The sequence below is a fragment of the Methylocystis sp. genome (assembly GCF_051061285.1).
GTDB lineage: Bacteria > Pseudomonadota > Alphaproteobacteria > Rhizobiales > Beijerinckiaceae > Methylocystis.
In genome coordinates this window covers 110,905-156,066 of sequence record NZ_JBPFEA010000010.1, presented here as the reverse complement: position 1 = coordinate 156,066, position 45,162 = coordinate 110,905, and the positions used below count along the sequence as shown (strand labels likewise).

At 61.1% G+C, this 45,162-nt stretch carries 52 protein-coding genes and 3 tRNA genes (1 of these 55 only partly in view); 37 read left to right on the top strand and 18 right to left on the bottom strand.

Annotated elements, in window-relative coordinates:
- The 13 genes from ACR65T_RS03450 to ACR65T_RS03390 all read left to right on the top strand — a co-directional run.
- Nucleotides 1-229, top strand: a 229-nt coding sequence (locus ACR65T_RS03450; protein ID WP_434495174.1) for an outer membrane protein, incomplete at its 5' end; no start/stop codon positions are given.
- A gap of 93 nt (nt 230-322) precedes the next feature.
- Nucleotides 323-529: a TOBE domain-containing protein gene (locus tag ACR65T_RS03445; RefSeq protein ID WP_434495173.1), complete on the top strand. Its 207-nt coding sequence runs from the start codon at nt 323-325 to the stop codon at nt 527-529.
- A gap of 157 nt (nt 530-686) precedes the next feature.
- Nucleotides 687-1,403 carry a molybdate ABC transporter permease subunit gene (modB, locus tag ACR65T_RS03440; protein WP_434495172.1) on the top strand — a complete coding sequence of 239 codons (717 nt, stop codon included), beginning with the start codon at nt 687-689 and terminating at the stop codon, nt 1,401-1,403.
- Complete coding sequence (gene modC, locus ACR65T_RS03435; protein ID WP_434495171.1) at nt 1,400-2,503, top strand: molybdenum ABC transporter ATP-binding protein; 1,104 nt, start codon at nt 1,400-1,402, stop codon at nt 2,501-2,503. The genes modB and modC overlap by 4 nt, the downstream gene beginning before the upstream one ends.
- A 218-nt stretch (nt 2,504-2,721) precedes the next feature.
- Nucleotides 2,722-3,927 carry an NAD-dependent formate dehydrogenase gene (locus tag ACR65T_RS03430; protein WP_434495170.1) on the top strand — a complete coding sequence of 402 codons (1,206 nt, stop codon included), beginning with the start codon at nt 2,722-2,724 and terminating at the stop codon, nt 3,925-3,927.
- Between the two features lie 95 nt (nt 3,928-4,022).
- Entirely contained in the window at nt 4,023-4,310 is a 288-nt protein-coding gene (locus ACR65T_RS03425) for a hypothetical protein (RefSeq protein WP_434495169.1), read from the top strand.
- A 16-nt stretch (nt 4,311-4,326) separates the two neighbouring features.
- Nucleotides 4,327-5,256, top strand: coding sequence for a LysR family transcriptional regulator (locus tag ACR65T_RS03420; protein WP_434495168.1), 930 nt, complete (start codon nt 4,327-4,329; stop codon nt 5,254-5,256).
- Between the two features lie 48 nt (nt 5,257-5,304).
- Nucleotides 5,305-5,502 (top strand): hypothetical protein, encoded by a 198-nt coding sequence (locus tag ACR65T_RS03415; RefSeq protein ID WP_434495167.1) that lies wholly within the window; start codon nt 5,305-5,307, stop codon nt 5,500-5,502.
- A gap of 461 nt (nt 5,503-5,963) precedes the next feature.
- A complete protein-coding gene (locus ACR65T_RS03410) occupies nt 5,964-6,194 on the top strand; it encodes a TrmO family methyltransferase domain-containing protein (RefSeq protein WP_434495180.1) in 231 nt (76 codons plus the stop codon).
- Between the two features lie 303 nt (nt 6,195-6,497).
- On the top strand, nt 6,498-7,367 hold the full coding sequence (locus tag ACR65T_RS03405; RefSeq protein WP_434495166.1) for a xanthine dehydrogenase: 870 nt from the start codon (nt 6,498-6,500) through the stop codon (nt 7,365-7,367).
- A gap of 16 nt (nt 7,368-7,383) precedes the next feature.
- Nucleotides 7,384-7,923 carry a DUF2478 domain-containing protein gene (locus ACR65T_RS03400; protein WP_434495165.1) on the top strand — a complete coding sequence of 180 codons (540 nt, stop codon included), beginning with the start codon at nt 7,384-7,386 and terminating at the stop codon, nt 7,921-7,923.
- A 200-nt stretch (nt 7,924-8,123) separates the two neighbouring features.
- Nucleotides 8,124-8,720 carry a YkgJ family cysteine cluster protein gene (locus tag ACR65T_RS03395; protein WP_434495164.1) on the top strand — a complete coding sequence of 199 codons (597 nt, stop codon included), beginning with the start codon at nt 8,124-8,126 and terminating at the stop codon, nt 8,718-8,720.
- A gap of 11 nt (nt 8,721-8,731) precedes the next feature.
- Nucleotides 8,732-9,553: a hypothetical protein gene (locus ACR65T_RS03390; protein ID WP_434495163.1), complete on the top strand. Its 822-nt coding sequence runs from the start codon at nt 8,732-8,734 to the stop codon at nt 9,551-9,553.
- Nucleotides 9,554-9,636: 83 nt separating this feature from the next.
- Here the strand turns inward: ACR65T_RS03390 and ACR65T_RS03385 are convergent, their stop codons facing one another.
- The 4 genes from ACR65T_RS03385 to ACR65T_RS03370 form a co-directional block, all read right to left on the bottom strand.
- A complete protein-coding gene (locus ACR65T_RS03385; protein WP_434495162.1) occupies nt 9,637-10,344 on the bottom strand; it encodes an ABC transporter ATP-binding protein in 708 nt (235 codons plus the stop codon).
- Between the two features lie 62 nt (nt 10,345-10,406).
- Nucleotides 10,407-11,408 carry a FecCD family ABC transporter permease gene (locus ACR65T_RS03380; protein ID WP_434495161.1) on the bottom strand — a complete coding sequence of 334 codons (1,002 nt, stop codon included), beginning with the start codon at nt 11,406-11,408 and terminating at the stop codon, nt 10,407-10,409.
- A gap of 3 nt (nt 11,409-11,411) precedes the next feature.
- Nucleotides 11,412-12,437, bottom strand: a complete 1,026-nt coding sequence (locus tag ACR65T_RS03375; protein ID WP_434495160.1) for an ABC transporter substrate-binding protein — start codon at nt 12,435-12,437, stop codon at nt 11,412-11,414.
- Nucleotides 12,434-13,432 (bottom strand): LLM class flavin-dependent oxidoreductase, encoded by a 999-nt coding sequence (locus tag ACR65T_RS03370; protein WP_434495159.1) that lies wholly within the window; start codon nt 13,430-13,432, stop codon nt 12,434-12,436. The genes ACR65T_RS03375 and ACR65T_RS03370 overlap by 4 nt, the downstream gene beginning before the upstream one ends.
- A 341-nt stretch (nt 13,433-13,773) precedes the next feature.
- On the opposite strand from ACR65T_RS03370, the gene ACR65T_RS03365 reads away from it, so the two are divergent.
- Nucleotides 13,774-16,134 carry a TonB-dependent receptor gene (locus ACR65T_RS03365; protein WP_434495158.1) on the top strand — a complete coding sequence of 787 codons (2,361 nt, stop codon included), beginning with the start codon at nt 13,774-13,776 and terminating at the stop codon, nt 16,132-16,134.
- 142 nt (nt 16,135-16,276) lie between these two features.
- On the opposite strand, the gene ACR65T_RS03360 is transcribed toward ACR65T_RS03365, so the two are convergent.
- The 3 genes from ACR65T_RS03360 to ACR65T_RS03350 form a co-directional block, all read right to left on the bottom strand.
- A complete protein-coding gene (locus ACR65T_RS03360; RefSeq protein ID WP_434495157.1) occupies nt 16,277-17,110 on the bottom strand; it encodes a molybdenum storage protein subunit alpha in 834 nt (277 codons plus the stop codon).
- Between the two features lie 11 nt (nt 17,111-17,121).
- Nucleotides 17,122-17,934, bottom strand: coding sequence for a uridine kinase (locus tag ACR65T_RS03355; RefSeq protein ID WP_434495156.1), 813 nt, complete (start codon nt 17,932-17,934; stop codon nt 17,122-17,124).
- Between the two features lie 109 nt (nt 17,935-18,043).
- Nucleotides 18,044-18,139, bottom strand: coding sequence for a hypothetical protein (locus ACR65T_RS03350; RefSeq protein WP_434495179.1), 96 nt, complete (start codon nt 18,137-18,139; stop codon nt 18,044-18,046).
- On the opposite strand from ACR65T_RS03350, the gene ACR65T_RS03345 reads away from it, so the two are divergent.
- Nucleotides 18,123-18,344 carry a hypothetical protein gene (locus ACR65T_RS03345; protein ID WP_434495181.1) on the top strand — a complete coding sequence of 74 codons (222 nt, stop codon included), beginning with the start codon at nt 18,123-18,125 and terminating at the stop codon, nt 18,342-18,344. The two genes, ACR65T_RS03350 and ACR65T_RS03345, sit on opposite strands and share 17 nt — an antisense overlap.
- A gap of 344 nt (nt 18,345-18,688) precedes the next feature.
- Here ACR65T_RS03345 and ACR65T_RS03340 read toward each other — a convergent pair whose 3' ends face one another.
- Nucleotides 18,689-19,165 carry a hypothetical protein gene (locus ACR65T_RS03340; protein WP_434495155.1) on the bottom strand — a complete coding sequence of 159 codons (477 nt, stop codon included), beginning with the start codon at nt 19,163-19,165 and terminating at the stop codon, nt 18,689-18,691.
- A gap of 189 nt (nt 19,166-19,354) precedes the next feature.
- Here ACR65T_RS03340 and ACR65T_RS03335 point away from each other — a divergent pair, with 189 nt between their 5' ends.
- Both ACR65T_RS03335 and ACR65T_RS03330 read left to right on the top strand, forming a co-directional pair.
- Complete coding sequence (locus tag ACR65T_RS03335) at nt 19,355-20,017, top strand: methyltransferase family protein (protein WP_434495154.1); 663 nt, start codon at nt 19,355-19,357, stop codon at nt 20,015-20,017.
- Nucleotides 20,018-20,087: 70 nt separating this feature from the next.
- Nucleotides 20,088-20,447: a protease inhibitor I42 family protein gene (locus ACR65T_RS03330; protein ID WP_434495153.1), complete on the top strand. Its 360-nt coding sequence runs from the start codon at nt 20,088-20,090 to the stop codon at nt 20,445-20,447.
- Nucleotides 20,448-20,559: 112 nt separating this feature from the next.
- Here ACR65T_RS03330 and ACR65T_RS03325 read toward each other — a convergent pair whose 3' ends face one another.
- Complete coding sequence (locus ACR65T_RS03325; protein WP_434495152.1) at nt 20,560-21,441, bottom strand: methyltransferase domain-containing protein; 882 nt, start codon at nt 21,439-21,441, stop codon at nt 20,560-20,562.
- A gap of 356 nt (nt 21,442-21,797) precedes the next feature.
- On the opposite strand from ACR65T_RS03325, the gene ACR65T_RS03320 reads away from it, so the two are divergent.
- From ACR65T_RS03320 to ACR65T_RS03305, 4 genes are all read left to right on the top strand, one after another.
- Nucleotides 21,798-22,292 carry a L,D-transpeptidase gene (locus ACR65T_RS03320; protein WP_123177579.1) on the top strand — a complete coding sequence of 165 codons (495 nt, stop codon included), beginning with the start codon at nt 21,798-21,800 and terminating at the stop codon, nt 22,290-22,292.
- Nucleotides 22,293-22,667: 375 nt separating this feature from the next.
- Nucleotides 22,668-23,171: a YbjN domain-containing protein gene (locus ACR65T_RS03315; RefSeq protein ID WP_018408237.1), complete on the top strand. Its 504-nt coding sequence runs from the start codon at nt 22,668-22,670 to the stop codon at nt 23,169-23,171.
- On the top strand, nt 23,168-23,986 hold the full coding sequence (proC, locus tag ACR65T_RS03310; protein ID WP_434495151.1) for a pyrroline-5-carboxylate reductase: 819 nt from the start codon (nt 23,168-23,170) through the stop codon (nt 23,984-23,986). The genes ACR65T_RS03315 and proC overlap by 4 nt, the downstream gene beginning before the upstream one ends.
- 76 nt (nt 23,987-24,062) lie before the next feature.
- Nucleotides 24,063-24,737, top strand: a complete 675-nt coding sequence (locus ACR65T_RS03305; protein WP_434495150.1) for a TetR/AcrR family transcriptional regulator — start codon at nt 24,063-24,065, stop codon at nt 24,735-24,737.
- Between the two features lie 12 nt (nt 24,738-24,749).
- Here the strand turns inward: ACR65T_RS03305 and ACR65T_RS03300 are convergent, their stop codons facing one another.
- The 3 genes from ACR65T_RS03300 to ACR65T_RS03290 are packed head-to-tail and all read right to left on the bottom strand — an operon-like array spanning nt 24,750 to nt 27,439.
- Nucleotides 24,750-26,120 carry an ATP-binding protein gene (locus ACR65T_RS03300; RefSeq protein ID WP_434495149.1) on the bottom strand — a complete coding sequence of 457 codons (1,371 nt, stop codon included), beginning with the start codon at nt 26,118-26,120 and terminating at the stop codon, nt 24,750-24,752.
- Between the two features lie 18 nt (nt 26,121-26,138).
- Nucleotides 26,139-26,906: a response regulator gene (locus tag ACR65T_RS03295; RefSeq protein WP_434495148.1), complete on the bottom strand. Its 768-nt coding sequence runs from the start codon at nt 26,904-26,906 to the stop codon at nt 26,139-26,141.
- Nucleotides 26,876-27,439, bottom strand: coding sequence for a MarR family winged helix-turn-helix transcriptional regulator (locus tag ACR65T_RS03290; protein WP_434495147.1), 564 nt, complete (start codon nt 27,437-27,439; stop codon nt 26,876-26,878). The genes ACR65T_RS03295 and ACR65T_RS03290 overlap by 31 nt, the downstream gene beginning before the upstream one ends.
- Before the next feature lie 135 nt (nt 27,440-27,574).
- On the opposite strand from ACR65T_RS03290, the gene ACR65T_RS03285 reads away from it, so the two are divergent.
- Nucleotides 27,575-28,465, top strand: coding sequence for a branched-chain amino acid aminotransferase (locus ACR65T_RS03285; RefSeq protein WP_434495146.1), 891 nt, complete (start codon nt 27,575-27,577; stop codon nt 28,463-28,465).
- A 47-nt stretch (nt 28,466-28,512) separates the two neighbouring features.
- On the opposite strand, the gene ACR65T_RS03280 is transcribed toward ACR65T_RS03285, so the two are convergent.
- Nucleotides 28,513-29,946 (bottom strand): aspartate aminotransferase family protein, encoded by a 1,434-nt coding sequence (locus tag ACR65T_RS03280; protein WP_434495145.1) that lies wholly within the window; start codon nt 29,944-29,946, stop codon nt 28,513-28,515.
- A 440-nt stretch (nt 29,947-30,386) separates the two neighbouring features.
- Between ACR65T_RS03280 and ACR65T_RS03275 the strand changes: the two genes are divergently transcribed.
- The 10 genes from ACR65T_RS03275 (at nt 30,387) to ACR65T_RS03230 (ending at nt 35,275) form a co-directional block, all read left to right on the top strand.
- Nucleotides 30,387-30,998, top strand: a complete 612-nt coding sequence (locus tag ACR65T_RS03275; protein WP_434495144.1) for a cold-shock protein — start codon at nt 30,387-30,389, stop codon at nt 30,996-30,998.
- 40 nt (nt 30,999-31,038) lie between these two features.
- Nucleotides 31,039-31,500: a DUF192 domain-containing protein gene (locus ACR65T_RS03270; protein ID WP_434495143.1), complete on the top strand. Its 462-nt coding sequence runs from the start codon at nt 31,039-31,041 to the stop codon at nt 31,498-31,500.
- An 83-nt stretch (nt 31,501-31,583) separates the two neighbouring features.
- Nucleotides 31,584-31,660: transfer RNA gene (locus ACR65T_RS03265), tRNA-Pro, on the top strand.
- Nucleotides 31,661-31,724: 64 nt separating this feature from the next.
- Nucleotides 31,725-32,033: an ETC complex I subunit gene (locus tag ACR65T_RS03260; RefSeq protein WP_434495142.1), complete on the top strand. Its 309-nt coding sequence runs from the start codon at nt 31,725-31,727 to the stop codon at nt 32,031-32,033.
- Nucleotides 32,034-32,042: 9 nt separating this feature from the next.
- A tRNA-Arg gene (locus ACR65T_RS03255) sits at nt 32,043-32,119 on the top strand.
- Between the two features lie 80 nt (nt 32,120-32,199).
- Nucleotides 32,200-32,276: transfer RNA gene (locus ACR65T_RS03250), tRNA-Arg, on the top strand.
- 28 nt (nt 32,277-32,304) lie between these two features.
- Nucleotides 32,305-33,048 (top strand): DUF2865 domain-containing protein, encoded by a 744-nt coding sequence (locus tag ACR65T_RS03245; RefSeq protein WP_434495141.1) that lies wholly within the window; start codon nt 32,305-32,307, stop codon nt 33,046-33,048.
- Nucleotides 33,049-33,155: 107 nt separating this feature from the next.
- Complete coding sequence (locus tag ACR65T_RS03240; RefSeq protein WP_434495140.1) at nt 33,156-33,800, top strand: DUF47 domain-containing protein; 645 nt, start codon at nt 33,156-33,158, stop codon at nt 33,798-33,800.
- A gap of 9 nt (nt 33,801-33,809) precedes the next feature.
- Nucleotides 33,810-34,808: an inorganic phosphate transporter gene (locus ACR65T_RS03235; RefSeq protein ID WP_434495139.1), complete on the top strand. Its 999-nt coding sequence runs from the start codon at nt 33,810-33,812 to the stop codon at nt 34,806-34,808.
- Complete coding sequence (locus tag ACR65T_RS03230) at nt 34,805-35,275, top strand: NUDIX hydrolase (protein ID WP_434495138.1); 471 nt, start codon at nt 34,805-34,807, stop codon at nt 35,273-35,275. The genes ACR65T_RS03235 and ACR65T_RS03230 overlap by 4 nt, the downstream gene beginning before the upstream one ends.
- 28 nt (nt 35,276-35,303) lie before the next feature.
- Here ACR65T_RS03230 and ACR65T_RS03225 read toward each other — a convergent pair whose 3' ends face one another.
- A complete protein-coding gene (locus tag ACR65T_RS03225) occupies nt 35,304-36,467 on the bottom strand; it encodes a Mu transposase C-terminal domain-containing protein (protein WP_434495137.1) in 1,164 nt (387 codons plus the stop codon).
- 21 nt (nt 36,468-36,488) lie between these two features.
- Nucleotides 36,489-36,935 carry a transposase gene (locus tag ACR65T_RS03220; protein WP_434495136.1) on the bottom strand — a complete coding sequence of 149 codons (447 nt, stop codon included), beginning with the start codon at nt 36,933-36,935 and terminating at the stop codon, nt 36,489-36,491.
- Between the two features lie 903 nt (nt 36,936-37,838).
- On the opposite strand from ACR65T_RS03220, the gene amoC reads away from it, so the two are divergent.
- From amoC to amoB, 3 genes are all read left to right on the top strand, one after another.
- Nucleotides 37,839-38,615, top strand: coding sequence for a bacterial ammonia monooxygenase, subunit AmoC (gene amoC, locus ACR65T_RS03215; protein ID WP_434495178.1), 777 nt, complete (start codon nt 37,839-37,841; stop codon nt 38,613-38,615).
- A 231-nt stretch (nt 38,616-38,846) separates the two neighbouring features.
- A complete protein-coding gene (gene amoA / locus ACR65T_RS03210) occupies nt 38,847-39,617 on the top strand; it encodes a bacterial ammonia monooxygenase, subunit AmoA (protein WP_434490715.1) in 771 nt (256 codons plus the stop codon).
- A 71-nt stretch (nt 39,618-39,688) separates the two neighbouring features.
- A complete protein-coding gene (gene amoB / locus ACR65T_RS03205; RefSeq protein ID WP_434495135.1) occupies nt 39,689-40,978 on the top strand; it encodes a bacterial ammonia monooxygenase, subunit AmoB in 1,290 nt (429 codons plus the stop codon).
- A gap of 252 nt (nt 40,979-41,230) precedes the next feature.
- Here the strand turns inward: amoB and ACR65T_RS03200 are convergent, their stop codons facing one another.
- Both ACR65T_RS03200 and metC read right to left on the bottom strand, forming a co-directional pair.
- Nucleotides 41,231-41,584, bottom strand: a complete 354-nt coding sequence (locus ACR65T_RS03200) for a hypothetical protein (RefSeq protein ID WP_434495134.1) — start codon at nt 41,582-41,584, stop codon at nt 41,231-41,233.
- Between the two features lie 74 nt (nt 41,585-41,658).
- Nucleotides 41,659-42,843: a cystathionine beta-lyase gene (gene metC, locus ACR65T_RS03195; protein WP_434495133.1), complete on the bottom strand. Its 1,185-nt coding sequence runs from the start codon at nt 42,841-42,843 to the stop codon at nt 41,659-41,661.
- Nucleotides 42,844-42,918: 75 nt separating this feature from the next.
- On the opposite strand from metC, the gene ACR65T_RS03190 reads away from it, so the two are divergent.
- Nucleotides 42,919-43,950 carry an amino acid ABC transporter substrate-binding protein gene (locus ACR65T_RS03190; RefSeq protein ID WP_434495132.1) on the top strand — a complete coding sequence of 344 codons (1,032 nt, stop codon included), beginning with the start codon at nt 42,919-42,921 and terminating at the stop codon, nt 43,948-43,950.
- Here ACR65T_RS03190 and ACR65T_RS03185 read toward each other — a convergent pair.
- Nucleotides 43,943-44,533, bottom strand: coding sequence for a DUF2478 domain-containing protein (locus ACR65T_RS03185; RefSeq protein WP_434495131.1), 591 nt, complete (start codon nt 44,531-44,533; stop codon nt 43,943-43,945). The two genes, ACR65T_RS03190 and ACR65T_RS03185, sit on opposite strands and share 8 nt — an antisense overlap.
- Before the next feature lie 118 nt (nt 44,534-44,651).
- Between ACR65T_RS03185 and ACR65T_RS03180 the strand changes: the two genes are divergently transcribed.
- A protein-coding gene (locus tag ACR65T_RS03180; protein WP_434495130.1) for a VWA domain-containing protein crosses the window boundary here: on the top strand, nt 44,652-45,162 show its 5' portion. Its footprint extends 197 nt past the window's final position; 511 of the gene's 708 nt are visible here — the first part of the coding sequence; it begins with the start codon at nt 44,652-44,654; its stop codon lies off the right edge, out of view.

Sequence of the window (45,162 nt, the reverse complement as noted above, 5' to 3'; positions counted from 1 at the left end):
CGGCTGGACGGCGGGCGGCGGCGCTGAATGGATGTTCACGCCCGACTGGAGCGTCAAGATCGACTATCTTCGCTACGATCTCGGGGCCGCTCAAGGGTTCAATTACGCGGCGCAATCGACCGGCGTTTACGCTTACGGCGCAACAAGTTCGACCCGCTTCAATGGCAATCTGATCCATGCCGGCGTCAACCGTCACTTCGATCTCATCAGCATCGCAGAAGCAAAGTAGGGAGTTCTGGTCATCTCTGCAGCGGACGACGTCTGCAGATCGGCGCAAGCAACGTCCGCAACAAGGCTCTCGTAGGTAATATTGGAGATAGAAATGAAGATATCAGCTCGAAATGTCATCGACGGCGCCGTTAAGGAAATCAAGAAGGGGGTCACCACCTCCCACGTTTTGATCGACACCAGCGGCGCCGCCATTACAGCGTCCATCACCAATGAGTCGGTGGATGAACTCGGTTTGAAAACGGGCGTGAAGGTGAAGGCCGTCATCAAGGCTTCCGACGTGATGGTCGCTGTGGTCTGACCTACGAAGAGCCGTTCAGGGGCAACTTGGCGGCGCTTCCTTTCTCGCGCATCTGCATCGCCGGCCACAAATAAGACAGCGGCGGATCAAGGTTTGATGAAGCGTGATCGCGTTCCATCAATCGTAATGTCGAGGTCGCAAAAAGGACGCCGCATTGATGGAATTTCCTTCTGTCGCCCTTTTCGAACTGTCGCCCGCTGAATGGACGGCGATACGGCTCTCCTTGCGGATCGCGACTGTGGCGACTCTCGCCAGCCTTCCCTTTGGGATTGTTACGGCTTACGCGCTTGCGCGGCGTCAGTTCCCTGGCAAGACCCTCGTTAACGGGCTGGTTCACCTGCCGCTGGTGCTGCCTCCCGTCGTCACGGGCTTCGTCCTGCTGATGTTGCTTGGACGCAAAGGCGTATTCGGCCCTTATCTCGCAGAGCTTGGCATCGTTTTCTCATTTCGCTGGACAGGCGCGGCGGTCGCCTGCGCCGTCATGGGCTTTCCGTTGATGGTTCGCGCGATGCGGTTATCCTTCGAGGCGATCGATCGACGCTTGGAGTTGGCGTCGGAGACCCTCGGCGCGAACTGGCTATGGACGTTCTTCTTAGTCAACCTCCCGCTCGCAGTTCCTGGGATCATCGTCGGAGCGATTCTCGCTTTTGCAAAGGCGCTGGGAGAATTCGGCGCGACCATTACGTTCGTCTCGAACATTCCGGGAGAAACACAGACGATTTCAGCGGCGATCTACAGTTACACGCAGGTTCCAGGTGGTGACGAGAGCGCGATGCGTCTGACGATCGTTTCGGTTTTCATCGCGCTCTTCGCCCTCATGGCGTCCGAGATCGTTCAGCGACGTGCGGAGAAGCGTCTCGGGAACGTCGAATGATCGAGGTCGACGTGAGGTTAAAAGTTGGGACGTTCTCCCTCGACGTTGCTTTCGCAAACGGCGCGGGCGTAACGGCGCTGTTCGGGCAATCCGGATCAGGGAAATCGCTGACGCTCAGTATCATCGCCGGACTGACGAGGCCGGACGCCGGTTACGTGAGGCTGGACGGCGAGTCGCTCGTAGACGTTGAGGCGCGCGTTTTCGTTCCTGTGTCGCGCCGACGTATCGGACTCGTCTTTCAGGATTCCAATCTCTTCCCTCACATGAGCGTAAGGCAAAATTTGCTATACGGCCGCTGGTTTGCGCCTCGCGGCGAGCGACGGATCGATTTCGACGCCGTTGTTGAAACCCTGGGAATTACAAATCTCGTCTCGCGTTCGACAACGCGCCTGTCGGGCGGCGAGCGACAACGCGTCGCCATTGGTCGCGCTTTGCTCTCTTGCCCCAAGCTGCTGCTCCTGGATGAACCGCTCGCGGCGCTCGATATGGATCGCAAGCTTGAGATCCTGCCATTGATCGAGCGCGTCAGGGACGAGTTCGATGTGCCGATCATCTATGTGACACATGCTGTCGAAGAGGTGGTTCGGCTGGCCTCCCGCGTCGTTATCCTTGACGCGGGGCAAGTGAAGTCAGCTGGCGCTCCGGAGCAGGCGCTCAATCGCCTCGCTTATGAGCCTGCGGCGAACCGCTTCGATCGCTCCTCTGTCCTGAGCGCTACGGTCGAGGAAAAATCTCTCGCACACGGGTTGACGAAGCTGAAACATCCAGCGGGGACGATCTGGATCACAGGTTCGGCGGGTCCGCTAGGAAGTGTGGCGCGCGTCATTGTCAAAGCGACGGACGTCGTACTGTCGCTTATTCCGCCTCAAGAGATCAGCGCTCGCAGCGTCGTGTGGGGTAAGATCGCGAATATACAATTTGAAGGGCCGATCGCGACGGTCGCCATTGAGCTAAAGGACGACGGGCAACTTCTCGCGACGATTACAAGGGGCGCCCTCGAAGATCTTGTCCTGAAGGTCGGATCTCAAGTTTATGCGTTGTTCAAGACAGCTGCTCTCGACGAGCGATCAATTGGCATGGCGAGCGCTCAGGGCGAGTGAGCCACTCTGGCCTCGCTCCCACGCGATTTAAGTCTGGCCGGCCATAAGCCGCGCTTATCGCATCATCCGCCGAAACACTTGGACTGGCGCGCCCGATCGAACCAAAAGGCGGGCGGCGACGCTGACATATATATCGTATATATAACGATACCAGAGTTACCGGCCGGCGTCGCTCTCTAGACTACGAAAATCAAATCTTTAACAGAGAGGATCCGGCCATGGCTAAAATCGTTTGTGTGCTCTATGACGACCCGATCGGCGGCTATCCGAAGGCCTACGCCCGGGACGACGTCCCGCAGCCGAAAATCTATCCAGACGGCCAGACATTGCCGACGCCCAAGGCGATCGACTTCAAGCCGGGCACATTGCTCGGCAGCGTCTCGGGTGAACTCGGCTTGCGTAAATATTTGGAGTCCAACGGCCATCAGCTCGTCGTCACCTCCAGCAAGGATGGCGCCGACAGCGTGCTTGATCGTGAACTGCCTGATGCTGAGATCGTCATCTCGCAGCCGTTCTGGCCGGCCTATATGACCGCCGAGCGCATCGCCAAAGCAAAGAAGCTCAAGATGATCGTAACGGCGGGCATCGGCTCGGATCACACCGACCTACAGGCTGCAATCACGAACAACGTCACCGTCGCCGAGGTCACCTATTGCAACAGCAATGCTGTGGCTGAGCACGTCCTGATGTCGATTCTTGCGCTGGTGCGCAATTTCGTCCCCTCGCACAATATCATCGTCAACGGCGGCTGGAACATCGCGGACGCCGTATCGCGCTCATACGATCTTGAGGCCATGCAGGTCGGCACAGTGGCTGCTGGCCGCATCGGTCTGCGCGTGCTGCGGCTGCTGAAGCCGTTTGACGTCGGGCTGCACTATATGGACCGACATCGTCTGCCGGAGGCTGTCGAGAAGGAGCTGAACCTAACCTATCACTCCACCCTGAAGGGTCTGGCAAAGGTCTGTGACGTCGTAACGCTGAACTGCCCGCTGCATCCCGAAACCGAGCACATGATCAATGAGCGGACGCTCGAGTTCTTCAAGCGCGGCGCTTATATCGTCAACACTGCGCGAGGCAAGCTCGTTGATCGCGACGCTTTGGTTCGCGCAGTGGAACGCGGACATATTGCCGGTTACGCGGGCGATGTCTGGTTCCCGCAGCCCGCGCCAAAAGGCCATCCTTGGCGCACCATGCCTTACCATGCCATGACGCCGCATATTTCTGGGACCAGCCTCTCGGCCCAGACGCGTTATGCGGCAGGGGTGCGCGAGATTCTCGAGTGCTATTTCGAAGGCCGGCCGATCCGCAACGAATATCTCGTCGTGCAAGGCGGCAAACTGGCGGGCGTCGGCGCGCATTCCTACAGCGAAGGCGACGCCACCGGCGGTTCAGAGGAAGCGGCGCGCTTCGAGAAAGTTGGCTGACGGCGACAAAAGAAGGGCGCGATCACGTCGCGCCTTTCGCCATCGCGCTGTTACTCCCGTTGAACCGGACTGAATATTCCATGACGAGGCTCGCCGTGACCGAGAAAATTGTCGCCGCTAAAGTTGCTTGTGGACTGAAATGGGCGGACGTCGCCGCCCAAATCCGATCGAGCAAGGAATGGGTTACGGCGGCCTGTCTTGGCCGAATGACGTTGACTGCAGCGCAGGCTGCGAAGCTCGCCGAGATCTTGAGAACAAGAGACAATCTCGCGATTGGTGATGGCGCCAGGCTCATCAACATCCCGTTTCATTTCCGATTTCGCGAAGTGTTGATTTTCCCGCGCGCTATTTACAATAGCGAGCAGGCGACACAGAATCCCTGATTGCCGGGCGGGCAGGATGTTCATTCGGCAACTCGAATATCTGGTTACGCTCGCCCGCGAACGGCATTTCGCGCGTGCGGCGGAAGCCTGCTGCGTTTCTCAACCCGCCTTGTCGTCGGCCATACGTCATCTGGAGGAAGAACTCGGCGTCTCAATCGTCGAACGCGGACAGAAATTCGTTGGGCTCACCGAGGATGGCGAACGCATTTTGGGTTGGGCGCGTCAGACCCTTTCGGCCTGGGAGGGTCTAAAGCAAGAGGCGGCGCTTTCGCGCGATATGCTGAAGGGGTCTCTGCGCATGGGCGCCATTCCGACGGCAATGCCGATCATGTCGCTTCTGACCGGGCCTTACTGGCGAGCGTTTCCAGACGTCGTTCAGCAAGTGCAATCGCTCAGCAACGAGGAAATTATCCGCCGGCTCGAAAATTTCGAGATTGATATCGGCCTGACCTACCTCGAAGAGCAAAACCTACAGAGGTTTCGCGTGCTGTCTCTCTATCGTGAGCGTTATGTGCTGCTGGCGCGCGACGCCGCCTCGCTGAACAATTGCTCATCGATGAGCTGGCGCGATGCTGCAGAGCTGCCTTTGTGTTTGCTGACTCGCAATATGCAGAACAGGCGCATAATTGACGCCGCGTTTAGCCGCGCCGGCGTTTCCCCTCGCGCTGTCGTCGAGACGGACTCTGTTTTTGCGCTCTATTCGAACGTCAGATGCGCCGAGATTTACAGCATCATGCCGCACAGCCTTCTCGCGCTTTTCGAACTGCGCGAGGAGCTGACGGCAATTCCGCTGAGGCCGGAATTGAACCGCGTGATTGGACTAATTGCGCTCAATGCCGCGCCCGCCGCGCCGCTCGTTTCTGCAGTCTGGGCAGTTTCTCAGCAGATCGATTTTGAATCCCAGTTCAGTTTTTTGGAGAATATGAGTTCAGGCGTGGGCGGCTAGTCGGAATCAGTCGCCGATGCAATCTCGCCAAAAGGCCGAGCCGATTCTTTGAAGTTTCCGCACGAACATACGACTCTCGGCGCGACGTTCCCGAAGATCGAAGTGAAGTTGCGCCAGCTCGACGTGGCGGCGCAGCTGATGGAATTCTCACAGTGGGGGATTACTGATGGACTTGAGCTCCAGCCGTGTAGTTCTGAAAAAACCCCTTCCTCCCGCGCGCGCATGATATTTGTCGCCGATGCCTGAGCAAAGCAATTTGAACCATTCATCTGCGCTCAAATGGGCAGGAAGGTCGGTAATATGTCCGATAGATCCGTCTGGCCGGAAACGGACGTGGACAAGAACAGGACTGGCGGCCCTGGCGTCATCGCCTTGTGGACTCGCTGGTAACATCTCGACGTCGTCGCGAAGAGCGCTGATTACTGCCATCTCGTGTGATTCTCCGATTGCAATCCCGAAAGCCTTTGTCATTATGTAGTAAGTGTACATAACGCGTTCGCTTAAACAAGATTATATTTTCAGCAAGATCACGTCGCTCAACATCCGTAGGGCACCAGCCGATGATGAGAATGACGTCTGATACCTCGACGGAATCGAAATCCTGCGTTTCGGCTGAGGTTCCGTACGCCTGACTCAGCCCGTAGCCCATCGGCGAGTGGCAAACCCGCGCGCAGGTGTCGACATTGTTGTTGCCGAAACCTGCGCGGATGATTTTTCGAGGATGGAATGAAGCCCGGAAGGGGATAGAACGTTATCCGCAGCTTGAGGTCCTCTATTGGTTTCACCAGGCGCGCCAGGATTTGGTCCTTCAAAGCGCCCACCGCCTCCCGACGCCGCGGGGAACTTTATCTCTGCGTTCGCCGATGCGGCCCAATCCCATCGGCTCCTCGGTCGTTCGCCTGGAAAGCCGGGAAGGGCGCCGGCTTATTGTTTGTTGACTGGATTGTATGAACGGGACTCCGCTGCTCGACATCAAACCTGAACGCAAGTTGTTCGGTTTCTCTCCCGTTCCGGTCGCCTGACTATGGCGCACTCGCCTGAGCTGCTTCCCATTCGTGGCGGTCGCGGCTGCCCAGAGTTCTCAGGGTCGCCGACAAAGATGTATGCTTTGTTACAATTGGAGTTAACTAGCCCAGCGGCAGGCGCTTAGCCCAAGGAAGTCGATCGTCGGATACGCTATATATACATACAACATAGCGATGGCCCAGGAATTGCTCGGCCGCTCCGGAAGGAGTTCGGCCATGGACGATCAGCCCGCGCGGGGTTTTCTGACGAGTAGACCCGATGGTTTCGTCATTATTCTTGGAACAAACGAGATCGCCTCGGCGATTGCGGCAAGGCTGTCTCGGGAGCGCTTTCGGGTCGTGATGAGCCACGATCCTTTCCCGCCTGTTATCCGACGCGGAATGGCTTTTCATGACGCTCTTTATGACGATCGCGCTGAGGTCGATGGAGTCGTTGCGCAGCGCGCCGAAACGACAATGGAGATCGTAGAAGCGCTCTCTGATCCGGGAAGAGTCGTCGTTACGCACCGACAGCTGACGGACATCACCCCGCTAAAGTCGCCCGCCGTCGTCGTCGACGCAAGAATGCAGAAAAGCCGAACGACCCCGGATTTGCGCGGCCTCGCACGGCTGACTATCGGCGTCGGCCCGAAATTCGCCGTCAATCACAACTGTGACATCGCCATAGAAACCCATCCGGCCAGCACGGGCGCGCTCGTGGAAATGGGCGAAACGAGACTTGGCGACGGCGTCGCACGGACCTTGGGCGGCGTTGGCAAGGAGCGTTTCGTTTATTCGGAATGTGATGGGGTGTGGCGGACTCCGCTTGACATCGGCGCGATGATTTTCCGGGGCCTTGTGCTCGGCTACCAAGACCGAATAGCCGTGCGCGCGCCGATGGACGGCTATCTGAGGGGCATCGCGCGCGACGGCGTCCATGCGCTCGCCGGCGCGAAGCTTGTCGAAATCGATCCGAGAGGTCGCTCCGCATGCTGGACCGGTAGCGACGAGCGTGGGCGCAGGATCGCGAAGGCCGTCGTCGCGGCGATAGAAAAGACGCCAACGCGAAGACATGTGTTCAGACCGCAATTGTTGAGACTTCACTAGGGAACTGGAGGCGCAGATGGTCCTGCCTATAAAACGCATCGCCGCCCTTCAGGGCGCGACCAGTCACGAACTCCAGGGCACGCTTTCGGCTTTCGCCCGAGAGCTCCAATCCCAGGGGTTCCGCGTCGCGGGGATCATCGAGGAGTCGGCATGCGGGGGCGCCGGAGACTGCAAGAGCCTAAGCGTGAAAGACATCGCCTCGGGTGAAACAATTCCAATTTCGCAGAAGCTCGGCGCCGGGTCAGAGGCATGTAATCTAGATCCGGGCGGATTGGCGATCGCATGCGGTCTCGTCGAACAGGCGATCGATCGCGGCGTTGACGTGGTCGTGCTGAGCAAATTCGGAAAGCTGGAAGCCTCGCGAAGCGGTCTGTGCGACGCCTTCCGTGCAGCCATTCTCGCCGACATTCCTGTTATTACGGCCGTATCTGCGCCTGTTTCGCAGGACTGGGATTGCTTTGCCGGCGAGCTGTCGGAATATGTAGAAGCCGACATCGGCGCCTTGGCGACTTGGTGGCGAGGGCAGTCTTCCACCGCAGGCATGATCGCAAATTGATCGCGGGCAAGCCCAATTCGAGCTTATGCAAACTCTCAATGGCGAAGGGGTGAGCAAGATCGATGATCGGAGATTCTGGTCCCTCGGCCTTCTTCAAGGCCACGTCGCATGCCTTCAGCGAAACGATAAGCTCGTGCCGGACACGCCCAGAACTCGTCGCTCTGCTCTGTGCGCAAGCTTTTGATGGCTTTTCCAAAAACGTGGAAATCCAGGCGGAAGGCGAACCAACGCTCGCCTGCCATGGAGAATGCGCGGCCTGCTGCCGCCTCCGCGTCGCCGCTACGGCTCCGGAAATATTTCTGCTCGCGCGCTTCGTCTCCGTTAACGCCGCCGCCTTCGCGGAGCGCGACGTAATGCTATTCAAGCGCATCGCCGACGCCGATCAGGCCATTGGCGGCCTGTCCGAAGAACAGCGAATGTTGGTCCAATACGCCTGTCCGCTGATCGAAGGCGAATTATGCCTCGCCTATAAAGTGCGTCCGCTCGCTTGCCGTGGTCATGCCGCCTTCGACAAGGCGTTATGCGTCGCCGCTGCGCGTGGTGAAGCCGTTGAAACGCCGGTCTCTGCATCGCATCTCTTTGTCCGCAGCATTGTGCAAAACGCCTTGATGGCGGCGCTTCGGCGTTACGGGCTGGCCTGGGGGCTCTACGAGGTCAGTGGCGCTCTCAACTGCGCGCTCTCAGCGCCGGATGCGCTCGAACGATGGATATCGGGGCAGGATCCCTTGGCGCGGGCCCGAATTCCAGACTTCAATCCCGTCGAAGCCGGCGCCATTTTCGACGCTATAAGCGTTTAGAGCCGAAGCCCGTGGTCAAGGACAAAACCATTTTGGTCTGCGGCGTCGGCGAGGAGGCGTCCGCCACGGCGCGTCGCCTTTTCGCCGAGGGCTATGCCGTTGTGCTGTATCGGGCGACCGCGCCAGAATTCCTGCGTCGCAAGATGTGCTTTGCTGACGCATGGTATGACGGTAACGCGCATCTCGACGGCATAGAAGCGCGGCGCGCGGACGTCAGTTCGGAGTTTCTGCTGGGGCTGCGGACAAGGGAATTCATACCGCTGTTGCGGGCTCCTTTGGGCGGGGTCATCGACCGGTGGCCCTGGGATGTCATTATCGTCGCGCGAGAAGAAGAGGGGCCAGCGCCGCCGCTCAGGCATCTCGCCGATGTCACGATTGGATTGGGCTCGCGTTTCAGCGCAGGCGTCGATTGTGATCTCGTCATCGAGATCGACGGACCTGATCCCGGCGCCATCCTGCGGCAGGGCGATGCGCCATGGCGCAGCGGGGCCCGGGCCGTACGCCGGCAACCGGATGAATTCCTCGTGAGCGCGCCGGCGCGAGGTCAGTTTCTCAGCGAACTAATGATCGGGGCCTTCGTGGAACAGGGCGCGTCGCTCGGCTCCGTTGACGGCGTTGAGATCCGAGCGCCACACGCTGGTCGCGTTCGTGGCGTTGCGCGCCAAAAACGTGCTGTCAGCGCCGGCGCGCCGCTCGTTGAGATCGCGACTTTGCCGACGGCACGCTGCGTCGGCATCAGCGACCGGAGCCAGTTGATCTCACGCGGCGTTTCGTTCGCGGTCGAGATGGAGTGTGACGGATTGACGCCGCTGCCCGTCGGAAATTGGTGGTGAAATTTAGGTGCGGTTTAGGATGGCGAATTGCGCGTTCTTTGCGAGACGCAATGGGTCAAAACCATCGTTGTGCGAGCGCCCCTTCAGACGAAGGTGCGCGACGCGGCCAGATCATCGGCATCGACATGGACGCCATATATCAACTCAATCATCTTAGGGGTAATGATTTTCATAGGCTCATCATCTGCGATGATCTTTCCATCGGCGAGAACCGCCACGCGCGACGCGATTTTCGATGCATGTTCCGGATGATGCGTACTGAACAGAATGCCGCATCCAGCCGCGGCCAACTGCGAAAAAAGACGCAGCGCTTTGAATTGGTAACCGTAATCGAGCCCAGTCAATGGTTCGTCCATGACAAGGATTTGCGCGCCTTGCGCAAGCGCCCGCGCAATCAGAACCAGCTGGCGTTCACCGCCTGAGATTTCAGTATAGGGTCGCGCCGCAAGCGATGTAATTTTGAGCCGCGCCAGAATCTCGGAAACGACGGCCTCGTCTTGGGCGGTTGGCGCCGCAAAAAGCCCCGTCGCCGGCAGCCTTCCCATCATGATCACATCGCGCGCCAGATAGGGAAATGGGGCCACGTGCGCTTGCGGCACATAGGCGACGCGTCTCGCGACTTCGCGCTGGCTTAACGTCGCGATTGATGCGCCGTCAAGCAGTACGTCTCCACGCGTCATCTTTTCCAGTCCGAGCATGACCCGAAACAGCGTGCTCTTTCCTGCGCCATTGGCGCCCAGCAGCGCAACGATCTCTCCGGAAGAGACGCAAATATCAGCGCCAGTGAGCACAGTACGATCCGCGCGCAAAAAATATATCGCGCGGGCCTCAAGCCGCGCTCCAACGCGAGCGCTCATAGCCATGCTCTCCGGGCATGACGCAATACCAGCACGAAGCAGGGAACGCCCAGCAACTCGGTAATGATTCCGATCGGGATTTCCGCGACCGCAACGCTTCGAGCCAGACAGTCTGCGAGAATCAGAAAAGTGGCGCCGAGAAATGCGCTCGCGGGAAGCAGACGGCTGTTCACCGGTCCCAGAAGCAGACGCGCGGCATGAGGAACAACGAGACCGACCCAACCGATCATGCCGGCAAGCGCCACCGACAGCGACGAGGCGAGCGTCGCGATGGCGATAACCGAATAGCGCACATGCTCAACCGGCACGCCGAGCGCACGCGCCTCATCGTCGCCCATGGAAAGCGCGTCGAGCGCGCGCCCCAGAATCGACAGCATCACGATGCCAGCAAGGATCGGCGCAGCTGCGACGCCGATCTGCGAAAGGTCGAGGCCGCCGAGACTTCCCATTAGCCAGTAGACGATGGCGGGAAGCTGATCATTTGGATCAGCGGCATATTTCATGATCGACAACAGCGACGTGAAGAAGGCGCCAGAAATCATGCCGCCGAGAACCAGCATGACGATCGAGGCGCGACCGAAAAGATTGGCGACAAAAACGCCTATCATCACCGCCGCGACGCCAAAAAAGAAGGCGCTCATCTGCACGACCAACCAGTTTCCGGAAAAAAGGATGCCGAGCGCCGCCCCGAAACTGGCGCCGCCAAGCACGCCAAGGATGCCCGGCGAAACAAGCGGGTTGCGGAATACCGCCTGAAACGCCGCGCCGGACGTCGAAAGCGCGGCGCCGATCAATGCGGCGGCGAGAACGCGTGGCAGCCTGATCTCTATAAGAATATTGAAGATAAGGTCGGCGCGTTCCTGCGGCATGGCGACGACGCCGATCTGCGCCCCAAGAAAGGCGGCGAGTTCGTAAAGCGTCAGCGGATAACGTCCGATCGTTAGCGACGCTATCGCCACGACGAATAGCGACAGAGGTAGCAGAAAAAACCGGGCCATGCGTCAGTTCATGATGCGTGCGATATCGGCGTCGTCGATCTCGACGCCGAGGAACAGCTTGTAAAACGTCTTGGTCTCGGCGTTCAGATCGAGCGGGTAGCGAGAGGGATAAAATAAATTGGCGAGCCATTGCACGCCGAGCGCGCGCATATAGCTCGGCGGACGATCAAGCCAGTTGAACGGCGCATGAGGAACATAGACGACGCGCTTTTGGGCGACAGCCGGCACATTCCGCCAGTTGGCGTTTTCTAAGACGCTTCTAGCAAAGGCCCTGTCTTGTGCGAGGATCAATTCAGGCCGCAGCGCGATCAGCTGTTCGAGATTGATCTTTTCCATGCCGATATGCGTCGACTGCTCGCAATGCCGAACATTGTCGCCGCCGGCGAGCGCGATGGGTTCGGCGTGAAAGCTCTTGTCGCATTCGGTCGCGAGGCCATCCGGGCCTTCGGCGTAATACGCCCGCATCCGCTGCGCAGGCGGAATGTCGCCGACCGCCTTGGCGACGCGCGCCTGCGCTATCTCTATGTAGCGCGCCAACTCTTCGGCTTTGTCCTCTCGATCGAAAAGCGCGCCGAGAAAGCGGAACGCGGCTGGATATTCGGCCAGCGCATCCAGCTTGATAAAGACGACCGGCAAGCCGATTTTCGCAAAACTGGCCTCGGCTTTGGCTGTATCGACGAAACGGTCGAGCCAGGCGATGACGAGGTCTGGCCGCCGGCTCAACACTTCTTCAGGATTGAGTTGTCGGCCCATGCCCGACTGGCTGCCGAGCGCGGGCAACGCCGCGATTTCCTTGCGCAGAAGTTTGGGTTCGGCGCTTGCGTAAGGCATGTTGAGCCCAACCATATATTCGGGCGCCAAGGCGTAAAGAAGCAGGGTGACAGGCGGGGAGGAGCCATAAACCTTGGCGATCTTGTCCGGGATTGTCACGTGACGGCCCGCCATGTCGATGATCTCGCGACCGGCGACAGGCGGCGCCGCCGAATAGATCAGAACAAACGCCAAGAGGGCGATCGACCATCGTTTCATGAGGCCTGTTCCAGTTTCGTCTTCGCAGGCAGAAAGGGACGGATGTGGTTGGCGAAATCGTCAAGCGCGCGCAGGTTTTTGTCAGCCTCGAGCGACGTGGGTTTGAGCAGCAAGGACCGAAACCGAGTCTGCTCATGAAGCGAAGCGATTTTCTCGCGCAATTCGTCAAAGCCGCCGATGAGCGATCGCTCGAGGATGCCGTCCGGATCAAAATTTGCGACGCTTTCGCCACGCGCCAGGAAGATTCCGCGCATTCGCTCGGAGAAGCGCCTGATGAAGGGAACAGCTTCCGACAACGCAGCGGCGCGCGTCGGCGCGCCGTAATAGAAGCGGGCCAAAGCAAGACGCGGGTCTGCTCCAGGGGCCGCCGCCTCATAGTCGGCGACGAGCTGCACAATGCGCGGCAATGGAATGGGCGAAGCGCCCATTATCCCAAAGCCGCGCCGCGCCGCATATTCGATCGCCGCCGTGGTCGTCGTCGCGACATAGGTCGGAATCGGCTTCTGTAGGGGCTTGGGCGCGAGCGCGACATCGTCAGCCTTATAATAGTCGCCCGAAAAAGTGACGCGCTCCTCGTATAGAAGCCGGTTGACGAGTTCCAACGCCTCTAGCGTCATATCGCGCGTGAGATCCTGCCCCGCGAGAAAATGCTTGTTCTGCAGAGCAAACGGGCCTCCTTTGGCGACGCCGAAATTGAAGCGTCCCTCAGACAGCAGATCTATCGTCGCGACATCTTCAGCGACCTGAATTGGATTGCGGAAAGCGAGCAACACCGCTGCAGAACCCAGGCGTATCCGAGTCGTGACGCCAGCAAGATAAGCGAGCAGCGTCAGGATTGAGGGGCTCGCCGCGTCGGGATCGAAATGATGTTCGGCGACCCAGGCTTCGTCGAAGTCGAGGGCCTCAGCGCGCTGAACGAGTTCCGTCTGCGCCGCATAGCAGAGCCGGTAATCGCCCCTTGGATTCTCATATGTGCAGAAAACGCCAAATCGCATATGGGGACCACCCGCGAGTCGCTATCTAGATAAAACACATAGCGATCGGTCAATACCTTTGGCCCAGCCGCTCGACAAGCGCAAAGATTTAGCGGTAATGCCTTCAACTTACGCGCCCGCCGGCCGCGGAAGCGACGGCGATATCTAACTCAACTCCAATGGAGTGTGCTTGCGAATATAAATTAGGCGATATGCCCACGCTGACGACAAATTGTTGCAGCGCTGCAACACCCAGAAGTAATTGAAATTAGGCCAATAATATACCCTTGCCGCACAGCCTCAGCTATCGTTGTATATATAAGGTATATAGCGCATCAAGGATGCGCGGCTGAGGGCATCAAATGACTCGCATCCTGAAAATCCGCAAACGCAATATCGGCGCCGTGAGTGCAGGCGTCTCAGTCGTAACGTTGCTGCTTTACGCGCAGGGCGCGACCGCACAGACCAATCTTCCGCCGATCACCATCGGCGCGAGCGGCGCCGACCGCGAACCCAGTGCTGTTCCCGAATCCCGGCCAAGCGGCGACGTAACTCCAAAGACAAGTCCCATTATCGGCGTTGTCCCGGACTCACCGTCCACGACCTATCGCGTCGATGCCCGCGGGATTCAGCTTGCGACCGGCGGCGGCGGCGCCAATCCGATCCGAGCGGTCGGCTATCTGCCGTCAGTCGACGCGCCGGCGATCGACCCTTACGGACTCGCGAATCTCCCGGGCAGCTTCAAAGGCATACGCATCCGCGGCGAGGTGAGCCAGCACGGCAACAGCATCACGCTCGTCGACGGACTGCCGATCAACGGCATCAATCCTGGTCCAGGATCGACGATGATGATCGATAGCGAAAATCTGTCGAGAATTGATCTCTACCAGGGACCCGTTCCTTCGAACGTCAATTCCTATTTTACGCTACCGGGCGTCATCGACACGCGCATCAGGTGGAGTTCCGACAAATTCGGCGCCGAGGTCTCTCAGTCCGTCGGCTCGGCCAGCTTTCTTAGAACTTTCGCGCGCATCGACTCAGGCGCATTCCTCAACGGCACGACCAAATTCTTCCTGTCCGGCTCCTGGACGGACGCGCACGCCTGGCGTGGACCCGGCAAAGCGCCGCAGGGAAAGGCCGGCTTCGCGGTAGGGATCGAAACGAGGCCGACCGATTTTTTTGAGGCGAAGGTCTTCATCGCCAAGAGCAACTATAACGCCAATACCTACGCCGGCCTGAACTACAATCAGGTGCGCTCCCTCGACGCGAACCGCTTCTACAATTTCCTGCCGGTTTCGAGCAGGATTCCGGCTTTGGCCGTCAATTACTACAATTACAATCTACAATCCTTCGATAGCTGGATGGCGCTCGGCGAATTCACGGTGAAGTTCAACGATGCGATGCGGCTCGTCGTCAAGCCTTATTATTTTCGGGAGGATGGATACTATCTGGACGGCATGGCGAACGGCATGGTTCGCAACTGGCTGATCAATCACGACAGCTTCGGCGTCACGAGCGAACTCCAGGCCCGCATTCTGGAAACCGACGTCACGCTTGGTCACTGGTATGGCGTGCAGAACCTTCCTGGCCCGCCGACGGCATGGAAGATGTACGCGCCAAACGTTCTTGGCGGATTGACGAACCCGAACTGGGCGATCCTCGCTCGGCAGACGGGATCCCATGTCAATAATTCGGCCTATGGCACCGCTTCGCGCGATTTCGGGCCGCTGCATGCGACCGGCGGCGTTCGCTACAATTGGGAGACGATGGCCGGCATCGACGCGCGCACGGCGACGGGACTTGGCGCGTTTCCCTACGACATGGCGCTTGCTCTGTCGCCGAGCGTCATTCCAGCGCGGAGCGTCGACAGCTTCACTGTCGGAACATTTCTGCCCTTTGGCGCGCTGGCCTATGACGTCACGAAAGACTTGCAACTGAGGGTGAGCGCCGGCGGGGGCTATGGCGGACCTTCCTTCGACGTGTGGCCCGCCTACCAGCAAAACTCCGCCACCTTTCTAAGGAACGGAATCAGCGCAAACCAGGTGTGGCGGGCGATGCGGCCGGAAACCTCTGCAATGGTTGACGTCGGCGCTCGTTGGACATTCAATGAATGGATCGGATCGGGATATGTCCAGCCGACCGTCTATTATTCGCGCAATCACAACAAAGCGGTCATCTACGATCCCGGCATCGGAACGCCATATGGCCAGAATGTCGGTGAAAGCGAAAACTACGGCGCCCAGGCGCTCGGGCAATTCTCACCGATCGAGGGAATTGACCTGTTCGGCTCGATCGGCTACCAGCGCGCCGTCTTCGTCCAGGATCTTCCCTCTTTCGCGACCGCGTCCTTGCTCACGCGCTTCAACAATCAGGTGAAAGGACGGCAACTGCCAGACGTGCCCTATTGGATCTCGACGGTGGGCAGCAATTTGCGCGTCCTGGACTTCATCTTCACGCCGATCGTCCACATCGTCAGCTCGCGTTCGGGCGATACGACAGGGCTTCAACCCATCGCTGGCTACGCGACGCTCGACCTCAATTTCGGCTACGAAAGGAACTTCGACTTCGGGACGCTTAACGCCAGTCTTGCGGTGATGAACATCTTCGACACGGCCTATATCGGACAGATCAGCAACGGCTATTATCAGCAGACATCGAGTTCAGGAATTTACTTTCCTGGCGCGCCCCGCACGGTGATGGCGAAAGTCGGTTATCGATTCTAAGAGGGGGAGAGAGCATCCCGGGAAGGCGCGATCGCCGAATCTGAAAAGGCAGAACGACAGTAGATCTGGCGACTTCGCCGACCGCTTCCAGGTCGCCTCTCTGGCTTGGGGGAAACCTAGACTAGCCCTATGGAGGGCGTGCTTAGGCAGGGGGCGCGCTGGTGTGGACGATCGTTCCGACATGCTCGCCGCGCAGTGCGGCCGTAAGTCGACCCGGCACGAGACCGTTGACGACTTGCACATGTTCCAGGTGGCGTGCGGTCCCCATAACTTCGATGAGCGCGCGGTCGAACGGCAGTGCGCCCTCCTGCTTAGCGAGATGCGCGGCGGTTGTCTCGCGGAGAAACTGCGCCTTTTCCCCGCCAGGTCCGTTGGGATCGCTTGTGTACACTCCGTCAACGTCCTCCACGATCGTTAGTCCGGCAGCGCCCAGCGCGTCCGCGAGCAGAAACGCGCCTGTATCGGCCTGGTGGATCGGGATGCGAGACGTCGGGAATTCATGGTGGTGATAAGGAGGAAAAGCGCTGCCGACTACTGCGCGGGCGGCGGACAGGTGGATGGCGAGCTGATTGGCGATGGTAGGGTGCTCCACATAGGAGACCCCCTCCGGAGCAAGTAACGACGCGAGTATGTGGCCGTTCTGGCCGGCCTCGCTTGCGGCAAGCGGGGCGAGCGACCCCACCGGCAGGCCGAGGTCGAGTCCAACGCTGTAGAGATGGTGGGCCCGCACGCCGGCGCCGGTCAGAAGGAGCAGACGATGCTCCGGCAGGAGTTTTCTTATCTCCTCGACGATAGGGAGGATCGCGTCGCGGCCGCGATCCATGATGGATCGGCCGCCGATCTTCACGACCTGTAACCAGGGGAGAAGCCGAATTGGGCGGCCGCCAGCGACGGGGCGGGTGAGTTCGCCATCGAGGAGAGTCTGACGCGCGAGCGGAGAAGCGACGTGCTTGATGCTATCGGCTGCATGGGTCATGGCGGGGGCTCTCAGCGGGCTGTGATGATGGTGCCGACATGCTCTCCGGCGAGCGCGCGGGTCAGGTTGCCGGGGACGAGGCCATTCACGATCTGCACCTCGTGGATGTGGCGCGCAACTTTCAGCAGATCGAGCACGGGAAACTCAAGGATCGAGTCGTGCAGCCCCTGCGCCTTCATTTCGTCGACTGAAATCTTGGAGATGAATTTCGCGTCCTGGGAAGTCTTCGGATTGGCGGTATAGAGGCCCTTCTCGTCCTTCACGAAGACCATCGCCTTGCAGCCGAACTGCTCAGCGAGGAGGAAGCATCCGGCGTCCGTGCGGTAGGGTGGAATGACGCCGTCGGGCGCAGGGCGCGTCCAGAGGCTGTAAGGCGGCATACCGCTGAAAACGACGGCGTTCACTTCGGCGAGGTAGAGCGGCACGGCCGAGAGCCCGGCGCTGGCGACTGCGGAGATGCCATATTTTGCGAGGAGCTGTCCCAGCATCGCGGCGTTCTGATCGGCGACCGAGGAGCCAAGTTGCGTGAGCACGCCAGCCGGCAGATTAAGTCCCGCTGCTATCGAGTAGAGATGCCGGGCTCTTGTGCCGGCTCCGGCCCCGATGAGCAACTGGTGCGACTTGCGGACGGCGACAATCTCATCCACCAAGGGGTAAAGGGCCGCACGGCCACGGTCGATGACGCTTTGCCCCCCGATCTTGATTACCGTCGCGTCTGGGAGAATGCGGTAGTCCGTCGCCGCCTCCGCCGCCGCCAGAAGTTCTGGGTCGGTGAGCGATCGATGCATCAGGAGCGCCTCGAGTTCCCTCGTCGTGTTGGTCATCGCAATGCCTTTCGTCGCTTCCTGTATTGCTTTCCGAGTAACTCGACACAGTTTACGTATCTGCCCAAGGAAAGGGCACGCATGAGCATGACTTGCTTATGGTGCATCCCTATATTCGTCTTGAGAAGGGCCTAATTTCTTCAGGCATCGCCGTGCGGCGCGATGTCGCAAATCCTCGATCGCTTGCGATGAATCGCTCTAGCATCGGCCCGATGAGTTTTGCCGGCTCGCGTCTCGCCGATCGGTTGCCGATGCGCAACCGCTTGGCCGTGGTGTGTGAGTATGATTTCCTCGCCGGCTTCGGCGCGCTGGATAAGCTCGAGAAGCGGCTCTCTGGCTTCGGTCCCGGATATCTTCATCGGCGCCTCATATCGACCAATAAATCGTACAATTTCCTCGCGCGAATATGATCGCTTTCCCAATTTGCCGGGAACGCTAATTAGCGGGCGTTCGAACTGTCCTCTTCATTTAAAGGAGTTTGTTATGCGAAATCTCCGGCTCCTCGGCATCGCCGCCTGCATTGGCGGCGGCGTTATCACCTCTGCGGCCAGCGCACGACCCGTGACGACGGACGAGTGCCTGGCGCGCGGGCTTTGCGCTTATGTCAGCCCGAAAGGTCGCGTGACATGCGGAAAATGCCCTGGCCAGGTAAAGTCAGTCTGGTTCGCCACCCGCGGCCTGGCGACTGCGAAATGCAGAAAGTAAGTTAGATGGCCGAGGCGCGTTCGAAGCTGCAGGAGGCCGCTGCGGTGCTTCAATGGCGCGCCTGACTTCGCAGTTCCTGAAAGGTGGTCTGATCAGAGCTCAGCACAAATGGCGGGCGCTTTGTCCGCGACAGACCGAAGGGATCGCCGCGCATCCGTTCCTTCGTCTGGCTCAGCGAATGCGCAGCTGATTGGCACTCCCAGTCGCCCCCGCGGGTTTGCATGACGGGATTGTAGCTTGCTCCTGGATATAGATAGCAAATCTCGTTCCCCTGCATTCGCCAATACGCCGGCAGAATGACGGAGTTGCCTGGATACCAAAGATAGCTTCGTCCATTGGGCGCATTGTATTCGATCTGCGTGCCATGGCCAGCGTCATAGGTCATGCGCGTAAGACCGGCGAATTGCGCTCTGAGGGTAGACTCTTCGGCGTTCGCGCCAGCGTGAGCCAGAATAATGAGCGCAAACGCGAATAGATAATCTGTAACGGCGCCTTTGAATCTTTTGTAGCCTGCCTTAGGGGCCATTTTGCGCTCCGCGCTAGCTAGCGTATTGGCGAAAGCGGCGCTTCTCTAGGAAAGGGCAAACTGTCGGTATCCAATGAGAAGTTCAGGAATAAGTCGAAGGCTTTTACCATTCGCGTCCGACACAGTAAAATTGAAGCGGTCAGGAGGGGTCGAACTGACAAAAGGCCAAGCCGAGGGATGGCGTTAGCTATGTCTCAGAAGCTATTGATCCGCGCCCTGGCCGTGGCGCTGTCCATCGGCCTTTATCTGGCGCTGGCGATCCTCGGCGCCGGCGGGGTTGACGCCTACTTCGCCAATCCGGCGCGGACGGCGCTTGTCGTCGTCACAATCGCGCTTGGAGGCGCGTCGTTCTTCGTTGGCGGCAATCTCAGTTCCGGCCTGCGCGAGGACCGCGGCAATCGATGGGTCATCGCGGCTTTTTTCGTCATCGGACTTCTCGGCGCCTATCTGCCCGCCTGGGCCGATCGGCAGGGACTGTGGAGATTGGACGGCGACGCCGTGCGCTGGCTCGGCGTCGCGCTGCTCGCGGTTGGCGGGGCGTTGCGGCTGTGGCCGGTCGCTGTGCTCGGGCGCCGCTTCAGCGGCCTCGTCGCCATTCAGCCGGGCCACGAACTCGTCACCACGGGACTCTACAGCCGCATCAGACATCCGAGCTATCTTGGCCTCTTGATCTCGGCGCTCGGCTGGGGGCTAGCGTTCAATACGGCGGTGGGCGTCCTTATGGCGTTGGCGAATATTCCGCCGCTTGTCGCGCGCATGAACGCCGAGGAACGCTTGTTGAGCTCAGAGTTCGGCGTGGCCTATGAGGCCTATCGCGCACGTACGGCGCGGCTCATTCCGGGCATATATTAGCTTGCGAGACTTGGGAGCGGACGGCGCCCGCAGCATTACTACGGTTCGCCAACGCGGCAAAGGGAAACTCATGAAGCGTCTGCTGTCGCGCCTGTTGCTGCTCAGTGGTTTCATCGCGTTCCCCGCGCAGGCGGATGACGTCATAAAGCTCGCGCCCGGCGGCAGCGCGATCTTTACGCTGCAGGAGAATGTCACGACCGGCTATTCCTGGCGCATCGATCAGGCTGCGAGCCGTGATCTCGACATTCTGTCGATATCGGATGGCGGCCGCAGCGGCGGTCGGCGGCGCATGGTCGGCAGCCCCAGCATGCGCCATTGGAAAATCCGCGCGCTCAAACCCGGACACGCCGAAATCGTCTTCGCCTATCAGCGGCCATGGGAGCCCGCGCCCGTTCAAACCCGCAGCGTCGAGGTGGAGGTCGCGCCTTAGAGCAGGTTCCGAAAAAGTTGACAGACTTTTTCGATGAGAACCTGCTCCAACGTTTTGAATTTGAGCGATTCCTTATCGAACACATGATTCCATGTGATCGGGAAGCGCTTGTTCAGGCGTCGCTCTCACGGGTGGATTTCATCGCGTCCTCGAGACTCATCATCGCCGAGCCGGGCTTCGCCGGCTTTTGTTGGCTCTCATGCGGCGCCCAGCCCGACGCCCAGACGATTTCGAAGCTCGCGCGCACGCGTCCGTCGGCGTCGCAGAAGCGCTCGGCGTAGATTTGCGCGGCGCGCGCGACGACGTCGCGCCGCAACGGTTTGCGTGTCCGTTTGACAAGGACGTTGGCGGCGCCCATCGCGCGCAGATCCTTCATCAGCCCAAAGATTGACTCATAGCGCAGCGTGAAGCTGTCGACGTCGGCGACGGGGAGAGCGAAGCCGGCGCGCTGCAGCAGACCGCCCATGTCGCGCACGTCGACGAAAGGCGATACGCGAGGACTTGCGCCGCCGGTGATTTCTTCTTCGGCCTGCGCGAGCGCGGCGCGAAGCTCGACAAGACTGGCGCCGCCGGCGAGGCAGGCGAGGAAGAGTCCATCCGGCGCAAGCATGCGTCGCGCTTGCGCCAGCGCGCCCGGCAGATCGTTGACCCACTGCAGCGACATGCCCGAGACGATCAAATCAAATGAGCCCGGTGCGAAGGGCGGAGCTTCTTCGTCAGCGATGACGTCGCCGGCAAAGCCGCTCGCGCGCAAAGGCCGCGCACGGCCGCTCGCCATGACGGCTTGCGCGAAATGTTCGCTTGGCGAACCGAGATCGAGCGCGCGCGGAAATTCGCGCTTCACCGTCAGCAGGCGATCGAGCAGATCGTCGGCGGCGCGCGTCATCAGGAAATCCGGCGCGCATTTTGACATGGCGCGTGACGTGGCGCGGCGCAAGCGCCGGCGCAGCAGCGCGCGATTAAAAATCTTCGGCGGTCCGGCTGTCTCGCTCATGCCTTATTACCGCGCCCGCGCCAGTTACCCTGCAAGTGCGCAATGCGCACGAATTTCGACGAAAGGATGGCGCAATTTTGAAGCGATGATCTGAGGCGAAGCGGTCGCGACGATAGAACATCCCAAATTATCTTAACGTTAAGCCATAACCTGAAAACGCGAAACGTTTCGACAAGATCGTGGCGAAAGTTAGACTGCCGCCATTCGAGAAGTCGCTGTCGAGGCTTCAATACGTAGGGTGTAGCGTCATGCGTAAACTGTTTGCTTTCTTGCGTCGATCCCATACCGCCAAGTCAATCGGAACGGCAACCGGAACGTCAAGCGGAACGTCCGCCGGAACGCTTCAGGCAGTTTTGATGGCGACAGTCGTCGGACTTGGCGTCGCCGCGCTTCCGCAAGACGCGAATGCGCGCAACATCGTCTCTTTCTCTCCCCACGTCGCTCCCGGCACCGTCGTCATCAGCGCCAGCCAACGGCGGCTTTTCTACGTCGTCGACACCGGAGTCGCCATCAGCTATCCCGTGGCCGTTCCCAAGCGCGGCAAGGAATGGTCGGGCGCGACATCCATCGAGGGAAAATATGTCAATCCCGACTGGGTTCCGCCAGCGGTGGTGAAGGCCGATCACCCGGAACTGCCGAATTTCATTCGTGGCGGCTCGCCGCGCAACCCGATGGGCGTGCGCGCTTTGACGCTCAGCAGCGGCGAAGTGGCGATTCACGGCACGACCCAGAGGATGCGCGCATCAATCGGCACGGCCGCCTCCTACGGCTGCATCCGAATGTTGAACGAGGACGTTTCCGACCTCTACGATCGCGTGAGCGTCGGATCGCCGGTCATGATGACGCGCTAGCCCAGGCGATCCATCAAAAAACGCAAGCCTCGCCCGCGACCGAGCGGACGAGGCTTTTTCGTTCTCCGCGGGCGCTCGCGCCCGCCGTGCGATTTCGTCCTTTATCCAGAGCTTTTTTTGGCGCGCGTGGCTGTGGACGAGGGCGGCTGCGGCATGGACGCAGGCATGCGAATCCCGCAGTCTCCGTCCCGAACACGGTCTGTCGATCGCTTTTTTGGCGTCAGAGTTCTTGCGTGGAGTATAGTGATCGCAAGAGATGATTCGACTTTGAATCAATCGCTTGAAAAGGAGGCGCCCTCACGCCAAGCTCCACGACGCATCGTCGCCTGTCTTTTAGTCGCCGCGTTATGCTGACATTGAGAAAAAGGTTGGCACATGCTGATCGCAACGGAAAAAGAAACGGAACGCGCTGAACATCCGGTGGATGTTGTGGAGCAACTTGCGGCCACCAATGATTGGTCCTTCGATCGAGACGATGAAGACGAGATTTCGATTTCCGTCGCCGGAGCTTGGACGGAATATCACGTCGCTTTTACTTGGCTTCCGCAGCTTGAAACGCTGCACGTCAGTTGCGCTTTCGATCTCAAGGCGCCCGAGCGCAGGCGCGGTGAACTGATGTCGCTCGTCAATGCGATCAACGAGCAGATGTGGATCGGGCATTTCGACTTCTGGCCGAAGGAGGGCGTGGCGATGCACCGTCATGGCCTCATCCTGACGGGAGGGGCGCAGCCCTCGGCGACGCAATGCGCGGCCTTGCTCGACAATGCGCTTCAGGCGTGTGAGCGGCATTATCAAGCCTTTCAATTTGTGCTCTGGGCCGGAAAGAACGCCAGGGAAGCGCTCGCCACCGCCAATTTCGAGACGAAAGGCGAGGCGTGACCGACGCGGGCGGGCTGCGCGGAAAGTCGGTCGCTCTGATCGGCGCCGGAAACATGGGGCTGGCGTTGCTCGAAGGCTGGGCGGCGCAGAATTTGCTGGGCGCAGCGTCGATCGTCGAGCCGCAGCCCTCCCAGCGGCTGCAGGAGTTGTGCGCGGCGCAGGGCTACGCGCTGAACGGCGCGGCGGCTCCCTGCGACGCCGTGGTTCTCGCCGTTAAGCCGCAGGCGCTGGACGCGGGAGCCGCGGCGGCGGCCCCTTTCGTGGCGCGCGACTCCGTTGTCGTGTCGATCCTCGCCGGCAAGCGCATCGCGGACGTCGCCGCGCGCCTGCCGACGCAAGCCGTGGTGCGCGCAATGCCCAATACGCCGGCGGCGATCGGGCGCGGCGTCACCGGCGCCTTCGCCAGCGCGGCGACGAGCGCGCCTCAGCGGGCGTTTTCCGACGCATTGCTGAGCGCGGTCGGCGGCGTCGAATGGGTCGATGACGAGGCGCTCATCGACGTGGTGACGGCGGTTTCCGGATCGGGTCCCGCTTATGTCTTCTATTTCGCCGAATGCCTTGCCGCCGCCGGCGCCGAAGCCGGCCTGCCGGCCGACCTGGCGGCGCGGCTCGCCCGCGCCACGGTCGAAGGCGCCGGCGAACTGATGCGCCGACAGCCCGAGACAGGCCCTGACGAATTGCGCCGGCGCGTGACCTCGCCAGGCGGCACGACGGCGGCGGCGCTTGAGGTTCTTGAGGCGCCGGAGGGCCTCGCCGCGCTGATGCGCCGCGCCGTAGCTGCGGCGAAGCGCCGGGCAGGGGAACTTTCCGGTTGAGACGGCGCACGCCTTGTCCCGCGGCCCGGCGACAATAGAATACTACTAGAAAATTCCTTCGGACCTGGAGACAGATATGACCAGCGGCGGCTCCCGCGACCGAGTGATCGATGCGACGCTTCGGCTCGCGACGCGGCGAGAGTTCAGCGACGTGACGCTCACCGATATCGCCCATGAGGCCGGCATCTCGCTTGCCGATCTGCGCGAACTTTTCCCGTCGAAGGGCGCAATCATGGGGGCATTCTCTCGGCGCATCGACCGGGAGGTTCTTGACGCGGCGCCCAAGGAAGCCTCGCACGAACCCGCGCGCGAGCGGCTCTATGATGTTTTGCGCCGCCGGCTCGATTCGCTCGAACCGCATCGTGAGGCGCTGGCGAGCGTCGGCCGCTGGGCGGCGCGCGATCCGCTCACCGCCGCGGCGCTCAACCGCGAAACCGTGAACTCGATGCGCTTCATGCTGGAGGCGGCGGACATCGACAGCGAGGGCCCGGTCGGCTCGCTCAAACTGCAGGGGTTGGCGCTGGCTTGGAGCCGCGTGCTCGAGGATTGGTTCGCGGGCGATATTCATGACGCGCTGTCGACGCTCGATCGCGAACTCACGCGCGGCGAGCGCTACGTCGATCGGGCGGAGGATCTCGCGAGACTGACGCGGCCCTTCTATTCCTTCGCGCAAAGCCTGTTTGGCTGGCGGACGCGACGTGGGCGCGATTACCACGACGACGACAGCGGCTATCCCCACGCGCGCGCGTGATTGGGTAGAGTTCTAAAGCGGGAGACTGGCCGTCGCGCGCAAGCCGCCGAGCGGGCTGCGGTCGAGCGTAATGTCCCCGCCATGGCCGCGAGCGATGTCGCGTGCGATGGCGAGGCCCAGACCCGAATTTCCGTCGTTCTGGCTGCGGGATTCGTCAAGCCGATAGAACGGCCGGAAAGCGTCCTCGCGACGCTCCAGGGGGATGCCGGGCCCGTCGTCGTCGATATGCACGGTCATCATCGCGCCGTCATTAATCACTGAGAGTTCGATCCGGGCGCCGTAGCGCTGCGCATTGCCGACGAGGTTGGCGAGCAGCCGCTTAATCGCCGCCGGCCGCGCGACGATCGTCGGATCGCCCTCAATCTTCACGGACGCCGCGAGACCGCGCTTCTCGGTGTCCGCCTTCAGTTCGTCGAGGATGGCCGCGATATCGGTGGGGGAGGACGTTTCGTCGCCGTCGCCGCGGGCAAAGGCGAGATAGGCCTCGACCATGCGCTCCATCTCGTCCACATCCTTGCGCATTTCGGCGGCTTCATGCGAGTCGCTCATCAGCGCGAGCGAAAGCTTGAAACGCGTAATGATGGTTCGTAGATCGTGCGAAACGCCATTGAGCATCGTCGTGCGCTGCTCGATCGCCCTTTCGAAACGGCGTTTCATGTCGAGGAAGGCGGCGCCCGCCTGACGCACCTCGCGCGCGCCGCGCGGACTGAATACGATATTGCGGCCTTTGCCGAACTCCTCGGCGGCGCGGGCCAGCCGCAGGATCGGCCTGATCTGATTGCGCAAAAAGGAAGTGGCGATGGCGAGGATGATGACCGAGGCGATCGCCATCCACATGAAGAAAATATAGGAGTTGGAGGCGTATGCATGCGTGCGCGTGGCGAGCATTCTCAACGTCGCGTCATTGAGCGCGACGCGGATTTCGATCAGGCTGCCGGGAAGCGCGGTGTTGATCCAGAAGGGCTCCTTAAGTCGGCGCGAGAGCTCCTTCGTGAGCGCTTTGTCGAGCAGCGAGAACAAGGACGACTTTGGCGCCGGCCCAGGCAAGTCCTGCTTGGGGAGAACCGCAACCTCCATATTGAGATCGAAGGCGGCGATGCGGCGCAGTTGCGCGTGATCCGGCTCGTCCGGGAACGTCTGATAGATATCGACGAGCGCCGCCACTTGCCGGGCCATCCCAGCGGAAAGACGGTAGGTCACGACCTCCCAATGCCGCTCCATGAAGACATAGGCCACGGCGGACTGGAGGAGCACGACCGGCAGGATCACGATCAGCAGCGCGCGGGCGTAAAGCCCTTTCGGCATGCGGTCATGCAGCCAGTTGGCGAAACGCCGCCACAGATTGCGGGGCGCGGCGAGAACTTCCGGTAAGACGGCGGTCATCGTGACGACTCTATCATTTCAGCGGTTGGCGCGCAGCGGGTCGACGAGCAGACGGTAGCCGTGGCCGCGCACTGTCTGAAGATAGCGCGGCGCATTCGGCTCGGTCTCGATCTTGCGCCTCAATCGGGCGATCTCGACATCGACGCTGCGCTCGCTTGCGCTTCGTGCGGGATCACGGTGCGCCAAAGTTTGGCGCGAGACAATGGCGCCGCCGCTTTCGGCCAGCGCCCGCAACAGATCGCGCTCGCGCGTCGTGAGTCGGACCGGCGCGCCGTCGTGCAGCAATTCGCCGCGCGACGGATCGAAGACAAAATCGCCAAAGCGCTTTGGCCCCGCGGGATCCGCGCGCCGCGCGCGGCGCAAGATGCTGGCGATGCGCAGCGACAATTCCCGCGGATCGAAAGGCTTGGCGAGATAGTCGTCGACGCCGGCTTCAAGCCCTTCGACGCGGTCCGCCGTCTCGGTAAGCGCCGTCAGCATCAGGATGGGCGCGGAGCGCAGCGGTTCAGCGCTCTTGCGCAGCCGCGTGGCGAAGGCCGTGCCGCTTTCGCCAGGCATCATGACATCCAGAATGATGAGATCGAAGGCGATGTCGCGCATTCTGACGCTCGCCTCCCTCGTGTCGGCTGCAGCGCTGACGAAATAGCCCTCTTTCATCAGATAGCGCGACAGCAAGGTGCGAATGCGCTGATCGTCGTCGACGACGAGAATATGCGCCGCTTTCGCGTTCGGCGCGGAGCGCTGCGGAAAGACCGTCATGTCGCGGCGCCGGCTGCCTTCGCGCATGCAAGATGCGCTCGAACGCGCTCACGCTCGCCGGAGTCGATCATCGCGAACAGGAATTTTGAGGCGCCGCCGCGCGCCGCAGGCGGGAGCTCGTCCATGACTTTCAGGAAACGCGCTGATTGCAGCGCCGCCAGATCACGCGCGAGCGTCGTGCCCTTTGGGGTCGGATAGAGAAGGCGCTGGCGGCGGTCGACGACGCCGGCGCGCGCCTCGACGAAGCCCGCCTCAAGAAGTTGTTTCAGCACGCGGTTCAGGCTCTGCTTGGTGATTCTCAATATATCCAGCAGTGCGGCGATGGTGAGGCCAGGGCGACGGTTGACGAAATGGAGCACACGGTGATGCGCCCGTCCGAACCCATAGTTCTCGAGCAGCCGGTCGGCGTCTCCCACGAAGTCACGGTAGGCGAAAAAAAATAATTCCACGAGTTCGAGAGCGTCGCCGTCGCCTGCGGCGGCCGCCGCTTCTGCGGCCGCATTCCGCCAAGCGGCGACGCCGGGCGGCTCGGAGATTTTTCTCGCTACGAGTTCATCCACGCTATTTATTGCCTGACGTTTTGGCGCGCGCTATTTACGTCAACTATATTGACATAAATCTGACCGATAGCTAGTGCTGACCAAGCGTCGCAGCGCCTTGTTTGGCCTCTCGATCGCGTCTTCCCGGAGTTCGCCATGTCGCTTCCGCCCTTCGATCAGCGCGACGGATTCATTTGGTACAATGGTGCGCTCGTTCCGTGGCGCGAAGCAAAGCTTCACGTTCTCTCGCATGGGCTGCATTACGCGTCTTGCGTCTTCGAAGGCGAGCGCGCCTACGGCGGAACGATCTTCAAATCGCGCCAACATTCCGAGCGGTTTCAGGCGTCCGCGCGGATCCTCGATTTCGAGATTCCCTACAGCGTCGAAGAGATCGACGCCGCAAAGCATGAGACCGTAAAGGCCAACGGCCTCTCGAACTGCTATGTGCGTCCGGTCGCCTGGCGCGGCAGCGAAATGATGGCCGTCGCGGCGCAGAATTCGACGATCAACGTCGCAATCGCTGTTTGGGATTGGCCGAGCATGTTTGATGTCGAGACCAAGATGAAAGGCATCAAGCTCGACATCGCCGAATATCGGCGGCCCGATCCGCTGACGGCGCCCTCGATGGCGAAGGCGGCAGGTCTTTATATGATTTGCACCATTTCGAAGCACCGCGCGGAGCGGCGCGGCTTTGCCGACGCGCTGATGTACGACTGGCTCGGCCGAGTCGCCGAATGCACGGGCGCAAATGTCTTTTTTGTTCAGGACGGCGCGCTGCATACGCCGATCGCCGATTGTTTCCTTGACGGCATCACCAGGCGCACGGTGATCGACCTCGCGAAGAGACGCGGCGTTGAAGTCGTCGAACGCCGGATCATGCCTGAGGAACTGGCGTCGTTTTCGGAGTGCTTCATCTGCGGCACCGGCGCGGAAGTGACGCCGGTTTCCGAGGTCGGCGTCTATCGCTTCACGCCAGGCGAGCTTTCGCGCGCGCTGATCGAAGACTATTCGCGCGAGGTGGAGAAGCAGCCTTCGCCGGCGGCTTGAGCGCGACTCTGCGCGCGCCCCCGCGCGCGAGGGCGATTCAAAAGCGGTCAGCCGCTCATTCGCGCCTTGATCGCGTGTTCCGCGAGAGTCTTGCCGAGCGACCAGACGGCGGAAGGCGCCTTGTGCGCGTCTGCGATGACGGCGTCGAAGGATTGCTCGATCCAATCGCAATCTTCATCGGAAATCGTGAGCGGCGGCAGCAGCTTAATCGTGTGATTGCCGTGTCCGGCCACTTGCGTCAACACTTTATGATCGCGAAACAGCGGGATGGAGATGAGCTGGCAGAACAGGCCTGAATTCACCGTCTCCAGGAGATTCCAGGCGGCCTTCAGTTTGAACGACTTCGGCGGCCCGAACTCGATTCCGATCATGAGGCCCTTGCCGCGCACGTCGGCGACAAGCTCGTAGCCGCCGGCCATCCGTTGGAACGATGCGAGCAGACGGTCGCCCGTCTTGGCCGCATTCTCGATCACCCGCTCGTTCTTCAGCACGTCCAGCGTCGCCACGCCGGCAGCCATAGCGAGATCGTTCTTGCTGAAGGTCGAGCCGTGCACGACGGCGCGATCCATGCGGTCGAAGACCTTATCGAAAATCCATTTACGCGTGAGCACCGCTCCGACCGGCACATGGCCGCCGGAAAGCGCCTTTGCGACAACGACCATATCGGGTTCGACGCCCGGGTAGTGATCGATGGCGAAGAACCGGCCCGTCCGGCCCACTCCCGTCTGAATTTCGTCGGCGACGAACAGCGTTCCGTATTTGCGGCAGAGCGCCTGCGCGCCGAGGAGATAGCCCTCTTGCGGAATGTTGACGCCCTTGCCCTGGATCGGCTCGACGAAGAAGGCGGCGACGTCGCGCCCCGCCAGAGCGCGTTCGAGCGCGTCGAGATCATCGAACGCGACCTCGCGCGCGTCCGGCAGCAGCGGTCCAAAACCTTTCTTGAAAATTTCGTCGCCGTTCATTGACAGCGAACCATAGGTCAGGCCGTGAAAGGAATGCGCGCAGTGCAAGATCCCGGCGCGACCCGTCGCGGCGCGCGCGAATTTAATCGCCGCTTCAACCGCCTCGGCGCCCGAATTGGCGAAAAAGACCTTTTCCAGCCAAGGCGCGTAGCCGAGCAACTTTTCCGCGAGAACGCCGGCCAGAACTGAAACGTCAAGTTGCACGAGATTGGCGAGTTCGCCGTCGAGCACGCTGACGAGCGCGTCGCGCACCGCCGGATGGTTGCGTCCGAGCGCGAAGACTCCCCAGCCGCTGAGGAGATCGAGATAGCGGTCGCCCTTGCGGTCCCACAAATACGGCCCAAGACCCCGGGTGAAGCCAACGTCATAGCCGATCGTCTTGAGAACGCGCACCCACATTTCATTGAGGTGTTTTGTATGCAGCGAAAAGCGATCGCTCTCGCGAGCCGCCGCAAGCGCGGCGAGGTCATAGCGAGGATCAATTCGCGCAGAACCGCTGTGAGTAGCGTGAACACTCATGGGCGCGCTCGCTGGCGCGGTCGACGAATGGGTCATTGGCGGCGCTCCAACCGAGGAAAAGGCGGGCGGGCGACAGGGCGCGCGACGCTCGCCGGTTTCCGATTGCGCGCCCGGGGCGCGTTTGTCAAATCCCCGCCAATGTGGCGCAGGGGCCACAGGTTCAAAGATTTCGGGCGTCTCCGCTGATTTTTCCGCGACAGAATCCGCGTTTATTGCGCAATATCGCTGCGTGCGTCGTCGCGCGCGCACGCATGTTTCAGTTTCAGCGACAAAGGCTTCGCCAATTCGCGCGGCGACGGAGCGCGTATCCACAGACATTCGCTAGTGTACAAAAAATGCCGGTTGGATGGCGCGCCGCGGGTGTTATCTTGTTAAAAGTGATTCATGAGCGACGCGGGGTGATTCGCGCTTCAGGATAATCGCCAGCGCGCGCCAGTCGAATGCTCTGGATCAGCACGGGGAGTTGGTCGGTGAGCGCTAAAGTGACTTTTCAGGATGATTTGACGGCGAGCGCGACAGAATCCGATGAGACCGGTCTCGAATTGGTCGAAGTCGCGGGACGGATTAAATGGTTCGATGTCGCCAAGGGCTACGGTTTCGTGGTGCCCGACGACGGCACCGACGATATTCTCCTGCATGTCACCATTCTCCGCCGCAGCGGTATGCAAACGGCCTTTGAAGGCGCGCGCGTCGTCTGCGAGGCGCAGAAGCGCGTCAAGGGCATGCAGGTCTTTCGCGTCATCGCGATGGACGAAACCACCGCGGTGCATCCGTCACAATCATGCGCCGGGCGCACCCACGTCCAAATTGTCCCGACAAGCGGCTATGAGATCGCCATCGTCAAATGGTTCAACCGCATGAAGGGATTCGGCTTCCTGACGCGCGGCGAAGGCACCGAAGACATTTTTCTGCACATGGAGACGGTGCGCCGTTACGGCATGACCGAACTCAAGCCCGGCGATAGCGTCCTCGTGCGTTACGGCGGCGGTCCCAAGGGTCTGATGGCGGCCGAAGTGCGGCCGCTCGACGCCAAAAGCGTTCCGTCGCACTGAAGACATCGATGCTGCGCAAGGCTCTTTGGAGCCAACCCGAATGAGAGCGGCGCAAATCCTCCGCACAATGATCATGTCGCTCTTGCTGGCGCTGGTTGCGTCGACAGTCGCGCGGGCCGAGCCCGCGGTTGAAATCATGCGCATCGTGACGGCGACGGGGGAGCATGACTTCAAAGTCGAAGTTGTGGACACGCCCAAGGCGCGCGCCCGCGGCCTCATGTTCCGCAAGTCGATGCCCGCCGATCACGGCATGCTGTTCGAATTCAAGGCCGAGGGGCCTGTTTCGATGTGGATGAGAAATACTTACATTCCGCTCGACATGGTTTTTATCGGGCGCGACGGGCGGGTGGTGAGCGTGGCCGCCGACACGACGCCGATGTCGGAACGCATCATCACTTCGCCTGCGCCAGCTTATGCGGTGCTGGAGCTGAACGCCGGCGCCGCGCGGAAAATATCGCTCGCGCCCGGAGACCAGGTGCGGCACCGCATGTTCAAGCGATAGTCGCATTCCCTTGTGAGGGGCGGCCGTGCGTGGTAGCGAATTTCGAGCGAGGGCAGGGCCGCCAGAGGCGCGGCTTGGTCCGGCGGGGTATAGCGCAGCCAGGTAGCGCGGAAGTTTTGGGTACTTCAGGTCGCAGGTTCGAATCCTGCTGCCCCGACCAGCGCGAAGACCGCCGCGCGCCGCTCTCATGACGCGTCTACGAACGCAGCCAAGAACGAGGCCATATGACCGCACGCATCTATCTTCCGGCGCCAAGCGCCACTCAATCCGGTCCGGGGTCGGACATGTGGCGGCTTGACTTCGAGCCGGAGCTGCCGCGCAGCATCGAGCCGCTCATGGGCTGGACGAGTTCGGCTGACATGCGCCAGCAGGTCAGGCTCAATTTTCCCACCAAGGAGGAGGCGATCGCCTACGCCGAGCGCAATGGGCTCCGCTATCGGCTCGAGGAGCCCAAGCCTAATCTGGCGGCGCGGCGCGGCGCATCCTATTCAGATAATTTCAAGACCAGCCGCATCGGTCTCTGGACGCATTGAGGCTGTTTCGGCCCCGTAGCTCAGCCGGATAGAGCAACTGCCTTCTAAGCAGTAGGTCGCAGGTTCGAATCCTGCCGGGGTCGCCATATATGACTCCCCTGTCGGGCGTTGCTGGCGCCGCGTTGGCCGAACTGATACGGTCCGCGGCGAAAGCTGCGCCGTCGACGGCTCCGTAGCTCAGCTGGATAGAGCAACTGCCTTCGAAGCAGTAGGTCGCAGGTTCGAATCCTGCCGGGGTCGCCAGTCGAAGTTTAGTAGACGGGGACGGCGCATGCGGGACAACCGCCAGGTTGCGACAGGGATCGCCGGCGCTCTGGCTTTCGCCCTGGCGTTCGTCTCACCCCTCGACGCTTTGGCTCAAGGCGATTTTTTAGATTATCTCTTCGGGCCCGATCGACCTCCGGCGTTCTCCTCCCACCGCTCCTGGCGGGCGGTGCATGCGCGCTCGCGGCAACCGAGGCGCGCGCCGAGGACTTCAATTCATTACGCCAAACCCGAACCCGCAGGCGCCTCCGACACGGACTCGATGTCCGGCGGCGGCTACTGCGTGCGCGCCTGCGACGGCTATTATTTTCCCCTCGTCAAATTATCGCGAATTTCCGGCCAGCAATCCTGCGAATTCGCCTGTCCGTCAGCGCGCGTGCAGCTCTATCAGGGCGCAAGCATCGAGCAGGCGCGTAACGCCAAAGGGCAGCTCTATTCAGCGCTTCCGGCGGCGTTCAGCTTTCGCGACAAGCTGACGGCAAAATGCACCTGCAACGATCCGGCCGCATCTCGCGACTATTACATTGCGCTGTCCCGCCGGGATCCGACATTGCAAACCGGCGATATCGTCGTCGGCGAGAAGGGCGCATTCATTTACAGCCGCTCAAGCCTTGTGAGCGTCAGTCATGCCTCGCGCCAGATCAGGGCGCGGTTACGAGGCGTGCTGTCGCGCAACATCGCGCCGGACGCGGCGCGCGCCTCCCACCAAGGCGCCGTAGCGTTGAACAAAACGCAGCGACCGCCAAAATAGTCGCAGCCGCGGCGTCTGCGGCGCTTTACACTCGAAGCCGCGCCGGCTATGTGCCGCGAGCTCATTTATGACGGTTTTGTGACGGGTTCCCGGGAGGCGAGAGCGCCATGCTGTCTTGGTTTCAGGCGCTCATGCCGCGAGAGGAGCGTTTCTTCGATCTTTTCGAGCGGCATGCGGAGACGCTCGTCGCCGGATCCCACGCCTTGCGCGAGTTGCTGAACGGGGGCGACCGCGTGCTCGTCTGCAGCCAAGAAATCCGTCGCCAGGAGCATGAGGCCGACGCCATCGTCCGCGAGGCCCATTTGGCGGTTCGCCGCACATTCATCACGCCCTTCGATCGCAGCGACATCCGTGACCTGGTCACCGCAATGGACGACGCGATCGACCAAATGCATCAAACGGCGAAGGCGACGCTGCTCTACGAGACGCGCGAGTTCGAGCCCGGCATGCGTCGCATGGGCGACATTATCGTCCAGTCGGCGGAACTCACGCGCAGCGCCATACCGTTGCTGCGCTTGATGCGGCAGAATGCCGGCAGGCTCAACGCTTTCAGCGAGGAGATCACCCGCATTGAGGACGAGGCCGACGCCATTCACGATCAGGGCTTGAAGGAGCTGTTTCTGGCGCACCGCCACAAAGACCCGATGGCGTTCATCGTCGGCGCGGAAATCTACGGCCATCTCGAACGAGTCGTCGATGGCTTCGAGGATGTCGCCGACCGCGTCGCCGGCATCGTCATCGAGCATACTTAGGGACGGCGCTTGCAGAACTTTTCATTCTATCTCATTGGGCTTATCGCGGTCGCTCTGAGCTTCGATTTCCTGAACGGCCTGCACGACGCCGCCAATTCCATCGCGACGATCGTCTCGACCCGCGTTCTACGTCCGCAATTCGCCGTGTTCTGGGCGGCCTTCTTCAACTTCATCGCGTTCCTGTTTTTTGGGCTTCATGTGGCGCAAACCGTTGGAGCCGGCATCATTTCTCCGGATATCATCGACGATTTCGTTGTTTTCGGCGCGCTGATGGGGGCGATCGTCTGGAATTTGATCACATGGGGATTGGGCATTCCGTCCTCGAGTTCGCACGCCCTCGTCGGCGGCCTCGTGGGCGCCGGCGTGGCCAAGGTCGGCGCTTCCGCGATCGTCTGGAACGGGCTGCTCAAGACCAGCGTCGCGATCGTATTGTCGCCGGCGCTCGGGTTCGTTCTGGCGCTGGCGCTGATCCTGCTCGTGTCCTGGATCTTCGTGCGCCGGACGCCGGGCGGCGTCGACGCGCTGTTTCGCATCCTGCAATTCGGCTCAGCTTCCCTTTATTCGCTGGGCCATGGCGGCAATGACGCGCAGAAAACCATGGGGGTGATCGCGGTGCTCCTCTATTCGCACGGGGCGCTCGGCGGCGAGTTCTACGTGCCATTTTGGGTTGTCATCGCCTGTCAGGCGGCCATGGGCCTTGGAACCTTGTTTGGCGGATGGCGGATCGTGCACACAATGGGATCCAGGATCACCCGCTTGACCCCGATGCAGGGCTTCTGCGCCGAGACGGGGGGCGCTATCACTCTGTTTCTCGCGACGGCGCTGGGCGTTCCAGTATCGACGACGCATACGATCACCGGCGCGATCATTGGCGTGGGCGCGTCGAGGCGCGTGGCGGCGGTCCGCTGGAATGTCGCGAAGGACATCGTTGTCGCCTGGGTCATCACCATGCCGATGGCCGCCTTTTTCGCCGCGACCTTCTACGCGCTTGCGAGGTTCGCGGCATGAAGCCGGCCAAAGTGAAAAAGAAGCGCGTCGGCGCGGGTTCCGTCCTTCGCACGCAATACGCAGCATTGCCTTGGCGAATCAACGATGGGCGCCTGGAGATCATGCTCGTCACCTCCCGCGACACAAAGCGCTGGGTGATACCGAAGGGCTGGCCGATGAAAGGCCGCAAACCGCATATCGCCGCGGCGATCGAAGCGGTGCAGGAGGCCGGCCTCATCGGCAAGATGGACAAAGCGAAGCTCGGCGATTTCCGCTATGAAAAACGCCTCGACAGCGGCGCGACCGTCGACTGCCGCGTCGAGGTGTTTTCTCTGCGCGTGCAAAGCCAACGCAAGAAATGGCGCGAGAAGAAGCAGCGCGCCACCCGATGGTTCGAGTGCGGCGTCGCCGCCGGACTCGTCGAGGAGCCAGAACTGCGCGACCTGATGCTGGGCTTTTGCGAAGCGCTGTCGCAGCAAAAATCATAGAGCGAAGGCCCCGCGTCGTTCGAGGGCGTCACGAATCGGCGTCGCCGGTCTGATGTAACGCTCCGGCCGATGACAGAGGCATGCAGGCGTATGGATGACGTTTCGTCCGATCGATCTGCGGAAATCCCCCGTCGTCGCCGATCCGTGCGGCGTGTCTCGCCAGTGGGCGGCCGAACCGCTCCGGGCAGGCGCCGCCGCATCCAGCTTCGGCGGCGCTTTCGGCGCCTCTGCAATCGGCGTTATGAATCCTGAGCGAAGGGACGAGCAGTTTGCAATTCCTGCGGCAGGCTTCGTCCGAGGCGCCGCCGCCCGTCGCCGCGACATTTGTCGCCTCCATGGATGGCTTGCCGCTCTCCTGAATGAAGATCCGCGAAAGATCCCGCGGATCGAATTTGACCGCCACGCGTTCGCGCCCTTCTCGATGCAGCCGCGCAAGCCCTGGCGACCAGAATGTTTCGCCAAGCACGCGGACGCCGTTTGAACTGAGAGCGCAGAGGGCGTCAGGCAGAAGCGACAGTCGAAAGCGCATGCAATCTTGCGGCGGGCGCAACGGCGCCGCCGCTTCGGCCTCCCGCCAGCCGTCGAGCGGCGTGCGTCCCGTGTCTTTGTGCGGACGATGGTGATAGTCATTGACGAGGCCGTCGCCGACCGCGAATTCAACCTCGCGAATGTCGCGTGCGAGCGCGCGTCGCAGATGACGCGGCGCACTGGGAGTCCAGCTGACGCCATTGGCCTTGGCGATGGCGACTTTGCCGAACCGGCCGCCGAACATATGCGTGGCGCGCGCGCCAAAAACGCTTGAACTGATCGATTCGGACGCCGTTGCGATTCCCTGATCGCGCCAGGCGCGCGCCAGTTGGCGAAACCCAAAAATGCTTTGCGGGTCGATGGCGATGGTCTCGGGGAGCCCAGCGGCGGGCCAATCGCCAGTGAGTCCGCGCTCGTTCATCCAGCGCGCCTTGTCGCAAACGGCGTGCAGCAGACACAGGCCGAGCGAGACGCGCGACGGCGGCGCCAGCGAAAGATGAAAGCCGGCGACCATGCGCGTATTGGCGTCGATCGCCAAAGTCAGCCATGGATAGCCTGTTTCGCCCGTCCGCTCGTCGACGACATAGTCTTCGATCTTGGCGTGATCGAAGTAAACCATCTGCAGCGGCCGTTCCGGAATGTCGCTCAACCGCATTTGAGCCATGTCCCGCGAGCCATATCCCAATCAGTTCCCGACGCTGGACGCGCCGCGACCGCGACCCTCGAAGTCTCGCAGACGCTTGCGAATAGTGCGCCAATTCGGCGGCGCCAGCAGCTCTTCGCTGCAGCGCTGGTGAATGTCCTGCACCAGCGCTCTGAATCTCGGCCGAAGCGCGTGCGAATAATGGGCTTTGATCGCCTCCTGAATGAGCTGCTCGCGGCGCGGATCGAGACAGCGCGCGCCTTTCGGACGGCCCACCGGGCGTGTCCAGGGAGCCGTGATGGCCCCGCAGGTGCGAAAGGTTTTCATCATGCGATAGGCGGTCGCGCGACTGACGCCCAAATCCTTTTTGAGCTCCTCGACGATCTCCTTCGAAGGCTTGTCCACGATGCCGCTCAATAGCTGGCGAAGAGAATCTTCCCGCCGCTTGCGATAATTCAACTGATGGTCTTCTTCAGAGTTTTCGCTCATTTATTTTTCTCTTTATATACTCTTCGGGCCACCTTGTAATTTTGCTTTGTGTCAGATCCTTCCTGCTTTCTCTTGGCTCCTATCCGGGCGTGATCGTTCACGTCAAAGACATTGGTTCGTATGGAGATATCTTGCCTGTGAGGCGAGACATTTTGGCGATGCGCATGCATTCGGCCCCTGCGTCTTCGCTCTCTCTGCGGCCCCGCGGACAGGGATCGTCCCAACTCGAGGGAGATCAAGTTGGGACGATCGTTCGCGCCGGGGAGGGCGGCTAAAGATTGAGGGCTCGGTTCACGGTCGGAATGAAGATTGCGAAGAGGAACACGCAGAAGGCGACCCAAAAGGCGACCCAGCCAAGTTCATTAAACGAGTGCAAAGTCTTCATCCGTTTCCTCTCCATAAACTGCGGCGGACGCTGTCGATCAGCGCTGTTTCGATTTTCAACGATTCAACTCAACGCACAATAGGTTTAACTTGCGGCAACATGTCGCAAGTTTGACTATAATCTAGTCTTAAATCATTCTAAGATGGCGCTGTTTCATATTATAATACATCAAAAGTTGATTAACTGCGCCAACAAATTCAGGTATCAATTATATACAAACTTCACGTCTCAATATTTGTAGCAATAAAATGAGATTTTAAACAGCATATGGTGCAAATTGTCGCATGCTGAATACTATACTTTGCTTGACGTTGACAGTGTTCGACGTGATAGATTTCCCCCAGCTGTGAAACCCGCCGCGGGTTTGCGCACGCCGCGAGCGGTCATCGCGCAAGCGCTCTTTTGACCGCTTTACGCGGCGAGAGGAGCGTCTTGCGCGGCGCACATCGCAGCAATGGGAGGCCCAGCGCCAATCGGGACCGCAATTGCGTCTCGAGCCCGAAAGAGGAGAGGCAATGATGAATCAAACGACAGAAAAGGCCCTGAGCGCCGCACAAGCCGGCGAGACCGATACGATCGTGAACTTCAAGCCCGCCTACATCACCATGGGCGTGATGCTGGTGTTCTACGTCGGCATCCGAGTCTATGAGCAATATTTCGGATGGAAGGCCGGCCTCGATTCCTTCGCGCCGGAATTCCAGACCTATTGGATGAATTTGATGTGGACCGAGCTGCCGCTCGAGTTCGTCGCCTTCTGCGCCATCGGCGGCTATCTCTGGAAGACGCGCGACCGCAACATCGACGCCGTCGCGCCGCGCGAGGAGATGCGCCGCATCCTGACGCTCATCGGCTGGCTCGCGGTTTACGCCTTCTCGGTCTACTGGGGCGCCTCTTACTTCACCGAACAGGATGGCACCTGGCACCAGACGGTCATTCGCGACACCGACTTCACGCCGAGCCATATCCTGGAGTTCTACCTCAGCTATCCGATCTACATCATCTGCGGCTGGGGCGCCTTCATGTATGCGCACACGCGCATCCCGCAGTTCGCCAAGCGGATCTCGCTCGCCTTCCTGATGTTCTTCGCGGGGCCGTTCATGATCTTCCCGAACATCGGCCTGAATGAGTGGGGACACACCTTCTGGTTCATGGAGGAGCTGTTCACCGCGCCGCTGCACTGGGGCTTCGTGTTCTTCGGCTGGTTCGCGCTCGCCGTTTTCGGCGTCGCGCGCCAGGTGCTCGATCGCGTGATCGAACTCAGCAAGGAATACGAGAAGGACGCGCTCGCGCTTTAGATCACGCTGCATTTGGGCGTTATCGCCCAAATGCAGATGACGCGATCGATTCCAAAAACTTAGAGCGCGCTTTGCGCGAAAAACCGGGTTCCACTTTTTTGCAGCGCGCTCTAACGCGCGTCAACCTTCGCGCGTCAACGCATCGAAAATGGAAAGCGGCCATCGACCAAAAGGCGCAGGCCGGACGGGTCGCCGCTTTCCTTCAGCAAGATCAATTCGAGTGAGGAAAACATGTCGGCATCAACTGAAACAGGCTCGCCAGCCGGCAAGACCTGGAAATCGAAAGAAGAGTTTCTCGGCTGCGTCATTCTGACGGACTGGATCCTGCTGGTGATCCTGTTCGCCGTGCTGCTCGGCTCCTTCCACATCCACTATATGCTGCTCGCCGGCGACTGGGACTTCTGGATCGACTTCAAGGATCGGCGCATGTGGCCGACGGTGACCCCGATCGTCGCCATGTGCTTCGCCGCGGCCGCGCAATCCTTCTTCTGGACGAGGTTCCGGCTGCCGATCGGCGCCACGACTGTCGTGCTCGCTCTACTGATCGGCGAGTGGATCAACCGCTATGACAACTTTTGGGGCTGGACCTTTTTCCCGATCAATCTGGTGTTCCCGTCGGCGCTCATTCCAATGGGCTTCTGGCTCGACATCGTGCTGATGATCTCGGGCAGCTGGCTGGTCACGGCGCTTCTCGGCGGCCTCGGCTGGGGTCTCCTGTTCTATCCGATCAACTGGCCGGTCTTGGCGCAATATCATCAGGCCACTGAAATCGACGGCGTGCTGCTCACGCTCGCTGACCTCATCGGCTTCAACTACGTCCGCACCGGCACGCCGGAATATATCCGCATGGTCGAGCGCGGCACGCTGCGCACTTTCGGCAAGGACGTCGTGCCGGTCGCCGCCTTCTTCTCCGGCTTCATTTCGATGCTCGTCTACTTCCTGTGGTGGAACATGGGCAAGTGGTTCTCGACGACGAAATATATCGAGATCGAAGAGGTCTAGGACGCAACGCGCAATTTCACCGGAGCCGGCGACGGCTCCGGCGACGAAAAAATCCAAGGGAGTAACTCCAGATGAAAAGCTTGAATTTGCGATCGATGGCCAAAGGCGCGACGGCTCGCGTCGTCCGCTTTTGGATCCTCGGATTGGCCGTTGCTGGCGCGCTAACGACCTTGCCGGCGGCGACGCCCGCCGCCGCGCATGGCGAGCGTTCGCAGCAGGCGTTCCTGCGCATGCGCACGCTAAACTGGTATGACGTCAAATGGTCGAAGACCGAGCTCAATGTGAATGACGAGATGGAGCTCACCGGCAAGGTTCATGTGTTCTCCGGCTGGCCGCAAGCCGTCGCCAGGCCCGGCGAATCCTTTCTCAACGTCGGCGAGCCGGGACCGGTCCTCATCCGCAAGAGCGCCTTCGTCGGCGAAGTGCCGGTGCCGCGCACCTTCTCGATGGATGTCGGCAAGGACTATGAATACAAGATCGTCTTGAAGGCGCGCCGGCAAGGCCGCTATCACGTCCATGTCCAGATCAACGTCAAGGACGGCGGTCCGATCGTCGGTCCGGGACAGTGGATCACCATCAAGGGCGACATGAAGGATTTCACCAATCCCGTGACGCTGCTCGAAGGTTCGACAATCGATCTCGAAACCTATGGGATCTCCTGGACCTATATCTATCACTTCTTCTGGATGGCTGCCGCCACCGCCTGGATTCTCTACTGGTTCATGACCAAGGGGATCATCGTCCGATATTGGCAGGTCAAGGCCGGCAAGGGCCGCGAGCTGATCGGTCAAGACGAAAAGCGGATCGGCGCGATCACCCTTGCCGCGGTTCTCTTGGCTGTGCTCGTCTTCTATGCCGCCGCCAACCGGGAGTTCCCGCGCACGCTGCCGATGCAGGCAGGCTTGCTGACCGGCATCTCGCCGATCGACGAGCCGCGGTCGACCGTAGCCGTTCAGTTCAAGGGCGGCTCCTATACGGTGCCGGGCCGCGAATTGCGGATCAGGGCGAAGGTGACCAACAATGGCAAGGAGCCGATCCGGCTCGGCGAATTCACTGCCGCCGGTCTGCGCTTCCTCAATCCGGAAGTCTTCACCACGCGGCCGGATTTCCCTGACTATCTGCTTGCCGACCGCGGCCTTTCCGTGAGCGATCCGAACCCGATCGCGCCCGGCGAGTCTCGCGACCTGGAAGTGATCGTTCAGGACGCCCGCTTCGACATCGAGCGACTGTCCGATCTCGCCTATGACACCGATAGCCAGTTTGGCGGACTGCTGTTCTTCTTCAGCCCCTCTGGCGAGCGTCAGAGAGCTGAAATCGGCGGCCCGGTGATTCCGAAATTCCAGGCGGGAGCCACGCTCTAATCCTCCAAGCGTTGTTACGCGCTCGCTGCGAGCGCGCAACAAAACCTTGCCCGCCCAAGTTCTTGGGCGGGCATTTTGCATGGCGATTAGACGATCGGCATCACGGCGACGTGCAACTTTCTTCCCCGGAAAGACAGATCGCCGCCGTCATCCAGGCGAACGGCGTCTGCCTGAAAACCCCGAGCGGCGCGCTAAAGGCGCTCGCTCATTTTTCGCGCGCCGCAATGAGGATCTGCTTGGAGATGGGTTGGGTTAGCGCGTTTTCGCCGGCGGCGGATCGGCGCGCATCCAGCCTTTCGGGAGCTTCATGCGGGCGGCCTTACAAAACACCGTAGGTTCGGAGACTTTGGCGGTCTTGTCTTTTCTGCCCGAGCGGCTCTTGGCTCCTGCTGGGGGAGCATCCTTGTCGCCTTTGTCATAGACCGTCTTGTCCTTGCAGACGTCGGGGCATTTGCCGATGACGTCGGACTTGTTCTGGCCGCATCCCTTGCAGGCGCATGTGGAGTTTGGAAAGTCCTGACCACTGGCCGCCCGCGCCGGCGCGACGCCCGCAATCAAAAAACCGCAGACGGCCACATAGGCAGCAACCCGGGAAACGGCCACCATATTGCTTCTCCTCTTCAAGACGTCATTTCACGATAAGGAAGCGAAAACCTGGAATACACTGCGTCGCGCCGCCTTCAATGGCCGTTGAGGCGCGCGAGCCCCGCCTCGAGATCAGACTTCAGATCCGCGACATCCTCCAGTCCGATCGAAAAGCGCAGCGCCGGTCCTTCTGGAGTCCAGCGCGTCGCCGTCCTGTATGAAGAGCAGTCGAAAGGCAGGACAAGGCTTTCATAGCCGCCCCATGAGAATCCGATACCGAACAATTCCAATCCATCCACAAAAGCGGCGACCGCCTTTTTTGAAGTCTCTTTGAGGATAATGGAAAAAACGCCCGAAGCGCCGGTAAAGTCTCGTTTCCACAGCGCGTGGCCGGGATGCGTCGCAAGGCCGGGATGCAGCACGCGCGAAACTTCCGGCCGGTTCTCCAGCCACTTCGCGATGTCGAGCGCGGCGCGCTCCTGCTCGCGCAGCCGTAACGCCATGGTGCGCAGCCCGCGCAAGGCGAGCGCGGCGTCGTCGGGACTGGACCCCATGCTGAAGGCGTTGAAGGTCGCCCGCAGACGCTTCGCCCACTCTGAATTAGCGGAAACAAGCCCCATGAGGAGGTCCGCGTGGCCCGAGAGATATTTGGTGCCGGCTTCGATGACGAGGTCGCAGCCGCGCTCATGCGGCGGGAAGAGAAGGGTGGTCGCCCAGGTGTTGTCCGCGATGACACAGGCGCCATGGGCGTGGGCGGCCGCGGCGATCGCAGGAATGTCTTGAACTTCCATGCTCAGGGAGCCGGGCGATTCGACGAGCACCGCGGTCGTTTCGGGCTTCATCATCGCGGCGATGCCGCCGCCGATCAACGGATCATAATAGTCGACTTTGACTCCGAAACGCGCGAGAAGAGCGTCGCAGAAGATCCGCGTCGGCTGATAGGCGGAGTCCACGATGAGCGCATGCGCGCCCGCGTGGGTGGCGGTGAGAAGCGCCAGCCCGATCGCCGCAAGGCCGGAGGGCGTCAACACCGTGTCCGCGGCGCCGGCGATCTCGCTCCAGCCCTGCTCGAGCGCGCGAGTCGTGGGGGTCCCCTTGGTGCCGTAGGTGTAAGGCTGCCGTAACGCCTCGAGCGCGGCGACCGTCGGGAACAGCACCGTCGAACCGCGATAAATAGGGGGATTGACGAAGCCAAAATGATCGAACGGCGTGCGGCCGGCTTGCGTCACCAGAGTGGCGGGCTTTAATTTGCGCCTTGCTTTTCGCTTTTCTTCGGACATGCCGCCTCTGCCAACTCGTCTTTGCGTGAACGCCGCGCGACCGTAGTATATCCTCCGCCGGATGCCGAGCCCGCCATGATCCGCCGCACAGCTTTCGCCTTCCTTGCGGCCTTCGCCGGAGCGCTTTTCGCTCTTGGCGCCGGCGCGCAAACGGATGTCGGCCCTACGCTCGCGCAGATCATGAAGCGCGGCTATTTGACCTGCGGCGTGACCGACACCCCCGGCTTTGCTCAACGCGACGGCGCGGGCGAATGGCGTGGCTTCGACGTCGATTTCTGCCGGGCCGTCGCCAGCGCCGTCCTCGATGACCCGGCCAAGGCGCGATTCGTTGAGCTCTCGCAGAAAGAGCGCGCTGGCGCCTTGCAGGCCGGCGCCGTCGATCTGCTCGTCAGCGCGTCGCCGTGGACTCAAGCCCGCGACACCAGTCAAAAGCTGATCTATGCCGGCGTCTTCCTCCATGACGGGCAGGGGTTCTTGGTCCGCCGGCAGCGCAACTTGGCTTCCGTCCAGGACCTCGACGGCGCGTCGATCTGCATCGAGCAGGGCACGCCCTACGAACTTGCGGTCGCCGACTTTTTCCGGGCCCGCAAGGCGAAATATGATCCGAAGCTGTTCTCGAGCCTCGAGGACGCGGCCAAGGCCTATGACGAGGAAAAATGCGAAGCGCTGACGGCTGACGTTTCCACGCTGCATCGCGTCCGCATCGGCTTGACGGCGCCCGCGGATCACGCGGTCCTGCCGGACATTCTTTCGAAATCGCCGCGCGGCCCGCTTGTCCGCCAAGGCGACGATCAGTGGCTGAACATCGTCCGCTGGACGCTGTTCGCGATGATCGACGCAGAGGAGCTGGAGGTGTCGAAGGCGAACGCCGACGCCGCTTTATCGTCGGAGAATCCGCAGATACGGCGGCTGCTCGGCGTTGACGGCGCCCATGGCGACGATCTCGGCCTCTCTCAGGATTGGGCCTACCGCATCATCAAACATGTCGGCAATTACGCCGACGTTTTTGAGCGCAATCTCGGTCAGGGCGCGCCCTACGCCATGGAGCGCAGGCTGAACGCTTTGTGGAACAAGGGCGGCCTGATGTATGCGCCGCCGGTCAGATAGACGAGCGATCTGGCGAGCCGGCGCGGAGCTTCGCCCACCAATCCGCGAGCGTCTGGCGCTCGGGCGCGATGTCTTCCGCCAGCGGCCCGGCGAAGGCGCGCCATTCGTCGCGATAGTGCGGAGAGACCGCCGCGATCACCGGAACGCGCGCGGTCATCGCCGCTCGGAAGGCGTCGCAGAGCCCGCCACGCGCCGCCTCCTGTTTGGAGAACTTGCTGATCACGATCAATTGCGCGCCGTCGCGCGCCGCGCGCTCAATCGCCGCGCAGGCGAGCGCCAGCTCGCTCGTATCGAGATTGCAGGCGACCGAACCGGGGCCGAGGTCCTGCGAGATCGGGTAAAGGGCGCCGGTGGCGACGTCGCGCAGTACGATGCCCGAGCGGCCCGATGAATCCGCGACGCGCGTCTGCGTCACGCCGCCGACCCGCACGCCATCCCGCATCAACTCTTCGGCGAAGGCCTGCATCAGGGACTGGATGCGAACGCTATCTTCAGCGGGCAGGGCCGCAATGCGCGTCCATCCGGTCGCGGCCGTCAGCGCGGATCCGTTCAGGATATGAGATTCTTCGCTGGGGATCGACATCGAATCCTCGCCGGGCGCGCTGAAAGAGCCTATGTTTCAGGTTACGCGCCAGCCTCTTGTTTATCAGAGAGCAGGGCCGATTTGATAGAGAGCGTCAATTAAAACGACGTGAACCGCAGTGGGCGAACATTCACCTAAACCGCCGGCAGCTCAAGGCTCTGTGCAATCGGGGCCGATAGACGCCTTCCTGGACAAGGCAAAGAACGTCGCGGCGCGCGCGTCGCGCGGACGCCTGATTTTCGCGCTGGACGCCACAATGAGCAGACAGCCGACCTGGGACATGGCCCAGTCAATTCAGGGCGAAATGTTCCGCACGACGGCCGCGCAGGGCGGACTGGATGTTCAACTCGTCTACTTCCGCGGCTTCGGGGAATGCCGCGCCTCGCGCTTCGTCTCGGGAGGCGAGGGGCTCGGCGCGCTGATGTCGCGCATCGCCTGCCGAGGCGGCCGCACGCAGATCGGCAAGGTTCTACGCCACGCTCTCGACGAATCGCGCGCGGGACGCGTGGGCGCGCTCGTTTACATCGGCGACGCTATGGAGGAGCGGCTCGACGCCCTCGCGGCGACGGCAGGCGAACTTGGGCTGCTCGGCGTCAAGGCCTTCATGTTCCATGAGGGCCAGGACTCGG

Coding starts and splice junctions, on each gene's coding strand:
- ACR65T_RS03445 (WP_434495173.1), top strand. CDS start 323: ATGAAGATATCAGCTCGAAATGTCATCGACGGCGCCGTTAAGGAAATC.
- modB (WP_434495172.1), top strand. CDS start 687: ATGGAATTTCCTTCTGTCGCCCTTTTCGAACTGTCGCCCGCTGAATGG.
- modC (WP_434495171.1), top strand. CDS start 1,400: ATGATCGAGGTCGACGTGAGGTTAAAAGTTGGGACGTTCTCCCTCGAC.
- ACR65T_RS03430 (WP_434495170.1), top strand. CDS start 2,722: ATGGCTAAAATCGTTTGTGTGCTCTATGACGACCCGATCGGCGGCTAT.
- ACR65T_RS03420 (WP_434495168.1), top strand. CDS start 4,327: ATGTTCATTCGGCAACTCGAATATCTGGTTACGCTCGCCCGCGAACGG.
- ACR65T_RS03410 (WP_434495180.1), top strand. CDS start 5,964: ATGATTTTTCGAGGATGGAATGAAGCCCGGAAGGGGATAGAACGTTAT.
- ACR65T_RS03405 (WP_434495166.1), top strand. CDS start 6,498: ATGGACGATCAGCCCGCGCGGGGTTTTCTGACGAGTAGACCCGATGGT.
- ACR65T_RS03400 (WP_434495165.1), top strand. CDS start 7,384: ATGGTCCTGCCTATAAAACGCATCGCCGCCCTTCAGGGCGCGACCAGT.
- ACR65T_RS03380 (WP_434495161.1), bottom strand. CDS start 11,408: ATGGCCCGGTTTTTTCTGCTACCTCTGTCGCTATTCGTCGTGGCGATA.
- ACR65T_RS03375 (WP_434495160.1), bottom strand. CDS start 12,437: ATGAAACGATGGTCGATCGCCCTCTTGGCGTTTGTTCTGATCTATTCG.
- ACR65T_RS03370 (WP_434495159.1), bottom strand. CDS start 13,432: ATGCGATTTGGCGTTTTCTGCACATATGAGAATCCAAGGGGCGATTAC.
- ACR65T_RS03365 (WP_434495158.1), top strand. CDS start 13,774: ATGACTCGCATCCTGAAAATCCGCAAACGCAATATCGGCGCCGTGAGT.
- ACR65T_RS03360 (WP_434495157.1), bottom strand. CDS start 17,110: ATGACCCATGCAGCCGATAGCATCAAGCACGTCGCTTCTCCGCTCGCG.
- ACR65T_RS03355 (WP_434495156.1), bottom strand. CDS start 17,934: ATGACCAACACGACGAGGGAACTCGAGGCGCTCCTGATGCATCGATCG.
- ACR65T_RS03345 (WP_434495181.1), top strand. CDS start 18,123: ATGAATCGCTCTAGCATCGGCCCGATGAGTTTTGCCGGCTCGCGTCTC.
- ACR65T_RS03350 (WP_434495179.1), bottom strand. CDS start 18,139: ATGCTAGAGCGATTCATCGCAAGCGATCGAGGATTTGCGACATCGCGC.
- ACR65T_RS03340 (WP_434495155.1), bottom strand. CDS start 19,165: ATGGCCCCTAAGGCAGGCTACAAAAGATTCAAAGGCGCCGTTACAGAT.
- ACR65T_RS03335 (WP_434495154.1), top strand. CDS start 19,355: ATGTCTCAGAAGCTATTGATCCGCGCCCTGGCCGTGGCGCTGTCCATC.
- ACR65T_RS03330 (WP_434495153.1), top strand. CDS start 20,088: ATGAAGCGTCTGCTGTCGCGCCTGTTGCTGCTCAGTGGTTTCATCGCG.
- ACR65T_RS03325 (WP_434495152.1), bottom strand. CDS start 21,441: ATGAGCGAGACAGCCGGACCGCCGAAGATTTTTAATCGCGCGCTGCTG.
- ACR65T_RS03320 (WP_123177579.1), top strand. CDS start 21,798: ATGGCGACAGTCGTCGGACTTGGCGTCGCCGCGCTTCCGCAAGACGCG.
- ACR65T_RS03315 (WP_018408237.1), top strand. CDS start 22,668: ATGCTGATCGCAACGGAAAAAGAAACGGAACGCGCTGAACATCCGGTG.
- ACR65T_RS03305 (WP_434495150.1), top strand. CDS start 24,063: ATGACCAGCGGCGGCTCCCGCGACCGAGTGATCGATGCGACGCTTCGG.
- ACR65T_RS03300 (WP_434495149.1), bottom strand. CDS start 26,120: ATGACCGCCGTCTTACCGGAAGTTCTCGCCGCGCCCCGCAATCTGTGG.
- ACR65T_RS03295 (WP_434495148.1), bottom strand. CDS start 26,906: ATGCGCGAAGGCAGCCGGCGCCGCGACATGACGGTCTTTCCGCAGCGC.
- ACR65T_RS03285 (WP_434495146.1), top strand. CDS start 27,575: ATGTCGCTTCCGCCCTTCGATCAGCGCGACGGATTCATTTGGTACAAT.
- ACR65T_RS03280 (WP_434495145.1), bottom strand. CDS start 29,946: ATGAGTGTTCACGCTACTCACAGCGGTTCTGCGCGAATTGATCCTCGC.
- ACR65T_RS03275 (WP_434495144.1), top strand. CDS start 30,387: ATGCTCTGGATCAGCACGGGGAGTTGGTCGGTGAGCGCTAAAGTGACT.
- ACR65T_RS03270 (WP_434495143.1), top strand. CDS start 31,039: ATGAGAGCGGCGCAAATCCTCCGCACAATGATCATGTCGCTCTTGCTG.
- ACR65T_RS03260 (WP_434495142.1), top strand. CDS start 31,725: ATGACCGCACGCATCTATCTTCCGGCGCCAAGCGCCACTCAATCCGGT.
- ACR65T_RS03245 (WP_434495141.1), top strand. CDS start 32,305: ATGCGGGACAACCGCCAGGTTGCGACAGGGATCGCCGGCGCTCTGGCT.
- ACR65T_RS03240 (WP_434495140.1), top strand. CDS start 33,156: ATGCTGTCTTGGTTTCAGGCGCTCATGCCGCGAGAGGAGCGTTTCTTC.
- ACR65T_RS03230 (WP_434495138.1), top strand. CDS start 34,805: ATGAAGCCGGCCAAAGTGAAAAAGAAGCGCGTCGGCGCGGGTTCCGTC.
- ACR65T_RS03225 (WP_434495137.1), bottom strand. CDS start 36,467: ATGGCTCAAATGCGGTTGAGCGACATTCCGGAACGGCCGCTGCAGATG.
- ACR65T_RS03220 (WP_434495136.1), bottom strand. CDS start 36,935: ATGAGCGAAAACTCTGAAGAAGACCATCAGTTGAATTATCGCAAGCGG.
- amoC (WP_434495178.1), top strand. CDS start 37,839: ATGAATCAAACGACAGAAAAGGCCCTGAGCGCCGCACAAGCCGGCGAG.
- amoA (WP_434490715.1), top strand. CDS start 38,847: ATGTCGGCATCAACTGAAACAGGCTCGCCAGCCGGCAAGACCTGGAAA.
- amoB (WP_434495135.1), top strand. CDS start 39,689: ATGAAAAGCTTGAATTTGCGATCGATGGCCAAAGGCGCGACGGCTCGC.
- ACR65T_RS03200 (WP_434495134.1), bottom strand. CDS start 41,584: ATGGTGGCCGTTTCCCGGGTTGCTGCCTATGTGGCCGTCTGCGGTTTT.
- metC (WP_434495133.1), bottom strand. CDS start 42,843: ATGTCCGAAGAAAAGCGAAAAGCAAGGCGCAAATTAAAGCCCGCCACT.
- ACR65T_RS03190 (WP_434495132.1), top strand. CDS start 42,919: ATGATCCGCCGCACAGCTTTCGCCTTCCTTGCGGCCTTCGCCGGAGCG.
- ACR65T_RS03185 (WP_434495131.1), bottom strand. CDS start 44,533: ATGTCGATCCCCAGCGAAGAATCTCATATCCTGAACGGATCCGCGCTG.